At 62.9% G+C, this 56,937-nt stretch carries 49 protein-coding genes (1 of these 49 only partly in view); 20 read left to right on the top strand and 29 right to left on the bottom strand.

Translation table 11 applies throughout. The features are described 5' to 3' along the window. Positions 1-231: the end of a magnesium transporter CorA family protein gene (locus ACW9H9_RS17890; protein WP_457344467.1), read on the top strand. 711 nt of this gene lie to the left of the window's left edge; 231 of the gene's 942 nt are visible here — the last part of the coding sequence; its start codon lies off the left edge, out of view; the stop codon is at positions 229-231. A 10-nt stretch (positions 232-241) separates the two neighbouring features. Here ACW9H9_RS17890 and map read toward each other — a convergent pair whose 3' ends face one another. Together map and ACW9H9_RS17880 are read right to left on the bottom strand one after the other, a co-directional pair. Next, the gene (map, locus tag ACW9H9_RS17885; protein WP_457344468.1) at positions 242-1,000 is read right to left on the bottom strand and encodes a type I methionyl aminopeptidase; all 759 of its coding nucleotides are present in this window, start codon (positions 998-1,000) and stop codon (positions 242-244) included. Beyond that, positions 1,000-1,200 (bottom strand): ParD-like family protein, encoded by a 201-nt coding sequence (locus ACW9H9_RS17880; protein ID WP_457344469.1) that lies wholly within the window; start codon positions 1,198-1,200, stop codon positions 1,000-1,002. Before ACW9H9_RS17880 ends, map begins: the two co-directional genes overlap by 1 nt. Before the next feature lie 397 nt (positions 1,201-1,597). Here ACW9H9_RS17880 and ACW9H9_RS17875 point away from each other — a divergent pair, with 397 nt between their 5' ends. Then, positions 1,598-1,867 carry a DUF1652 domain-containing protein gene (locus ACW9H9_RS17875; protein WP_457344470.1) on the top strand — a complete coding sequence of 90 codons (270 nt, stop codon included), beginning with the start codon at positions 1,598-1,600 and terminating at the stop codon, positions 1,865-1,867. Positions 1,868-1,932: 65 nt separating this feature from the next. On the opposite strand, the gene ACW9H9_RS17870 is transcribed toward ACW9H9_RS17875, so the two are convergent. Then, the gene (locus ACW9H9_RS17870; RefSeq protein ID WP_457344471.1) at positions 1,933-2,193 is read right to left on the bottom strand and encodes a DUF2790 domain-containing protein; all 261 of its coding nucleotides are present in this window, start codon (positions 2,191-2,193) and stop codon (positions 1,933-1,935) included. 264 nt (positions 2,194-2,457) lie between these two features. Here ACW9H9_RS17870 and aqpZ point away from each other — a divergent pair, with 264 nt between their 5' ends. After that, positions 2,458-3,141: an aquaporin Z gene (gene aqpZ / locus ACW9H9_RS17865; RefSeq protein WP_457344472.1), complete on the top strand. Its 684-nt coding sequence runs from the start codon at positions 2,458-2,460 to the stop codon at positions 3,139-3,141. 6 nt (positions 3,142-3,147) lie between these two features. On the opposite strand, the gene ACW9H9_RS17860 is transcribed toward aqpZ, so the two are convergent. The 9 genes from ACW9H9_RS17860 to ACW9H9_RS17820 form a co-directional block, all read right to left on the bottom strand. Next, a complete protein-coding gene (locus tag ACW9H9_RS17860) occupies positions 3,148-4,086 on the bottom strand; it encodes a carbohydrate kinase family protein (protein WP_457344473.1) in 939 nt (312 codons plus the stop codon). 12 nt (positions 4,087-4,098) lie between these two features. Continuing rightward, complete coding sequence (gene xylB, locus ACW9H9_RS17855) at positions 4,099-5,580, bottom strand: xylulokinase (protein WP_457344474.1); 1,482 nt, start codon at positions 5,578-5,580, stop codon at positions 4,099-4,101. 24 nt (positions 5,581-5,604) lie between these two features. Continuing rightward, entirely contained in the window at positions 5,605-7,086 is a 1,482-nt protein-coding gene (locus ACW9H9_RS17850) for a mannitol dehydrogenase family protein (protein WP_457344475.1), read from the bottom strand. Positions 7,087-7,104: 18 nt separating this feature from the next. After that, on the bottom strand, positions 7,105-8,208 hold the full coding sequence (locus ACW9H9_RS17845; protein ID WP_457344476.1) for an ABC transporter ATP-binding protein: 1,104 nt from the start codon (positions 8,206-8,208) through the stop codon (positions 7,105-7,107). Between the two features lie 36 nt (positions 8,209-8,244). Continuing rightward, complete coding sequence (locus ACW9H9_RS17840; RefSeq protein WP_457344477.1) at positions 8,245-9,075, bottom strand: carbohydrate ABC transporter permease; 831 nt, start codon at positions 9,073-9,075, stop codon at positions 8,245-8,247. 10 nt (positions 9,076-9,085) lie between these two features. Next, entirely contained in the window at positions 9,086-10,012 is a 927-nt protein-coding gene (locus ACW9H9_RS17835; RefSeq protein ID WP_457344478.1) for a carbohydrate ABC transporter permease, read from the bottom strand. Between the two features lie 142 nt (positions 10,013-10,154). Next, on the bottom strand, positions 10,155-11,465 hold the full coding sequence (locus ACW9H9_RS17830; protein WP_457344479.1) for an ABC transporter substrate-binding protein: 1,311 nt from the start codon (positions 11,463-11,465) through the stop codon (positions 10,155-10,157). A 174-nt stretch (positions 11,466-11,639) separates the two neighbouring features. After that, on the bottom strand, positions 11,640-12,545 hold the full coding sequence (locus ACW9H9_RS17825; RefSeq protein WP_457344480.1) for a helix-turn-helix domain-containing protein: 906 nt from the start codon (positions 12,543-12,545) through the stop codon (positions 11,640-11,642). Positions 12,546-12,620: 75 nt separating this feature from the next. Beyond that, positions 12,621-13,910, bottom strand: coding sequence for a glycosyltransferase (locus tag ACW9H9_RS17820; RefSeq protein ID WP_457344481.1), 1,290 nt, complete (start codon positions 13,908-13,910; stop codon positions 12,621-12,623). A gap of 135 nt (positions 13,911-14,045) precedes the next feature. On the opposite strand from ACW9H9_RS17820, the gene tpx reads away from it, so the two are divergent. The 7 genes from tpx (at position 14,046) to ACW9H9_RS17785 (ending at position 26,855) form a co-directional block, all read left to right on the top strand. Next, the gene (gene tpx, locus ACW9H9_RS17815) at positions 14,046-14,546 is read left to right on the top strand and encodes a thiol peroxidase (RefSeq protein ID WP_457344482.1); all 501 of its coding nucleotides are present in this window, start codon (positions 14,046-14,048) and stop codon (positions 14,544-14,546) included. A 232-nt stretch (positions 14,547-14,778) separates the two neighbouring features. Beyond that, the gene (locus ACW9H9_RS17810) at positions 14,779-16,086 is read left to right on the top strand and encodes an MdtA/MuxA family multidrug efflux RND transporter periplasmic adaptor subunit (protein ID WP_457344483.1); all 1,308 of its coding nucleotides are present in this window, start codon (positions 14,779-14,781) and stop codon (positions 16,084-16,086) included. Further along, positions 16,083-19,184, top strand: a complete 3,102-nt coding sequence (locus ACW9H9_RS17805) for an MdtB/MuxB family multidrug efflux RND transporter permease subunit (RefSeq protein ID WP_457344484.1) — start codon at positions 16,083-16,085, stop codon at positions 19,182-19,184. The genes ACW9H9_RS17810 and ACW9H9_RS17805 overlap by 4 nt, the downstream gene beginning before the upstream one ends. Beyond that, a complete protein-coding gene (locus ACW9H9_RS17800; protein ID WP_457344485.1) occupies positions 19,181-22,288 on the top strand; it encodes an efflux RND transporter permease subunit in 3,108 nt (1,035 codons plus the stop codon). Before ACW9H9_RS17805 ends, ACW9H9_RS17800 begins: the two co-directional genes overlap by 4 nt. Further along, the gene (locus ACW9H9_RS17795; RefSeq protein WP_457344486.1) at positions 22,285-23,757 is read left to right on the top strand and encodes an efflux transporter outer membrane subunit; all 1,473 of its coding nucleotides are present in this window, start codon (positions 22,285-22,287) and stop codon (positions 23,755-23,757) included. The genes ACW9H9_RS17800 and ACW9H9_RS17795 overlap by 4 nt, the downstream gene beginning before the upstream one ends. A 184-nt stretch (positions 23,758-23,941) precedes the next feature. Then, complete coding sequence (locus ACW9H9_RS17790; protein WP_457344487.1) at positions 23,942-26,035, top strand: putative bifunctional diguanylate cyclase/phosphodiesterase; 2,094 nt, start codon at positions 23,942-23,944, stop codon at positions 26,033-26,035. A 73-nt stretch (positions 26,036-26,108) separates the two neighbouring features. Then, complete coding sequence (locus ACW9H9_RS17785) at positions 26,109-26,855, top strand: SDR family oxidoreductase (RefSeq protein ID WP_457344488.1); 747 nt, start codon at positions 26,109-26,111, stop codon at positions 26,853-26,855. A gap of 6 nt (positions 26,856-26,861) precedes the next feature. Here the strand turns inward: ACW9H9_RS17785 and ACW9H9_RS17780 are convergent, their stop codons facing one another. From ACW9H9_RS17780 to ACW9H9_RS17770, 3 genes are all read right to left on the bottom strand, one after another. After that, positions 26,862-27,314: a hypothetical protein gene (locus tag ACW9H9_RS17780; RefSeq protein WP_457344489.1), complete on the bottom strand. Its 453-nt coding sequence runs from the start codon at positions 27,312-27,314 to the stop codon at positions 26,862-26,864. A 70-nt stretch (positions 27,315-27,384) separates the two neighbouring features. Continuing rightward, positions 27,385-28,794, bottom strand: a complete 1,410-nt coding sequence (mapR, locus tag ACW9H9_RS17775) for a GntR family transcriptional regulator MpaR (protein ID WP_457344490.1) — start codon at positions 28,792-28,794, stop codon at positions 27,385-27,387. Between the two features lie 226 nt (positions 28,795-29,020). Beyond that, positions 29,021-29,260: a DUF3203 family protein gene (locus ACW9H9_RS17770; RefSeq protein WP_457344491.1), complete on the bottom strand. Its 240-nt coding sequence runs from the start codon at positions 29,258-29,260 to the stop codon at positions 29,021-29,023. A 120-nt stretch (positions 29,261-29,380) separates the two neighbouring features. On the opposite strand from ACW9H9_RS17770, the gene ACW9H9_RS17765 reads away from it, so the two are divergent. Continuing rightward, the gene (locus ACW9H9_RS17765) at positions 29,381-29,875 is read left to right on the top strand and encodes an MgtC/SapB family protein (protein ID WP_457344492.1); all 495 of its coding nucleotides are present in this window, start codon (positions 29,381-29,383) and stop codon (positions 29,873-29,875) included. Positions 29,876-29,894: 19 nt separating this feature from the next. On the opposite strand, the gene ACW9H9_RS17760 is transcribed toward ACW9H9_RS17765, so the two are convergent. Beyond that, a complete protein-coding gene (locus ACW9H9_RS17760) occupies positions 29,895-30,053 on the bottom strand; it encodes a hypothetical protein (RefSeq protein ID WP_457344493.1) in 159 nt (52 codons plus the stop codon). 190 nt (positions 30,054-30,243) lie between these two features. On the opposite strand from ACW9H9_RS17760, the gene ACW9H9_RS17755 reads away from it, so the two are divergent. The 4 genes from ACW9H9_RS17755 to ACW9H9_RS17740 all read left to right on the top strand — a co-directional run bounded on the left by ACW9H9_RS17755 (position 30,244) and on the right by ACW9H9_RS17740 (position 39,085). Further along, the gene (locus ACW9H9_RS17755) at positions 30,244-32,232 is read left to right on the top strand and encodes an alpha-1,4-glucan--maltose-1-phosphate maltosyltransferase (RefSeq protein WP_457344494.1); all 1,989 of its coding nucleotides are present in this window, start codon (positions 30,244-30,246) and stop codon (positions 32,230-32,232) included. 72 nt (positions 32,233-32,304) lie between these two features. Next, on the top strand, positions 32,305-35,652 hold the full coding sequence (gene treS, locus ACW9H9_RS17750; RefSeq protein WP_457344495.1) for a maltose alpha-D-glucosyltransferase: 3,348 nt from the start codon (positions 32,305-32,307) through the stop codon (positions 35,650-35,652). Then, a complete protein-coding gene (gene glgB / locus ACW9H9_RS17745) occupies positions 35,649-37,883 on the top strand; it encodes a 1,4-alpha-glucan branching protein GlgB (protein WP_457344496.1) in 2,235 nt (744 codons plus the stop codon). The genes treS and glgB overlap by 4 nt, the downstream gene beginning before the upstream one ends. Before the next feature lie 74 nt (positions 37,884-37,957). Continuing rightward, complete coding sequence (locus tag ACW9H9_RS17740; RefSeq protein ID WP_457344497.1) at positions 37,958-39,085, top strand: diguanylate cyclase; 1,128 nt, start codon at positions 37,958-37,960, stop codon at positions 39,083-39,085. Between the two features lie 12 nt (positions 39,086-39,097). Here ACW9H9_RS17740 and ACW9H9_RS17735 read toward each other — a convergent pair whose 3' ends face one another. Together ACW9H9_RS17735 and ACW9H9_RS17730 are read right to left on the bottom strand one after the other, a co-directional pair. Further along, positions 39,098-39,517, bottom strand: coding sequence for an organic hydroperoxide resistance protein (locus ACW9H9_RS17735; RefSeq protein ID WP_457344498.1), 420 nt, complete (start codon positions 39,515-39,517; stop codon positions 39,098-39,100). 155 nt (positions 39,518-39,672) lie between these two features. Then, positions 39,673-40,524, bottom strand: a complete 852-nt coding sequence (locus ACW9H9_RS17730) for a CAP domain-containing protein (protein ID WP_457344499.1) — start codon at positions 40,522-40,524, stop codon at positions 39,673-39,675. Positions 40,525-40,716: 192 nt separating this feature from the next. On the opposite strand from ACW9H9_RS17730, the gene ACW9H9_RS17725 reads away from it, so the two are divergent. Next, positions 40,717-41,397 carry a GNAT family N-acetyltransferase gene (locus ACW9H9_RS17725; RefSeq protein ID WP_457344500.1) on the top strand — a complete coding sequence of 227 codons (681 nt, stop codon included), beginning with the start codon at positions 40,717-40,719 and terminating at the stop codon, positions 41,395-41,397. Between the two features lie 65 nt (positions 41,398-41,462). On the opposite strand, the gene ACW9H9_RS17720 is transcribed toward ACW9H9_RS17725, so the two are convergent. The 5 genes from ACW9H9_RS17720 to ACW9H9_RS17700 all read right to left on the bottom strand — a co-directional run bounded on the left by ACW9H9_RS17720 (position 41,463) and on the right by ACW9H9_RS17700 (position 45,716). After that, positions 41,463-41,840, bottom strand: coding sequence for a COG4315 family predicted lipoprotein (locus ACW9H9_RS17720; protein ID WP_457344501.1), 378 nt, complete (start codon positions 41,838-41,840; stop codon positions 41,463-41,465). Positions 41,841-42,023: 183 nt separating this feature from the next. Beyond that, a complete protein-coding gene (locus tag ACW9H9_RS17715; RefSeq protein WP_457344502.1) occupies positions 42,024-42,413 on the bottom strand; it encodes a hypothetical protein in 390 nt (129 codons plus the stop codon). A 32-nt stretch (positions 42,414-42,445) separates the two neighbouring features. Beyond that, complete coding sequence (aroA, locus tag ACW9H9_RS17710; RefSeq protein ID WP_457344503.1) at positions 42,446-43,702, bottom strand: 3-phosphoshikimate 1-carboxyvinyltransferase; 1,257 nt, start codon at positions 43,700-43,702, stop codon at positions 42,446-42,448. A gap of 115 nt (positions 43,703-43,817) precedes the next feature. Then, entirely contained in the window at positions 43,818-44,372 is a 555-nt protein-coding gene (locus tag ACW9H9_RS17705) for a UPF0149 family protein (protein ID WP_457344504.1), read from the bottom strand. A gap of 42 nt (positions 44,373-44,414) precedes the next feature. Next, positions 44,415-45,716 (bottom strand): chloride channel protein, encoded by a 1,302-nt coding sequence (locus tag ACW9H9_RS17700; protein ID WP_457344505.1) that lies wholly within the window; start codon positions 45,714-45,716, stop codon positions 44,415-44,417. 218 nt (positions 45,717-45,934) lie between these two features. On the opposite strand from ACW9H9_RS17700, the gene ACW9H9_RS17695 reads away from it, so the two are divergent. Further along, a complete protein-coding gene (locus tag ACW9H9_RS17695) occupies positions 45,935-46,747 on the top strand; it encodes a crotonase/enoyl-CoA hydratase family protein (RefSeq protein WP_457344506.1) in 813 nt (270 codons plus the stop codon). Positions 46,748-46,752: 5 nt separating this feature from the next. Next, positions 46,753-47,586 (top strand): NAD(+) diphosphatase, encoded by an 834-nt coding sequence (gene nudC, locus ACW9H9_RS17690; RefSeq protein ID WP_457344507.1) that lies wholly within the window; start codon positions 46,753-46,755, stop codon positions 47,584-47,586. On the opposite strand, the gene ACW9H9_RS17685 is transcribed toward nudC, so the two are convergent. After that, positions 47,554-48,333 carry a TSUP family transporter gene (locus tag ACW9H9_RS17685; protein WP_457344508.1) on the bottom strand — a complete coding sequence of 260 codons (780 nt, stop codon included), beginning with the start codon at positions 48,331-48,333 and terminating at the stop codon, positions 47,554-47,556. The two genes, nudC and ACW9H9_RS17685, sit on opposite strands and share 33 nt — an antisense overlap. A gap of 116 nt (positions 48,334-48,449) precedes the next feature. On the opposite strand from ACW9H9_RS17685, the gene ACW9H9_RS17680 reads away from it, so the two are divergent. After that, positions 48,450-49,115, top strand: a complete 666-nt coding sequence (locus ACW9H9_RS17680) for a hypothetical protein (protein WP_457344509.1) — start codon at positions 48,450-48,452, stop codon at positions 49,113-49,115. A gap of 79 nt (positions 49,116-49,194) precedes the next feature. On the opposite strand, the gene pcsA is transcribed toward ACW9H9_RS17680, so the two are convergent. Both pcsA and ACW9H9_RS17670 read right to left on the bottom strand, forming a co-directional pair. Continuing rightward, complete coding sequence (pcsA, locus tag ACW9H9_RS17675) at positions 49,195-49,917, bottom strand: phosphatidylcholine synthase (RefSeq protein WP_457344510.1); 723 nt, start codon at positions 49,915-49,917, stop codon at positions 49,195-49,197. 151 nt (positions 49,918-50,068) lie between these two features. Further along, positions 50,069-50,995, bottom strand: coding sequence for a class I SAM-dependent methyltransferase (locus ACW9H9_RS17670; RefSeq protein ID WP_457344511.1), 927 nt, complete (start codon positions 50,993-50,995; stop codon positions 50,069-50,071). 189 nt (positions 50,996-51,184) lie between these two features. On the opposite strand from ACW9H9_RS17670, the gene mdeB reads away from it, so the two are divergent. Continuing rightward, entirely contained in the window at positions 51,185-53,863 is a 2,679-nt protein-coding gene (mdeB, locus tag ACW9H9_RS17665; RefSeq protein WP_457344512.1) for an alpha-ketoglutarate dehydrogenase, read from the top strand. Between the two features lie 21 nt (positions 53,864-53,884). Here mdeB and ACW9H9_RS17660 read toward each other — a convergent pair whose 3' ends face one another. The 3 genes from ACW9H9_RS17660 to ACW9H9_RS17650 form a co-directional block, all read right to left on the bottom strand. Then, entirely contained in the window at positions 53,885-55,552 is a 1,668-nt protein-coding gene (locus tag ACW9H9_RS17660; RefSeq protein WP_457344513.1) for a ShET2/EspL2 family type III secretion system effector toxin, read from the bottom strand. Between the two features lie 134 nt (positions 55,553-55,686). Further along, entirely contained in the window at positions 55,687-56,607 is a 921-nt protein-coding gene (locus tag ACW9H9_RS17655; RefSeq protein ID WP_457344514.1) for a transglycosylase SLT domain-containing protein, read from the bottom strand. A 232-nt stretch (positions 56,608-56,839) separates the two neighbouring features. Further along, the coding region (locus tag ACW9H9_RS17650; protein ID WP_240462694.1) for a hypothetical protein at positions 56,840-56,937 on the bottom strand (98 nt) is incomplete at its 5' end.

Here is a 56,937-nt window from a genome sequence, read left to right as displayed (position 1 = left end):
ATGAACAACAGCATGAACAACCTGTTGCGCAAGTTGACGTTGATCAACGTGGTGTTTTTGCCGCTCAACCTGATTGCCAGCGTCGGCGGCATGTCCGAGTTCAGTATGATGACGGCGGGCACGCCGTGGTGGGTGTCGTACCCGCTGTTTCTGCTGGCGATGACGGCGGGCGCGGGGTTGATGCTGCTGGGGCTCAAGCGGTTCGCGGGGGCAGGGGACCGTGCGGTTTAACGCGTGACGTTCAAGGGGCCACGGCTTGGGCGGTGAGCACTTCAAAGCCGTCCCGCGTCACCGCCACGGTATGTTCCCACTGCGCCGACAGGCTGGCGTCGCGGGTCACCACTGTCCAGCCGTCCTTGAGCGCGCGCACGCGGGCGCTGCCCTGGTTAAGCATGGGCTCGATGGTAAACACCATGCCTTCGCGCAGTTCCAGGCCGGTGCCGGGCCGGCCAAAGTGCAGGACCTGGGGCTCCTCATGCATTTGGCGTCCAATCCCGTGGCCGCAGTATTCGCGTACCACGCTATAGCCATTCTGCTCGGCGTGCGTCTGAATGGCGTGGCCAATGTCCCCCAGGCGCGCCCCAGGCCGGACCTGGCGGATGCCGGCCCACATGGCTTCATGGGTTTTTTCCACCAGGCGCCGGGCCTTGGGGGACACGTTGCCGATCAGGTACATCTTGCTGGCGTCGGCGATAAAGCCGTTTTTTTCAAGGGTGATGTCGATGTTGACGATGTCGCCGTCCTTGAGGATCGCCTGGGCGTGGGGCATGCCGTGGCACACCACCTCGTTAATCGAGGTGTTGATGCAAAAGGGGTAGTCGTACTGCCCCAGGCTCGCGGGGCGGGCGTGCAGCTCATAACGGATCAAATGCTCGACGGCGGCGTCCAGCTCCAGTGTCGACTGGCCCGCGGCGACGAAGCTGTCCAGCCAGGTAAAGACCTGGCCCAGCAGGCGGCCGGCCTCGCGCATCAGGGCCAGTTGTTCAGGCGTCTTGATCATCAACTGCGCCCCCGGATCAGTTCAGGTTTGTCGAGCAACAGGTGGTTGATCAGGTCGTTGTAGGCCAGGTGTGGATTGAGCTCGGCGAGCAGGCCGATCTTGACCCAGAACTCGGCCTGGGCGTTGATGGAGCGGTCCATGGCGGCACTGGCCAGGCGGATTTGTTCGTGGAGGGGGTCGGAGATTTTGACGATACCCATGTGCTTCACCGTAAGATGCAATATACAAATCGTATATGTTTCGTATATCAAATGCAAAATGCTTGAGGGGGCGCGAGGGGTGTATCGACATGTTTTGGCACATAAACACCGCCGGATGCCGGGCAGGTGCGTAAGCCCCGGTGTCAGGGGACTGGCGTCAGTTTTCTGATAAATAAGTAGTCCAATTCCTATAAGCATGTAGGTAAGTTATATAAATAACCCCACTGCTTATGAGGAAAGGATACAACGAGCCGCTGAATTGCCGAGTAGGCTGGATCAATGAAGGCGTTATCCAGGGTTGGCGAGTCGCCTTTCAGGCAAGTGCATCACGGCGTTTGCCGGCTGTTTCAACGCCTATAACAGTCGATTGGCAGTCTTATCAAAGGAGCGGTTGGCCATGCTTTCGGACCTTGAACTACGCGGCATCATTGAAGGAAGTTTTCTGCCTAAACGGTGTGAATGCATCAAGGCGCCAGACGCCTCATTGACCGTCAAGGTGTATGACGAGGTGGACCACGAACGGGTTGATCTGGTGGTGACCGGCATTTGTGCCACCAAACTGGACAGCAGTCGGGCGATTTGCAACCTCATCGCCGAATTGCGTGAAGACCTCAAACACACCCACACCCCCGCCCTTAACCGAGCTGGCGCGCGCCCTTATTACTGAGCCCGTGCGTTTAATGCGGTAACGCCTTCTGGCCTGGATAACCGCCAGGCCCCTGCCTGGGCGTGTCAGTTCTGGAAGTCACAGGCGTCGGACATCTTGTGATAACTCACGTCCTGCACGTTACCGGCCTTGTCCAAAAACTTGATGTCGGCCTTGATCACCTTGCATTCGTTAGTCTGTGTCTCGTTCATGGCCAGCACTTTGGCGATGTCCAAGGGCAGGCCGTAGTGATAAGGCACCACCACCGGGGCGGTGTCCGCTTGGGCAATGCCCGTGACGGCCGTCAGGGCCAATGCGCTGCCGAGCAGTAAGGTACGCAGTTTCATGGTGTTTCTCCGCAAGTCGTTCGCTGTTCATCCACATGATGAACCAGCGGCCGCACCAATCGCCTAAGGCGGGTGTGTGTGGCATGACTCACTGTTGTCCTGCACGATTAAACATGGATTAAGTCCATGTTTACTGACAAAACCTTCATGTTTATTAGTTGCGCCATTAACCGGAAAAGTCCGATACAGGCGCCCTCCACAGCGTTGCTAACGTCGCCCGCGTGCCCATCAACCGGATGGCGTTTGCATGCTGTGGAGGCAACCTTGCAACAAAAAATCGTGGCGGAATTTATCGGGACGTTTTGGCTGACCTTTGGTGGCTGCGGCAGCGCGATGCTGGCGGCGGCGTTTCCCGAGTTGGGTATCGGCTTTGCCGGGGTGGCGCTGGCATTCGGCTTGGCGGTGTTGACCATGGCCTATGCGGTGGGCGGTATTTCAGGCGCGCATTTCAACCCGGCGGTGACCCTGGGTTTGTGGGTGGGGCGGCGTTTGCCGGGCAGCGATGTGTTGGCATACATCATTGCGCAGGTGGCCGGTGCCACGGTGGCGGCAGCGGTGCTGGCGCTGGTGGCCAGTGGGCAGTTGGATTACCAGAGCGGCAACTTTGCTGCCAACGGTTACGGCGACCTGAGCCCCGGCCAATACAACCTGCTGGCGGCACTGGTGGTCGAAGCGGTGGCCACCTTTTTCCTGGTGTTTATCGTGATGCGCGTGACCGCGCCCGGCGCGGCGGCAGGTTTTGCCCCTATTGCGATTGGCCTGACCGTGACGCTGATCCACCTGGTGGCCATTCCGGTGACCAATACCTCGGTCAATCCGGCCCGCAGCACCGGGCCTGCGTTGTTTGCAGGGGGCGCCTACCTCACGCAGCTGTGGGTGTTCTGGCTGGCGCCGATCACGGGGGGCGTGATCGGCGCGCTGGTGGCACGGGCCGTGCGGGAGAAGTAACCGCGCTCAGTTCAACTGGTCGCGGTAGGGCAGGTCGGGGCCGGTCTTGCTGCAGGTCAGCGCGGCGGCGCGGATCGCAAAACGCAGCATGGCGTCGATCTGGTCGCGGCTCAGTTGTTCAAGGCCTGCGACCGAGTCCAACTGGTGTTCGGTGAGCCAGGTGATCAAGGCCGCCTGGAAGGTATCACCGGCGCCGACGGTGTCGGCCATCACCACCTCGACTGCGGGCGCCGACCAACTGCCGTGCTGGCGACTGAACACGGTCGCGCCTTCACCGCCACGGGTCAGGAACACCAGTTGGCAACGGTGCTCCAGCCAGCCTTGCAACACGCTTTCCGGGGTCTGGTCGGGGTACAGCAGGTGCAGGTCTTCGTCGCTGACCTTGATCAGGTCGGCATGGGTGACCAGCTCGGCCACACGCTGGCGCCACAGCGCGATGTCGGGCTGGGGGTTGAGGCGCACGTTGGGGTCGAGGCTGATCAGGCGTTTACCGGTTTCGCGGCGGATCAATGCCAGCAACGTGTCGGCAATCGGCTGCACCACCAGCGAGAACGAGCCAAAATGCAGGCCGCGCACTTCGTCACCGAATACGGGCAAATGCGCGGCTTCCAATTGCCGGTCGGCGCACCCTTCGCCCCGGAAGCTGTATTGCGGCGAGCCGTTGGCCCCCACCGCCACCATCGCCAGGGTAGTGGGCGCGGCGAATTCCACCAGGAAATCCTCGCGCACGCCTTCATTCTTGAGCACTTGCAACAGGCGGCGACCCAAGTAGTCGCTGGACAGCCCCGCGAACAAGCCCGCCTCGATGCCCAGGCGGCGCAACCCGACGGCGACGTTGAACGGCGAGCCGCCGGCAATCGCCTTGTAGTTCACCTGGGACGCCTTACCGCTGGCGTCCTCTTCACTGAAAAAATCAAACAGCGCTTCGCCACAGACCACATACATATTCGTTCACTCTTAAAGGGATGCCACGAGCGCTTGATAACGCTCATAGGCCTGTTGGCAGGCATTGACGTTGCTTGCAATGGGCAAGGTACGGCTGGACAGGTCGACACTCACGCAACGTTGGCACAACTGCGCCAGGCTCTCGCCCGACTGGCTCCACGCCGCCTGGATCGCCGCGCCCAGGGCCGCCGCCTCGCTTTGTTCGGTACAGACCACTTCGGTGTTCATGATGTCGGCCACCAGTTGGCGCCACACCGGGCTTTTCGAGCCGCCGCCGGTCAGGCGGATATGCAGGCTTTGCAGCCCTGTCTGGCGCAGCAGGTCCAGCCCGTAGCGCAAGCCGAAGGTGGTGCCTTCGACCACGGCGCGGCACAGGTTGGCGCGGGTCAGGTTGGTCATGGTCAGCCCGTGCAGGCTGCCGCTGGCGTGGGGCAGGGCGGGCACGCGTTCACCGTTGAGGAACGGCAGCATGCTCACCCCGTCGGCGCCGATGGGGGCCTGGGCGACCAGCGCGTTGAACTGCTCCAGGTCCAGCTCGAACAGCTCGCGGATCACCCCGGTGGCGTTGGTCAGGTTCATGGTGCAGATCAACGGCAACCAGCCGCCGCTGGACGAGCAAAAGGTGGCCACCGAGGCCTGCGGGCTGACGGTGGGCTGGTCGGCGTAGGCATACACGGTGCCGGACGACCCCAGGCTCATGGTGATCACCCCGGCGGCAATGTTGCCCGTGCCGATGGCGCCCATCATGTTGTCACCGCCGCCGCTGGACACCACGGCATTGGGGTTGATGCCCAGGCGCTCGGCGATGGCGGGCAGCACCGTGCCAACACTGTCATGGGCGCCGATCAGGCTCGGCAACGCCGCTTCCAGGCGCCCCTCGGGGTCGATGTGGCGCAGTAACGCCAGGTCCCATTGCCGCGTGCGCACGTTGAAGTAACCGGTGCCCGACGCGTCGCCATACTCGGCGCAGGCCCGGCCGGTGAGCCAGTAGTTCAGGTAGTCGTGGGGCAGCAGGATGTGGGCGATGCGCGCAAATACGTCCGGGTGCTCTTCGCGCGTCCACAGCAACTTGGACACGGTGTAGCCCGGTGCGATGGCCACGCCCAGGCGCTCCAGCGAGCCGCTTTCGCCGCCCAGGTGTTGCAACAGGCGCTCGTTTTGCGCACTGCTTTCGGTGTCGCACCACAGCTTGGCCGGGCGCAGCACCTGGCCGTGTTCATCGAGCAGCACCAGCCCGTGTTGCTGGCCGGAAACGCCGATGCCAAGAATGTCCTGGCCGTCCACCCGCGCCTGTTGCAAGGCGCGGTGAGTGGCGGCGGTGAAGGCGTCCAGCCATTGCTGAGTGTCCTGTTCGCGGCGCCCATTGGCGCCGCTGATCAGCGTATGACTGGCGGCACCCAGGCCCAGGACCTTGCCGCTGGTTGCGTCCAGGACGATGGCCTTGGTGCCTTGGGTGCCGCAGTCGATGCCGAGGAAAAGGTTTTGCCGGGTCATGGTCAGGCGCTCAGCAGGGTGTGGTCAGTGGAGGTTGGCGAGCAAGCCTTCCAGGGTTTTGCTCACGCCATGGTCGCGCAGGCTCGCGTAACACCGCTCGAACGCTGCCACAAACGCCTTGGAGTTGGGAATAGCCGTGCCAAAAATCTCTTCCACGCCCAGCAGGCGCTGGCTGATCAAGGCTTCATCGGCCACCAGCCCCTGGCAGAACTCGGCACGCGGGTCCGGGATGCTGTAGCGCACGCCGTTCTCGTCCACGCCTTTGAGGTACAGGGCCCAGGCCGCGACGACCAGCGCGGCGCGCTCGGTTTCGCGCCCGCCGGCAATCAAACGGTTGATGGTAGGCACGGTGAACTTGGGAAACTTCGACGAGCCGTCGGAACACACCCGCTCCAGTTGGTCGGCAATCGCCTGGTTGGAAAAGCGGTCCACCAGGGTCTGCTTGTATTCGGCCAGGTCGATGCCCGGTACGGGCGCCAGGTTGGGGGTCACGTCCAGGTCCATATAAGCGCGCATGTAGGCCACGAACACCGGGTCGTTCATGGTGTCGTGCACAAAGCGGTAGCCCTTCAAAAAGCCCAGGTAGGTCAATGCCAGGTGGCTGCCGTTGAGCAGGCCGATCTTCATTTCTTCATAGGGCGTGACGTCATCGGTGAACTGCACGCCCACCTGTTCCCACGCCGGGCGGCCGTTGACGAACTTGTCTTCCAGCACCCACTGCACAAAGGGTTCACACACCACCGGCCAGGCATCGTCGACGCCGTGTTCGTCATGCAGTTGCAGGCGGTGGGCGGTGCTGGTCATGGGCGTGATGCGGTCGACCATCGCGTTGGGGAAGCTCACATTCGCGGCGATCCAGTCGTGCAGCTCGGCATTGTGCAGCGCGGCAAACGCCAGCAGCGCCTTGCGCGTCACCGCGCCGTTGTGCGGCAGGTTATCGCAGGACATGACCGTGAACGCGGGCGTGCCGGCGGCGCGGCGCTGGGTCAGCGCGGCGCAGATAAAACCGAACACGGTCTTGGGCGCGTGCGGGTGGGCCAGGTCGTGCTGGATCTGCGGCAGGTGGGCCATGAACTCGCCGTTGCTGTCATCGATGCAGTAGCCGCCTTCGGTGATGGTCAGCGAGACGATGCGAATCTGGGGGCTGGCCAGTTTGTCGATCAGCGCCTGGGCGCTGTCTTCGGCCAGCAGCATGTCGCTGATCGAGCCGATCACGCGCACTTGGGTGTCGTCGGTGTCGCCCAGCTCATACAGGGTAAACAGGTAGTCCTGGCCAGCCAGGTCGTCGCGGGCCTTGCGGTCTTCGGCCCGCAGGCCCACGCCGCAGATGCTCCAGTCCAGGCCGACGCCGGTGTTCATCAGCGCGTCGGTGTAATACGCCTGATGCGCCCGGTGGAAACCGCCGACGCCAATATGGGCGATGCCCTGGCGGGTGTCGCTGATTTTGTAGGACGGCAACTGCACTTCAGGGGCCAGTTGCGTGAGGTTTTGCTGGTTCAGTTTCATCGCGAAATTCTCGAAAAATCAGGCGGCAGCGCGCAGTGGGCGGGCCACGGCAACACCGTCGGCGTCGAACAGGTGGCAGTGGGCCGGGTCCAGGTGCAGGTTCAGGGTTTCGCCGTACTGGCTGGCCAGGTCGCCGCGGATCCGCATGGTCAACGGCTCGCCGGACGCGGTGCGTACGTGGCAGAAGGTGTCGCTGCCCAGGCGTTCGCCGACGTCGGCGGTGACGGTCAGGGTGGTCTGCCCTGGCACGGCGATTTCCAGGTGCTCAGGGCGAATGCCCAGCGTCACCGCGCTGCCCACGCTCAGGTTTGCGCCGCTTTGCGGCAGGTTGATGCGGGTGCCAGCGTCCAGTTGCACTTCGGTGCCCTGGCCGTCCACGCGGGTGACTTTGCCTTTGAGAAAGCCCATTTTCGGCGTGCCCAGAAACCCCGCCACAAACAGGTTGACCGGGTGGTGGTACAGCTCCAGCGGCGAGCCGACCTGCTCGATGCGCCCGCTGTTGAGCACCACGACTTTGTCGGCCAGGGTCATGGCTTCGACCTGGTCGTGGGTTACGTAGATCATGGTGGCCTGCAGCTCTTTGTGCAGGCGCGCCAGTTCCAGGCGCATCTGCACGCGCAGGGCGGCATCGAGGTTGGACAGCGGTTCATCGAACAGGAAGATCTTGGGGTTGCGCACAATGGCCCGGCCAATGGCCACGCGCTGGCGCTGACCGCCCGAAAGCTGTTTGGGCTTGCGCTCCAGCAACGGGCCCAGCTCCAGGATGCGCGCCGCCTCGCTCACCTTGCTGTCGACGACTTTTTTGTCGACACCGGCCAGGTCCAGGGCGAACGACATGTTCTTGCGCACGCTCATGTGCGGGTACAGGGCGTAGGTCTGGAACACCATCGCCAGGTCGCGCTTGGCCGGGGTCACTTCGGTGATGTCGCGGCCATCGAGTTCGATGGTGCCCTCGGTGACTTCTTCAAGCCCGGCAATCAGGCGCAGCAGGGTGGACTTGCCGCAGCCGGACGGGCCGACGAAGACCACGAATTCCTTGTCGTTCACTTCAAGGTCGATGCCCTTGATGATGGAGAAGCCTTCGAAGCCTTTTTTAAGATTCTTGATTTTCAGGTTGGCCATGACGGGCCTCCGTTTTGAAATTTTTATAAGAAGCCGTTACTTCACGGCGCCGAAGGACAGGCCGCGCACCAGCTGTTTCTGGCTGATCCAGCCAAAGATCAGGATCGGCGCGCAGGCCAGGGTCGAGACGGCAGACAATTTGGCCCAGAACAACCCTTCGGGGCTGGAGTAGGACGCGATCAGGGCAGTTAAGGGGGCGGCATTCGACGAGGTCAGGTTGAGTGACCAGAACGCCTCGTTCCAGCACAGGATCAGCGACAGCAACACCGTGGACGCCAGGCCGCCTTTGGCGATGGGCAGCAGCACGCGGATCATTTCCTGCGCCAGGGTGGCGCCGTCCAGGCGGGCGGCTTCAAGGATGTCTTTGGGGATGTCCTTGAAGTAGGTGTACACCATCCAGACCACGATCGGCAGGTTGATCAGCGTGTAGATGATGATCAGCGCGATGCGCGTGTCCAGCAGGCCAAAGGTCTTGGCCAGCAGGTAGATCGGCATCAGCACGCCCACCGGCGGCAGCATCTTGGTGGAGAGCATCCACAGCAGCGTGCCTTTGGTGCGTTGGGTTTCATAAAACGCCATGGAGTAGGCCGCCGGCACCGCAATCAGCAGGCAAAGGGCGGTGGCGCTGAAGGAAATCACCACCGAGTTCCAGGCGTAGCTGAAATAGTTGCTGCGCTCGTTGATGTGCAGGTAGTTCTCCAGCGTCGGCGTGAAGATGAACTGCGGCGGGGTGGCAAACGCGTCGATTTCGGTTTTGAAGCTGGTCAGCACCATCCAGAAGATCGGGAAGAAGATCAGGATGGCGATGGCCCAGGCCAGGGTGCCGAGCAGCAGGCTTTGCAGGCGGCGGGATTGTTGAAGAGTCATGGCGCGCACCTTAAGGCTTGTCAGTCAAATTTTTGCCGAGCATCCGCACCAGGATGATCGCGGCGATGTTGGCGATGACCACGGCAATCAAGCCGCCGGCCGAGGCCATGCCCACGTCGAACTGCACCAGCGCCTGGTTGTAGATCAGGTAGGCGAGGTTGGTGGACGCGTAGCCGGGGCCACCGTTGGTGGTGGTGAAGATTTCAGCGAACACCGAGAGCAAAAAGATCGTCTCGATCATCACCACCACGGCGATGGGACGCGCCAGGTGGGGCAGGGTCAGGTGCCAGAAGATCGCCAGGGCACCGGCACCGTCCAGGCGCGCGGCTTCCTTTTGTTCCTGGTCGAGGGACTGCATGGCGGTCATCAGGATCAGGATGGCGAAGGGTAGCCACTGCCACGACACAATGATGATGATCGACAGCAGCGGGTAATGCGCCAGCCAGTCCACCGGCTGGGCCCCGAACAGCTTCCACACGGCGGCGAGAATCCCGGACACCGGGTGGAAAATCAGGTTCTTCCAGATCAGCGCACCGACGGTGGGCATGATGAAGAACGGCGAAATCAGCAACACCCGCACCATCCCGCGACCGAAAAACTCGCTGGCTTCCAGCAGGGCGCTGATGAGCACGCCCAGCACCACGCTGATCAGCAACACGCTGCCCACCAGCAACAGGGTGTTACCGGCGCCGGGCAAAAAGCCCGAGTCGGTGATGAAGTAGGTGAAGTTGTCCAGGCCGACGAATTCGTTTTCGCCGGGGTAGAGCAGGTTGTAGCGAATCAGCGAAAAGTACAGGGTCATGCCCAGCGGCACGATCATCCACAGCAGCAACAGGGCCACCGAGGGGCTGACGAGAAACCAGCCGGGGTTGATCAGGCGGCTTTTGCGCGCCTTGTCCGGCGTGGCGGTTTGCACTTGGGCAGGGGTGGTATTCATGGGATCAGGACCAGTCAGGTACATGCAGAGCTAGGGGCAAAGCGCGGGCAACGGTGGGGCGGGCTCTCCTGCACGGGCGGTGTGTCTGTCACACCACCCGCGCGGGCACGCTCACTCCGGTGTCTAGTGGGGCAAGCCCGGGTTACTTGGGATAACCGGCGCGCTTCATTTCGCGTTCAGTGGTGGTCTGTGCCTGCTTGAGGGCATCGTCAACCGAGGTCTGGCCGGTCAATGCGCCCGAGAAGAACTTGCCCACCTGGGTGCCAATCGCCTGGAACTCGGGGATGGTCACCAACTGAATGCCGACATAGGGCACCGGCTTGGCCGACGGGTTCTTGGGGTCGGCCACTTTCAGCGACTCTAGCGTCACCTTGGCAAACGGCGCGGCGCTCATGTACGCCTCGCTGTAGGTCGATGTGCGCGTGCCCGGTGGGACGTTGGCGATACCGTCGGTCTTGGCCACCAGTTGGCTGTATTCCTTGGACGTGGCCCAGGTGGTGAACACCTTGGCGGCGTCCTTGGCCTTGGAGCTGGTCGGGATCGCCAGCGACCACGAGTACAGCCACGAGGTGCCTTTGTCAGTGCTCTGGTGCGGCGCGAACGTGAAGCCGACGCTGTCCGCCACCTTGCTCTGGGACTTGTCGGTGACAAACGAGCCGGCGACGCTGGCGTCGACCCAGATCGCGCACTTGCCGCTGTTGAACAGCGCCAGGTTTTCGTTGAAGCCATTGCTGGACGCACCCGGCGGGCCGGATTTTTTCAGGTTGTCGACGTAGAAGTTCAGCGCGCCTTTCCACTCGGGGCCGGTGAATTCAGGCTGCCATTTTTCATCGAACCAGCGCGCCCCGTAGCCGTTGGCCAGGGTGGTAATCAGCGCCATGTTCTCGCCCCAACCGGCTTTGCCGCGCAGGCACAGGCCGTACTGTTCCTTGTCCTTGTTAGTGAGCTTTTCGGCGAACTCGCCGATCTGTGTCCAGGTGGGGTGTTCCGGCATGGTCAGGCCGGCGTCCTTGAACAGGTCGGTGCGGTAATAGGTGATGGAGCTTTCGGCGTAGAACGGCAGGGCGTACAACGAGCCCTTGACGGAAAGGCCGTCACGTACCGAAGGGAAAACGTCTTCCAGGTCGTAGGACGCTGGCAGATCTTTCATCGGTTCCAGCCAACCCTTGGCGCCCCAGAGTGCAGCTTCGTACATGCCGATGGTCAACACGTCGAACTGGCCGCCCTGGGTGGCGATGTCGGTGGTGAGGCGTTGACGCAGGACGTTTTCTTCAAGCACCACCCAGTTCAACTTGATCTGCGGGTGCTCGGTCTCGAAGGTTTTCGAGAGCTTTTGCATGCGGATCATGTCGCTGTTGTTGACGGTGGCAATGGTCAGTGTTTGCGCGCCAAGACTGACGGCGCTGAGGGTCATGCAGGTACAGGCAAGCAGAGCTTTTGCTGTGAACTTCATCGCGCACTCCATTTCTGCGCCCAAGGGCTGCAGAAGGACAGTTATTGTTGTTGTGTCTCCCACGACAGCCGGGAGAGTGTGCGTTGATTACAGCCTTCAAATGGACTTGTGACAAATCCTTGGGAGCACTTTTGCTGATACTTTTTTGCACTCGCTCGAAACAAGCTGAAATGATTAAGCAAGGTTCTGTTCGGTCAACCGCTGCACGGCCAGGCGTCGGTAGTGGGAAGGGGTCATGCCCTTGAGCTGCTGGAACCTGCGGTTGAAGTTGGAAATATTGTTGAAACCGGACTCAAAGCACACATCGGTCACGGCCTTGTCACCGTCGGCCAGCAGTTCGCAGGACTTGCTGATGCGCAGCCGGTTGACGAATTCGATGAAGGTGCGCCCGGTCGCCTGCTTGAACACCCGGGAGAAGTACGTGGGCTTCATCCCCAGGTATTCCGCGACCTCCTCCAGCGACAGCTCCCGTGCGTAGTGGGCAAAAATGTAGTCCACCGCCCGGTTGGTGCGGTCGATATTGTGCTCATCGGCCAATTGCGGGGTGTTGGCGTCCGAGAGCAGTTGGTAGTCCTCGCAGGCACTCAAGGCCTCGAGCAGGATAAAAAAGTGCCCCAGGCGCGCCATGCCTTTGGTGTCCTCGATGCGCTGCATCAGGGTGATGGCCTGGGCGATGGTGCGTTTGCAGCGAAACTCGATGCCGTATTGCGCCCGTTCCAGCAGCGGTGTGAGGCTTTTGAGTTCGGTGAAGATGTGGCTGCCGTTTTCCAGCAACTCGTCGGTGAAGTTGACCAGCATGTCGCGCTTGGGCACCACCTCGTCCTCGGCCACCTGGCTGATCCAGTTGTGGGGCAGGTTGGGGCCGGTGAGAAACAGGCTTTCGGGGTAGAAATTGCCGATGTAGTCACCGACGAACACCTTGCCGGAGCTGGCAATGATCAGGTGCAGCTCGTATTCCTTGTGGAAATGCCAGCGCACCAGGGGGCAGGGGAAACCATGCTGGCGATAGATGATGGACAGGCCGTTGTGATCGTCCATCAACTCGTAGGACGGATCGGTGATTCTCGCTGCTCGGGTCATGCTGCAGTCGCTTTATTGTGGGGGGGCGCGTTGTCGATAATGCCCCCTTGCGCGCGACCTCGCCAGCGCCGGTGTTTAGCGCGGGCGGTTTTTAGCCTCGATCCACTGGGCCATGTACTGGGTACTTTTGTGCAGGTGATGGCGCAACATGCTGCCGGTAAAGTTGGCGCGCCGGTGTTCGGCAAGTGCCGCGCGGCATTGCGCCAGGCGGGCCACCAGAGCGGGGCCGTGAACAGCATATGCGTAACGCCGGGCCAGCAGTTGCCGGCCCTGTTCCTGGGCCTGGGTCCAGCGTTCGCGGTCCTGGTACAGCGCCACGGCGGCCGCCGCCAGGGCCGTGGCGCTGTGTTCGATAGCGCCCGGCCACGGCTGATCGTCCCCCATGCCTTCGGCGCCGATGGGCGTGGTGATATTGGGGGTGCCGCACAGCATGGCGTCGGCCAGTTTGCCCTTGATCCCGGCGCCAAAACGCAGGGGCGCCAGGCACAGGCGCGCCTGGCTCATCACCTGCAGGGCGTCCTCGGCCCAGTTCATCACATGAAACCCCTGCGCCGGGTTGTGCAGCGCGGTGGCCTTGGGCGGTGTGTAGGCGCCATACACGTGCAGTTGAACCCCGGGCAGTTGTTGGCGAATCAGCGGCCAGACGCTGTTTTTCATCCAGAGCACCGCGTCCCAGTTCGGTGCGTGGCGAAAGTTACCGATGCTGAGCAAGTGCGCGCGCTCTTCAAACGGCGCAAAGGCGGCGGTGGGCGGTGCCACCATCAGCGGGCACCAGTGGAGCAGGGCGGCGGGCACCTTGAAGTGGTCGGTGAGCAGGCGGATTTCCACGTCCGAGATCACCAGGCTGATGTCGCAGCGGTAAATCGCCGCGATCTCGCGCTTGGCCAGGTCGGTGTCGGCCATCAGGTGGAACTCTGTGCTTGGGTCTTCAAAAAAAATTTCTTTAAAGTCATCAGCTTGAGGATGATTTTTGAGGTGATCTCTAAGGCGTTGCTGGCGCGCATCCCGCAAGCTTTGCAGGTCGGATGTTTCCAGTACGCGCAAGGCGTCGGGGCAGTGTTGCTCCACGCGCCAGCCGAACTGTTCTTCCATCATGAAGCGGTCGAACAGCACGATATCGGGGGCCAGTTGGCGGACAAAATCGTCAAAACTGCTGTTATTCAGCTCGATGGCCTGCTCGGCGATGCCCAGCGCGGGCAAGTCTGCCTTGTGTTCCCCAGCGGCGGCCGGGCTGCTGAAGGTGACGCGCCACCCTTGGTCGAGAAAGCTTTGCAGGATCTGCATCATGTGCCCGCCCGCAGCAGAGGAGCGCGGCTCCGGCCAGACATAACCGATGACCAGGACGTGAGTGGCAGGCGCATTCATCAACAACGGGTTCCTTGCAGGGCGGGAAAAGCGCGCAATTAAACCATAATCGGGCGTAGGTGCCGCCCGGCGGTTTGTGGTTAACTTCGGCCTCTCGAATTTGTTTCATTCAACCCAAGCATAAGGATTACGTTCATGGCTCAAGTTACCCATCGCGGCAACCCGATCCAGGTTAAAGGCCAATTGCCGCAAGCGGGCGCCAAGGCTCCGGCCTTCACCCTGGTGGCTGGCGATTTGTCCGACGCGACCCTGTCCACCTTCGCGGGCAAGCGCAAAGTGCTGAACATCTTCCCAAGCGTCGATACCCCGACCTGCGCCACGTCGGTACGCAAGTTCAACGCCCAGGCAAATGATCTGAACAACGCCGTGGTGTTGTGCATTTCCGCCGACCTGCCGTTCGCCCAAGCGCGCTTCTGCGGCGCCGAAGGCCTGGAAAACGTGAAAAACCTGTCCACCTTCCGTTTTGCCGAGTTCCTGGAGAACTACGGTGTGGCCATCGCCGAAGGCCCGCTCAAGGGCCTGACCGCCCGCGCCGTGGTGGTGCTGGATGAAAACGACACCGTGCTGCACAGCGAACTGGTCAGTGAAATCGGCCAAGAGCCGAACTACGAGGCAGCCCTGGCTGTTTTGAAGTAACTGTTTCGGAGCATTACTGTAGCGTTGCAGTAATACACCTGATGCAAGATTGCGGCCTGGCCTAGTCCAGGCCGTTTTTATTTAGGCGTCAGCGGTTTAGCGCTGACACTCAATGTCATGTCGCCAGACGTTAAAAGTTGTAAGGCGAAGGTAAATAGCCGGTAAATGCGCTTTTCTTAAATGGCCCCAGTGCTTATCTTTCAGCGTCCTCAAAAAGAAGCTATCGCGCCCAATGGTTGATCACTCCATGCAATCCACCCCCCGTCGTTCCCGTCGCTGGCTGCTCGCCCTGCTCGTGCTGTTGGTTATTGCCGCCCTGTGCTGGAAGTTCTGGCCCGGCAACCATAAAGAAGGGGCCGCCCAGAAACCGGCCGGGCATGCTGGCAAGTCGGGGATGATGCGCCCGGGCTTTGGTGGCTCCACCGGCCCTGTACCGGTGCGCGTGGCGCCTGCGGTGCTCGGTGAGTTCCCGGTGTACTACAAGGCACTGGGCACGGTGACGGCGTTAAACACCATTAATGTGCGCAGCCGGGTGGCAGGTGAACTGGTCAGGATTGCCTTCGAGGAAGGGCAGACCGTCAAGGCGGGCGATCTGCTCGCCGAAATCGACCCGCGCAGTTACCAGAACGCCTTGCTCCAGGCCCAGGGCACCTTGCTGCAAAACCAGGCGCAGCTGAAAAACGCCCAGGTCGATGTGCAGCGTTACCGCGACCTGTACGCCCAGGACAGCATCGCCAAGCAGACCCTGGACACCGCCGAAGCGCTGGTCTTGCAGTACCAGGGCACGGTCAAGACCAACCAGGGCGCTGTGGATGACGCCAAGCTCAACCTGGAATTCACCAAGATTCGTGCGCCCATCAGTGGGCGTGTCGGCCTGCGCCAGCTGGACGTGGGCAACCTGGTGGCGGCCAACGACACCACCGCGCTGGCGGTGATCACCCAGACCCAACCGATCAGCGTGGCCTTTACCCTGCCGGAAAGCACCCTGGACACGGTGCTGACCCGCTACCACGCGGGCAACACGCTGCCGGTCGAGGCCTGGGACCGCGGTGACGTGAAGCAACAAGCCAGCGGCGTGTTGCAGAGCCTGGACAACCAGATCGACGTGACCACCGGCACCCTCAAATTCAAGGCACGCTTCGATAACAAGGACCAGGCGCTGTTCCCCAACCAGTTCGTCAACGTGCACCTGTTGGCCGACACCCTGCACAACGTGGTGCTGGTGCCTTCGGCGGCGATCCAGTTCGGTAACAACGGCACGTTCGTCTACGCCCTGGACGGCGACAAGAAGGTCAAGATGCGCCCGCTGGTGGTGGGCGACAGCGACGGCGACAATACCGTGGTCACCCAGGGCCTGGTCGCTGGCGACCGCGTGGTGCTGGAGGGCACCGACCGCCTCAAGGACGGCACCGACGTCGAGGTGGTCAACGACAGCAGCGAAGTGCTCACCACGCCGACCGAACACCTGCAAGGCCAACCGGCCGCCAAGACCCCGCAAGGGCCGGCGCAAGCTGGCAAGGCGCAAAAGGGCGGCGCATGAACCTCTCGCGGCTGTTCATCCTGCGCCCGGTCGCCACCACGCTGACCATGTTGGCCATCGTGTTGGCCGGGGCCATTGCCTACCGCTTGTTGCCGGTGTCGGCCTTGCCCCAGGTGGATTACCCGACCATCCGGGTCATGACCCTGTACCCCGGCGCCAGCCCGGACGTAATGACCAGCGCGGTGACGGCTCCGCTGGAGCGCCAGTTCGGGCAAATGCCCGGCCTTACCCAGATGGCCTCCACCAGCTCCGGCGGGGCGTCGGTGCTCACCCTGCGGTTTAACCTCTACATCAACATGGACGTCGCCGAGCAGCAGGTGCAGGCCGCGATCAACGCGGCCACCAACCTGTTGCCCAAGGATTTGCCGGCACCGCCGGTGTACAACAAGGTCAACCCGGCGGACACCCCGGTGTTGACCCTGGCCATCACCTCCAAAACCATGTTGCTGCCCAAGCTCAATGACCTGGTCGACACGCGCATGGCGCAAAAGATCGCGCAGATCAGCGGCGTGGGCATGGTCAGCATCGCCGGTGGACAGCGCCAGGCCGTGCGCATCAAGGTCAACCCCGAGGCCCTGGCGGCCAATGGCTTGAACCTGTCGGATGTGCGCACGCTGATCGCCGCGTCCAACGTCAACCAGCCCAAGGGCAATTTCGACGGCCCCACGCGCGTGTCAATGCTCGATGCCAACGACCAGTTGGTGTCACCCAAGGAATACGCCGAGCTGATCCTGGCCTACAACAACGGCGCGCCCTTGCGGCTCAAGGACGTGGCGCAGATCGTCGACGGGGCCGAAAACGAACGCCTGGCGGCCTGGGCCAATGAAAACCAGGCGGTGCTGCTCAATATCCAGCGCCAGCCCGGGGCCAACGTGATCGAGGTGGTGGACCGCATCAAGGCGCTGCTGCCCAGCATCACCGACAACCTGCCAGCGGGCCTGGACGTGGTGGTGCTCACCGACCGCACCCAGACCATCCGCGCGTCGGTGCGGGACGTGCAACACGAGCTGCTGATCGCCATTGCCTTGGTGGTGATGGTCACGTTCCTGTTCCTGCGCCGCTTCAGCGCCACGATTATTCCGTCCGTTGCCGTGCCGCTGTCGCTGATCGGCACCTTTGGCGTGATGTACCTGTCGGGTTTTTCCATCAACAACCTGACACTGATGGCCCTGACCATCGCCACCGGTTTTGTGGTGGACGATGCCATCGTGATGCTGGAGAACATTTCCCGTTATATCGAAGAAGGCGAAACACCCCTGGCGGCAGCGCTCAAGGGCGCCAAGCAGATCGGCTTCACCCTGGTGTCGCTGACCCTGTCGCTGATCGCGGTGCTGATCCCGCTGCTGTTCATGGCCGACGTGGTCGGGCGGTTGTTCCGCGAATTCGCCATCACCCTGGCCGTGGCCATCCTGATTTCGCTGGTGGTGTCCCTCACCCTTACGCCGATGATGTGCGCACGGCTGCTCAAGCGCGAACCCAAGGAAGCCGAGCAGGGCCGTTTCTATAAGGCCAGCGGCGCCTGGATCGACTGGCTGGTTGAAGCCTACGGGCGCAAATTGCAGTGGGTGCTCAAGCACCAGCCGCTGACCCTGCTGGTGGCCGTCGCCACGCTGGCGCTGACCGTGGTGCTGTACCTGGTGGTGCCCAAGGGGTTTTTCCCGGTGCAGGACACCGGCGTGATCCAGGGCATTTCCGAAGCGCCGCAGTCGATTTCGTTTGCCGCCATGAGCCAGCGCCAGCAGGAACTGGCCACGATCATTCTGCAAGACCCGGCGGTGGAGAGCCTGTCGTCCTATATCGGTGTGGACGGCGATAACGCCACTCTCAACAGTGGCCGCCTGCTGATCAACCTCAAGCCGCATAACCAGCGCAGCCAGAGCGCCGCGCAGATCATCACGCGTTTGCAGCCCCAGCTGGACAAGCTGGTGGGCATCCGCCTGTTCATGCAGCCGGTGCAGGACCTCACCATTGAAGACCGCGTCAGCCGCACCCAGTACCAGTTCAGCATGTCGTCGCCCGACGCCGAATTGCTCGCTTTGTGGAGCGACAAACTGGTGCAGGCCTTGCGGCAATTGCCCGAACTGACCGACGTGGCCAGCGACCTGCAGGACAAGGGCCTGCAAGTGTTCCTGGTGATCGACCGCGACGCGGCCTCGCGCCTTGGCGTGTCGGTGTCGACCATCACCGATGCGCTGTATGACGCCTTCGGCCAGCGCCAGATTTCGACCATCTACACCCAGGCCAGCCAGTACCGCGTGGTGTTGCAGGCCCAGTCCGCCGAAACCCTGGGGCCTGACGCGCTGAACCAGATCCACGTGAAAACCACCAGCGGCGGTCAGGTCCGGTTGTCGAGCCTGGCCCACGTGGAGCAGCGCCAGGCGCAGCTGGCGATCGCCCACATCGGCCAGTTCCCGGCGGTGATGATGTCGTTCAACCTGGCTCCCGGGGTGGCGCTGGGCAAGGGCGTTGAGCTGATCAACCAGACCCAGAAGGACATCGGCATGCCGATTGGCGTGCAGACCGAGTTCCAGGGCGCGGCCCAGGCGTTCGAGGCCTCGCTTTCGAGCACCTTGCTGTTGATTCTGGCGGCGGTGGTGACCATGTACATCGTGCTGGGCGTGCTGTACGAGAGCTACATTCACCCGATCACCATCCTGTCCACCTTGCCATCGGCGGCGGTGGGGGCGTTGCTGGCGTTGCTGCTCAGCGGCAATGACCTGGGCATGATCGCGATCATCGGCATCATCTTGCTGATCGGCATCGTGAAGAAAAACGCAATCATGATGATCGACTTCGCCCTCGACGCCGAGCGCAACCAGGGCCTGGACCCGCAAACCGCGATCTACCAGGCAGCGCTGCTGCGCTTCCGGCCGATTCTGATGACCACCCTGGCGGCGCTGTTTGGCGCGGTGCCATTGATGTTCGCCACCGGCTCCGGCGCCGAGTTGCGCCAGCCGTTGGGCCTGGTGATGGTGGGTGGCTTGCTGGTGAGCCAGGTGTTGACGTTGTTCACCACGCCGGTCATCTACCTGTATTTCGACCGACTGGGTCGCCGCTGGCGCAAGACTCCCGAGCGCCTGGAGCCGGTGGAATCATGAACCTGTCCGGACCGTTCATTCGCCGGCCGGTAGCTACGATGCTGCTCAGCCTGGCCATCCTGCTGCTGGGCGGCGTGAGCTTCAACTTGTTGCCGGTGTCGCCGCTGCCGCAGATCGACTTCCCGGTGATCGTGGTGTCGGCCAACCTGCCGGGCGCGAGCCCCGAGGTGATGGCGTCCACCGTGGCCACGCCGCTGGAGCGCTCCTTTGGCGCGATTTCCGGCGTGACCACCATGAGCAGTTCGTCCAGCCAGGGTTCGACCCGGGTGATTTTGGCGTTCGATTCCAACAAAGACATCAACGGCGCCGCCCGCGAAGTGCAGGCGGCCATCAATGCCTCGCGCAATTTGCTGCCCAGCGGCATGCGCAGCATGCCCACGTACAAGAAGATCAACCCGTCCCAGGCCCCGGTCATGGTGCTCACGTTGACCTCGGACGTGCTGGCCAAGGGGCAGTTGTACGATTTGGCCTCGACCATCTTGTCCCAGAGCCTGTCCCAGGTGCCGGGCGTGGGCGAGGTGCAGATCGGCGGCAGTTCCCTGCCAGCGGTGCGCATCGAACTGGAGCCCAAGGCCCTGGACCAGTACGGCGTGGCCCTGGACGATGTGCGTAACACCATCGCCAATGCCAACGTGCGCCGGCCCAAGGGGTCGCTGGAAGACAGCCAGCGCAACTGGCAGATCCAGGCCAACGACCAGTTGGAAAGCGCCAAGGACTACGAGCCGCTGCTGATTCGCTACCAGAACGGCGCGGCCCTGCGCCTGGGCGACGTGGCCAAGATCAGCGACGGCGTGGAAGACCGCTACAACAGTGGCTTTTTCAACAACGACTCGGCGGTGTTGCTGGTGATCAACCGCCAGTCCGGCGCCAACATCATCGAGACGGTCAAGCAGATCAAGGCACAGCTGCCGGCCTTGCAGTCGCTGCTGCCGTCCAGCGTCAAGCTGAGCCTGGCCATGGACCGTTCGCCGGTGATCACCGCCACCTTGCACGAGGCCGAGATGACCCTGCTGATCGCCGTGGCGCTGGTGATCCTGGTGGTGTACCTGTTTCTGGGCAACTTTCGCGCCTCGCTTATCCCGACCCTGGCGGTGCCGGTGTCGCTGTTGGGCACGTTTGCGGTGATGTACCTGTTCGGGTTCTCCCTGAACAACCTGTCGCTGATGGCGTTGATCCTGGCCACCGGCCTGGTGGTGGACGATGCCATCGTGGTGCTGGAGAACATCTCGCGGCATATTGATGAAGGCGTGCCGCCGATGAAAGCTGCGTACCTGGGCGCCAAGGAGGTGGGGTTTACCTTGCTGTCGATGAACGTCTCGCTGGTGGCGGTGTTCCTGTCCATCCTGTTCATGGGCGGGATTGTCACCAGCCTGTTTCGCGAGTTTTCCATCACCCTGGCGGCGTCGATCATTGTGTCGTTGGTCGTCTCCCTCACCCTCACCCCGATGCTCTGCGCGCGCTGGCTCAAGCCGCATGTCAAAGGCCAGGAAACCGGCTTGCAACGCTGGAGCCAGAAGGCCCATGACCGCATGGTGGGCGTGTATGCCAGCAGCCTGGACTGGGTGCTGCGGCACAAGCGCCTGACCTTGCTCAGCCTGTTCGTGACCATTGGCGTGAACGTCGCGCTGTACGTGGTGGTGCCCAAGACGTTCATGCCCCAGCAAGACACCGGGCAATTGATCGGCTTTGTGCGCGGCGACGACGGGCTGTCGTTTGGCGTGATGCAACCGAAGATGGAAACCTTCCGCCAAGCCATCCTCAAAGACCCTGCGGTGCTCAGCGTGGCCGGTTTTATTGGCGGCAACAACGGCACTAACAACGCGGTGATGCTGGTGCGGCTCAAGCCCATCAGCGAGCGCAAGCTGTCTGCCCAGGGCGTGATCGAGCGGTTGCGCAAGGACGTGCCGCTGGTGCCGGGCGGGCGCTTGTTCCTGATGGCCGACCAGGACCTGCAATTTGGCGGCAGCCGTGACCAGACCAGCGCCCAGTACTCCTACATCCTGCAAAGCGGCGACCTGGCGGCCCTGCGCCTGTGGTACCCGAAAGTCGTCGCCGCGTTTCGCGCGCTGCCGGAACTGACCGCCATCGACGCCCGCGAAGGCCGAGGTGCGGCGCAGGTCACGCTGGTGGTGGACCGTGATCAGGCCAAGCGCCTGGGCATCGACATGAGCATGGTCACCGCGGTGCTCAACAACGCCTACAGCCAGCGCCAGATCTCGACGATTTACGACAGCCTCAACCAGTATCAGGTGGTGATGGAGGTCAACCCGAAATACGCCCAGGACCCGATCACCTTGAACCAGGTACAGGTGATCACGTCCACGGGCGCGCGGGTGCCGTTGTCGACCATTGCCCATTATGAAAACAGCCTGGCCAACGACCGGGTCAGCCACGAGGGCCAGTTCGCCTCGGAAAGCATTGCCTTTGACATGGCACCCGGCGTGACGGTGGAGCAGGGCACGGCCGCTATCGAGCGGGCGCTTGCCAAAGTCGGGTTGCCCGAAGACGTGATCGCCAAGATGGCCGGCACGGCGGATGCGTTTGCGGCCACCCAAAAAGGCCAGCCGTTCATGATTCTGGGCGCGTTGGTGGCGGTGTACCTGGTGCTGGGCATTTTGTACGAAAGCTACATTCACCCGCTGACCATCCTGTCGACCCTGCCGTCGGCGGGCGTGGGCGCGCTGTTGTCGATCTACTTGCTGGGGGGCGAGTTCAGCCTGATCTCGTTGCTGGGGCTGTTCTTGCTGATCGGTGTGGTGAAGAAAAACGCGATCCTGATGATCGACCTGGCGCTGCAACTGGAGCGCCAGGACGGCATGACCCCGCTGGAGTCGATTCGCAGTGCCTGCCTGTTGCGGCTCAGGCCGATCCTGATGACCACCCTGGCGGCCATTCTCGGCGCCGTGCCGTTGCTGCTCAGCAGCGCCGAAGGCGCGGAAATGCGCCAGCCGCTGGGCCTGACGATTATTGGCGGGCTGGTGGTCAGCCAGATCCTGACCCTTTACACCACGCCTGTGGTTTACCTTTACCTGGACCGCCTGCGCCATCGTTTCAACGATTGGCGTGGGGTGCGTACCGATGCTGCCTTGGACACTGCGCTATGACCGACTCAACGTTCCCGACTGTCCAGCGATTGGCCCTGGCCCGGGGTTCCAGGCTTGTGAGCCTGGCCTTGTGCGCAGCGCTGCTCAGTGCCTGCGCCGTTGGCCCGGATTACCAGCGCCCGCCCGTGAGCGAGCCTGCCCAGTACAAGGAAGCCCAGGGCTGGCGCCAGGCGACGCCCAGTGACGCCCTGGCGCGCGGCGCGTGGTGGGAGCTGTACGGCGACAAGCAGCTCAACGAACTGGTCGCGACACTCAACAACGCCAACCAGTCGGTGGCCCAGGCCGAAGCCCGTTACCGCCAGGCCCAGGCCTTGGTGCGCAATGCCCGTGGTGCGTTCTTTCCCACCGTCGACTTCAGCGCCGGGAAAACCCGCGCCAGCCAAGGCACCGGCAGCAGTAACGCCAGCCTGAGCAGTTCCAGCAGCGGTATCCGCGACACCCTCAACACCCAATTGGGCGTGAGCTGGGAGCCGGATATCTGGGGCAAGCTGCGCCGGGGGCTTGAGGCCAACGACGCCAGCGCCCAAGCCAGCGCCGCTGACCTGGCAGCCATGCGCCTGAGCCAGCAGTCGGAACTGGTGCAGAACTACCTGCAATTGCGCGTGATGGACGAGCAGACCCGCCTGCTGCAAGCCACCATCGCGGCCTACCAGCGCTCCCTGCAAGTGACCGAAAACCAATACCGCGCCGGGGTGTCGGACAAAGCGGCCATCGCCCAGGCCCAAACCCAGCTTAAAAGCACCGAAGCGAGCATGGTCGACCTGATCTGGCAGCGCGCGCAGCTGGAAAACGCGATCGCCGTGCTCATCGGCCTGCCGCCCGCCAACTTCTCGCTGGCGGTGACCCAGGACATCCCGGCCCTGCCACAGATCCCGGTGGGCTTGCCCTCGCAGCTGCTGGAACGCCGTCCCGACGTGGCCTCGGCAGAACGGGCAGTAATCGCCGCCAATGCCAATATCGGCGTGGCCAAGGCCGCCTACTACCCGGACCTGACCCTGAGCCTGGCGGGCGGCTATTCCAGCAGCACCTACGCCCAATGGATCAGCTTGCCCAACCGCTTCTGGTCGGTAGGCCCCAAACTGGCCATGACCCTGTTCGACGGCGGCCAGCGCTCGGCGGAAGTCGACCGCAGCATCGCCTCCTATGACGAAACCGTGGCCAAGTACCGCCAGACCGTGCTCGACGGGTTCCGCGAAGTGGAAAACTACATGGTCCAGCTCAAGGTGCTGGAGGACGAAGCGGTGGTCAGCAATGCCGCCCTGGAGGCTGCCCGCGAGTCCCGGCGCCTCACCGAGAACCAGTACAAGGCCGGGTTGATTGCCTACCTGGACGTCGTCACCACTCAGGCCACGGCCTTGAGCAACGAGCGCACCGTGCTGACCCTGATGCAAACCCGGCTGGTGGCCAGTGTTCAGCTGATCGCCGCGCTGGGCGGTGGCTGGGACGGCCAGACCCAAGCGTTGCAGTGAGCGGGCTTGCCCCGCGCCGGGCGGCGCGGCAGGCCCTCTAAGCACCGGCTGCGCGTCAGGCAGATGACGCCAAATTGCCGCTAGTGGCCTTTTAATAATATTTCCGGTACGCGAGAATTATTCTCGCTACAATCGGCCACTTTTCCCCACGGAGCCTGCCTGCTCCGCTGCCAAGAGAAGTTCGATGCTGATCGGTAGTTATTCCCCCGCCTTGGTCGTGATCTCCTTGTTTGTCGCCATTCTGGCGTCCTACACCGCACTGGACCTGACCGGCCGCATTGCCACAGCCAAAGGCCGCGCCGTGCACCTGTGGATGGCCGGCGGCGCGTTGGCCATGGGCGTGGGGGTATGGTCGATGCACTTTATCGGCATGCTCGCGTTTCGCTTGCCCATCGCCATGGGTTACGACGTTGGCATCACGGCCTTGTCCTTGCTGATCGCCGTGCTGTCCAGCGGGTTCGCCCTGTGGCTGGTCAGCCAGCCTCGCTTGCCCGCCTGGCAATTGGCCTTTGGCGCGTTGGTGATGGGCGCGGGTATCAGCGCCATGCACTACACCGGCATGGCGGCCCTGCGCATGACGCCGGGTATCGACTACGGCCCCGCGCTGTTCAGCGCGTCGTTACTGATCGCCGTCGTCGCATCGGCGGCGGCGTTGTGGATCGCTTTTCACCTGCGGCGCAAGACGCCCCACGTACGCCTGGCCCGGGCCGGGGCGGCGTTGGTGATGGGGGTGGCGATTGTGGGCATGCATTACACCGGCATGGCGGCGGCGCGTTTTGCCGATGGCAGTTTTTGCGGGGCGGCGCTGAGCGGGCTAAGCGGCAAGGGCCTGGACAACCTGGTGCTGGTCACCAGCCTCGCGGTGTTGATCATCGCGCTGGTGACCTCGCGCCTGGACGAGCGCTTGCAGGCCAACACCGCCGTGCTGACCGACTCCCTGACCCTGGCCAACCAGGAACTGACGCACCTGGCCCTGCACGACATGCTGACCGGCCTGCCCAACCGCACGTTGCTCACCGATCGCATCCAGCAAGCCACGCAGCGTGTGAACGAAGAGGGCGGTTGTTTTGCCTTGATGTTTATCGACCTGGACGGTTTTAAGCCGGTCAACGATGCCTTCGGCCATCACCTGGGCGACCAGTTGTTGCAACAGGTCGGGCAGCGTTTGCGCGAGGACCTGCGCAGCCAGGACACCCTGGCGCGCATCGGCGGTGACGAGTTTGTGCTGCTGGTGCAATTGAGCCAGGCCGACGACGCCGCCAGCCTGGCCGAGCGCCAGGTGAGCTTGATCAACCAGGTGTTCCGGGTGGCCGAACATGAACTGAATATTTCCGCCAGCGTGGGTATCGCGCTGTACCCGGGCAACGGCGCCACGCCACCGGAACTGCTGATGAACGCCGACGCGGCGATGTACCACGCCAAGGGCCTGGGCAAGAACGGCTACAGCTTTTTTGATGTGTCCATGAACACCAACGCCCGCAAGCAACTGCAACTGTTGCAGGACTTGCGCAGCGCGGTGGAACACGCCCAGTTTCGTCTGTATTACCAGCCCAAGTTCGACGCGCTCAGCGGTCGCCCGGTAGGCGCCGAGGCGCTGCTGCGCTGGGAACACCCGCAGCAGGGGCTGTTGCTGCCGGACAAGTTCATCGAGCTTGCAGAAAAAACCGGGCTGATCATCGCCATTGGCGACTGGGTGCTCAACGAGGCCTGCCGCCAGATGCGTGTGTGGTTTAACGAGGGTTACCGGGAGTGGCGCATCGCGGTGAACCTCTCGGCGCTGCAGTTCTGCCATGCCGGGTTGGTCAAGAGCGTGGCCGGGGCCCTGGAGCGCCATCAGTTGCCGGCCAACAGCCTGACCCTGGAAATCACCGAAACCACGGCCATGAGCGACGCCGATGCCAGCATGGCGGTGTTGCAGCAGTTGTCGGACATGGGCGTGGACCTGTCCATCGATGACTTTGGCACCGGCTATTCCAGCCTGATGTACCTCAAGCGCCTGCCCGCCAACGAGTTGAAGATCGACCGGGGGTTTGTCCGCGACCTGGAGCACGACAGCGACGACGCCGCCATCGTCTCGGCGATTGTCGCGCTGGGCCAGGCGCTGGACCTGCGCATCGTCGCCGAAGGCGTGGAAACCGATGTGCAACAGGACTTTCTGACCAGCCTTGGGTGCAACTCCCTGCAAGGTTACCTGCTGGGTCACCCGCTGCCCGCCGACAGGTTCATGGCCGATATCCAGCGTGCAGAACACGCCGCGGCACCGGAGCCTGTCACCTGAGCCATGCAAAACCGGCCGGTGGCGGTTATTCTCTGGATCCAACCTTGACCCGTTGAATCAGGAGATCGCTTACATGGACAAAGTCGTCATCATCACTGGGGGCAGTCGTGGCATCGGCGCCGCGACGGCGTTGTTGCTGGCCCGCCAGGGCTATCGGATGTGCATCAATTATCAGTCCAATGAAGAGGCGGCCCACCGGGTACTGGAGCAGGTACGGGCGCTGGGCGCGCAGGCGATTGCGGTGCGCGCGGATGTGAGTATCGAAGACGAGGTGATCCGCCTGTTCAACCGGGTCGATGCCGAATTGGGTCGGGTCACCGCGTTGGTCAACAATGCGGGCACCGTGGCGCACAAGTCACGGGTGGACGAGATGTCCGAGTTTCGCGTGCTCAATATTCTCAAGACCAACGTGCTGGGCCCGATCCTGTGTGCCAAGCACGCGGTGCTGCGCATGTCGCCCCGCCATGGCGGGCAGGGCGGCAGCATTGTCAACGTGTCGTCGGCGGCCGCCCGGCTGGGGTCGCCGGGCGAGTATGTCGACTACGCCGCGTCCAAGGGCGCGCTGGACACCTTCACCCTGGGGCTGGCCAAGGAAGTGGCCGGTGAGGGTATCCGTGTCAACGGTGTGCGCCCGGGGTTTATCTACACCGAGTTTCACGCGCTGAGCGGCGACCCGGACCGTGTCAGCAAGCTGGAGCCGGCGATTCCCATGGCCCGGGGCGGGCGTGCCGAAGAAGTGGCCGAAGGCATTGTCTGGCTGCTTTCCGATAAGGCTTCCTACGCAACCGGCACCTTTATCGACCTGGCGGGTGGCCGCTGAGCGGGCTCAGGTCGGCAAATAGCGCAGCACGCGAAAGCCGCTGTGCGAAAACTCCTTGAGGATACTGGCTTCCGAATGCGGGACGGTGACGTAGCCGTCGCGCCGGAAGCCGTCCACGCGCCCGTTGCGGCTGCGGCTGGCGGTGAGCTCCCGGTCATCGAGGTTATCGATGAACTTCAGCACTTTTTCCAAGGTGTAGGCGGCATCGGCGCGCGCCTGTGGGTTGGGGTTGGCGTCGGTCCAGTCGCCGACCTGGCGTTTGAGCTCGTCCCCCACCTCGTAATGGTCGCGGCTGTTGAGAAAGCGCCTGAGCACCGGGCTTTGTTCGATGATGCGCTCTGCCGAGCGGTGGTCACCGTGGGGGCGGCTGACGGGGCCGGTCATCTCGCGCACCTGTTGCTGCTCGGCCGCCCGCATGTAGTGGGGCGGCACCGGGAAAGGCTTGTTGCATATGTTCATGAGGCGCCTCAGGTCTGGTTCAGGACGCTCCCTCTGTGGCGCAGTTGCCGCGTGCGGTTCCGGCCCCGCTTTAAAAAGAACGCACGATGCGCCCTAACGTTTCCATGGCTTTTTCCGACGTTTCATCCCACGGACTTCCGTAATTCAGACGGATGCAATGAGCAAAGCGCCGGGTCGGTGAAAAGATCGGCCCGGGCGCGATGCTGATGCCCTGGGCGGCCGCCATGTGGAACACCTTCAGCGAGTCGGTCTGCTCCGGCAGCTCCAGCCACAGGAAATAACCGCCCGCGGGCTGGCTTACCCGGGTCTGGGCCGGGAAGTAGCGCGCGATGGCCGCCCGCATGGCGCTCTGCTGTTCTTCCAGGGCGTAGCGCAGTTTGCGCAAGTGGCGGTCATAGCCGCCGTGTTGCAGGTAGTCGGCGATGGCTGCCTGGGCGGGCATCGACGGGCTCAGTGATGTCATCAGCTTTAAGCGCTCGACCTTTTGCGCATACCGCCCGGCGGCCACCCAGCCGACCCGATAACCCGGGGCCAGGCTCTTGGCGAACGAACCGCAATGCAGCACCAGGCCTTCGGTGTCAAAGGCCTTGGCGGGTTTGGGCGCCTGCTGGCCGTAATACAGCTCGGCGTAAACGTCGTCTTCGATCAGCGGCACCTGGTGGCGGCGCAACAACGCGACCAGTTCCTGTTTTTTGGCTTCGGGCATTGTCGCGCCCATGGGGTTCTGGAACGTGGTCATGCACCAGCAGGCCTTGATCGGGTAACGCGCCAGGCTTTGCGCGAGGACTTGCAAGTCGATGCCATCGCGCGGGTGCACGGGGATTTCCACGGCCTTGAGCTTTAACCGTTCGAGGATCTGCAAGCTGGCATAGAACGCCGGTGCCTCGATGGCGACCAGGTCGCCCGGTTCGGTCACGGCTTGCAGGCACAGGTTCAGGGCTTCCAGCGCGCCGTTGGTGATCAGCAGCTCTTCCATGGGCAGCATCAGCCCGCCGACCATGTAACGCAGGGCAATTTGCCGGCGCAGTTGCGGGTGGCCCGGCGACATGTCGGTGACCACCACGCGCGGGTCCATTTCCCGGCTGGAGGTGGCCAGCGAGCGGGCCAGGCGTTGCAACGGAAACAGCAGCGGGCTGGGAAAGGCCGAGCCAAAAGGCACGGTGTTGGGGTCTTTGATGGACTCCAGCACCGAAAACACCAGCTCGCTGACGTCCACCGGGGTGGACTCCTGCACCTGGGCGCTCACCGCCGGTTCAGAAAACCGGCTGGGCGCGTACGTGTTGACGAAATACCCGGAGCGCGGCCGGGCGCGGATCAGGCCGCGTCGCTCCAGCAGGTAGTAAGCCTGGAACACGGTGGAGGGGCTGACGCCGTAGGTCTGGCTGGCGTAACGCACCGACGGCACGCGCTGGCCCGGGCCAAGTACGCCTGAGCGGATCAGTTCTGCGATGTCGTCGGCGAATTTCTCGTAGCGTTTCATCAGGGCCTGCCGTGGGTGAAGGGGGCACCGCAGGGCTCGGCCATGGCGACGCTGACTCGGGCGGATGTTGTCGGGCAACGAATTATGCCCGCAGGTCTGTTTGCATAACAGGCGCAGGCAAGGCAATAAAACACGGATCAGAAGGCAGAAGGCCTGCCTGCAGCACCGCCCCGCACCCCACTGGGCAGGGGTGCGGTCGGTTTGACGCGCTATTGAGCCGGCTCGGTCAAATCAGCGAATCACCGCTGTCGGCCTTCACATGTTTGCGCGCGTCGCGGGCTCCGGCAACGGTCAGCGCGTCGGCCTCGGCTTCGGTGATGTAAATGCGCTCGGCGTCCAGGGCCACATAAGACATGGCCTTGGCGCTGTCGGTGCTGACGGTCACTGCGCTGGCCGCACGGCGCTGTTCCTCGCCGGCGGCGTTGAGGGTGAAGTAACAGGTCTGGTTATCGATGCGTACGGGCATGGTGATCTCCGTCTACAAGGGGTGATGAACATTAGGGCCGCTGCGGGCCTGAGGGTTCTGCGCAACTGACTGACGGTCGGCGCTGTCCATCGTTCATCGACCCCTTGAAAGGAAACGCCCATGGACGCCTGGTGGCATGAAGTCTGGCAAACCCTGCAAGCGGAATTCGCCGACATCGGCGATGCCCGTCAACTCACCCAAGTCACCGTTCGACTGCTGATCGCTGCCGTGCTGGGCGCCATCCTGGGGTTTGAGCGAGAGCACAAGGGCAAGGCCGCCGGGGTGCGCACCCACATGTTGGTGGCGTTGGGCGCGGCGTTGTTTGTGCTGGTGCCGCAAATGTCGGGCAGCCAGGCCGATGCCATGAGCCGGGTGCTGCAAGGGGTGATTGCCGGGATCGGCTTTTTGGGCGCCGGCACCATCCTCAAGGGCAAGGAGGACGAAGAGGGCCAGCACGTCAAGGGCCTGACCACCGCGGCCGGGTTATGGATGACCGCCGCCATCGGCGTGGCGGCCGGCATGGGGCGCGAATCGACGGCGGTGTTGAGCACCTTGCTGGCCCTGGCGGTGTTCAGCGTGATGCCGCGCATCGTGCGGCTGCTGGAAAAGGACTGATCCCTTTCCAGCAGGGCGTTTAGACGATCACCGGCGGCACTGGCGCGGGGGGCTCTTGTACCGGCGGTGGGGCGTCATCCGGCGGCTCTTGGTCGGGCACCGGGCCAGGTTCAGTGGGCGGCAGCGTCGGTTTGTCGATGTTGGGGTCGGGCGTTTCCGCAGGGATGGGGATTGTCATCGGTCTGGCCTCCTTTGTGCTTTGCTGTAGGCGGTGGACCACGGGCCGGGGCATTTGATTCCCCGCCCGGTGGCGTCACATCCACCTGAACTTTTCACGGCGGGGCAGGCTCGGAAACTGTACGGCACGGCTCGGGCAGAGCGTCCGACCAAGTACTGAAGCGTCCACGGGGCGTAAGGGGAGAGGCTCGATGACAGCTGAAACGTGGAAGCCGCAAGACGCCTTGTTGCCACTGTCCCAGGCATTGCTGATGCCCAGGATCGCGATTGAAAGCACCATGCCTGTGATCGACGGCGGCGCATTTGCCGTCAAGGCGGTGGTGGGCCAACGGATCAACGTGACCAGCAAGGTCTTTGCCGACGGCCACGACAAGCTCGCTGTACTGATTCGCTGGCGCGCGTTGCGTGACGAGCAATGGCAGCGTGCAGTCATGGTCGATGTGGGCAATAACGGCTGGGAGGGCGCGTTTACCGTGGCCGCTCAAGGGCCGCATGAATATTGCATCGAGGCCTGGCTGGATACCTTTGCAAGCTTTGGTTACGAGCTGCGCAAAAAACACGAGGCCGGGGTGCCGGTAAGCCTGGAATTGCAGGAAGGCCGCAGCCTGGTGCTTCAGGCCGCCGAACGCAGTGAACACGAGTTGCGCGACCAGCTGATGAGCCTGCACCACCAGTTGTCCGGCCTGCTGGAAGCCGAGCAGGTGGCGTTGTTTCTGCACGAAGACAGTGCACAGTTGATGGCCCAGGCTGACCACCGGCCTTACCTGAGCATCAGCCCGGTGTATGCGGTGGACGTGGAGCGCCAGGCCGCGCAGTTTGCCAGTTGGTACGAGCTGTTTCCGCGCTCGATCACCGACGATGCGGCCCGGCACGGCACGTTTAATGACGTGCACGCGCGCTTGCCGATGATCCATGACATGGGGTTTGACGTGTTGTACTTCCCGCCCATCCACCCCATTGGCCGCGCCCACCGTAAGGGCAAGAACAATTCGCTCACCGCCGGTCCCGATGACCCGGGCAGCCCGTACGCCATTGGCAGTGAAGAGGGCGGCCACGCAGCGATTCACCCTCAATTGGGCACCCTGGAGGACTTTCGCCGCCTGGTTCGCGCGGCTGCCGAGCATGGCCTGGAAATCGCCCTGGACTTTGCCATCCAGTGCTCCCAGGACCACCCATGGCTCAAACAACACCCCGGCTGGTTCAACTGGCGCCCGGACGGCACGATCAAATACGCCGAGAACCCGCCGAAAAAGTACCAGGACATCGTCAATGTCGACTTTTACGCCGCCGATGCCATACCCAGCCTCTGGACCGAACTGCGTGACATTGTGGTGGGCTGGGTGGACGAGGGTGTGAAAACGTTTCGTGTGGACAACCCCCACACCAAGCCGCTGCCGTTCTGGCAATGGCTGATCGCCGATGTGCGCGGCAAGTACCCGGACGTAATCTTTCTGGCCGAGGCCTTCACCACCCCGGCGATGATGGCGCGGCTGGGCAAGGTCGGGTACTCGCAGAGCTACACCTATTTCACGTGGCGCAATACCAAGGCCGAGTTGAGCGAATACCTGACCCAGTTGAACCAATCGCCGCTGCGCGAATGCTACCGCCCGAACTTTTTCGTCAATACCCCCGACATCAACCCAGGCTTTTTGCATGAGTCCGGACGGGCAGGGTTTTTGATCCGTGCGGCGCTGGCCACCATGGGCTCGGGCTTGTGGGGCATGTACTCGGGCTTTGAGTTGTGCGAGGCGGCGCCAGTGCCGGGCAAGGAAGAGTACCTGAACTCGGAGAAGTACCAGATCCGCCCCCGCGACTTCACCGCCCCCGGCAACATCGTGGCCGAGATCGCCCAGCTCAATCGCATCCGTCGGCAGAACCCGGCGCTGCACAGCCATTTGGGCGTGCAGCTCTACACGGCGTGGAACGACAACATCCTGTACTTCGGCAAACGCAGCGAGGAGGGCGATAACTTCATTCTGGTGGCCGTCAGCCTCGACCCGTTCAACGCCCAGGAGGCGCATTTCGAGCTGCCGCTGTGGGAGCTTGGCCTGCCCGACGACGCCCAGACCCAGGGCGAAGACTTGATGAACGGCCATCGCTGGACCTGGTACGGCAAGACCCAATTCATGCGCATCGAGCCGTGGCACCAGCCTTTCGGCATTTGGCGCATCACGGTCTGACTCGCGTTCGCGCAGCGCCCCGGGGCCATGGCCCCGACGATCCTGTTATTCACGGTTTTCCAGGAGCTTCAAATGGCGAAGAAATCCACCTCGGCCACTTTTATCAAAGACCCGCTCTGGTACAAGGACGCGGTGATCTATCAAGTTCATGTCAAATCCTATTTCGACTCCAATAACGACGGTATTGGCGACTTTCCCGGCCTTATCGCCAAGCTCGATTACATCGCTGACCTGGGCGTCAACACCATCTGGCTCTTGCCGTTCTACCCCTCGCCACGCCGTGATGACGGCTACGACATCGCCGAATACCGGGGCGTGCACAGCGACTACGGCACCCTGGCCGACGCCAAGCGCTTCATCGCCGAAGCCCACAAGCGCGGCTTGCGAGTGATCACTGAGCTGGTGATTAACCACACCTCCGACCAGCACCCCTGGTTCCAGCGTGCGCGCAAGGCCAAGCCCGGCTCGGCGGCGCGGGACTTTTACGTGTGGTCCGACGACGACCAGAAATACGACGGCACCCGCATCATTTTCCTCGACACCGAAAAGTCCAACTGGACCTGGGACCCGGTGGCCGGCCAGTACTTCTGGCACCGCTTCTACTCGCACCAGCCGGACCTCAATTTTGACAACCCGCAGGTGATGAAAGCGGTGCTCAGTGTGATGCGCTATTGGCTGGACATGGGCATCGACGGCCTGCGCCTGGATGCCATCCCGTACCTGATCGAGCGTGACGGCACCAACAACGAAAACCTTCCCGAAACCCACGATGTGCTCAAGCAGATCCGTGCCGAGATCGACGCAAATTACCCCGACCGCATGCTGCTGGCCGAAGCCAACCAATGGCCGGAAGACACCCAACTGTACTTTGGTGACCAGAAGGGCGACGACGGCGACGAGTGCCACATGGCGTTCCACTTCCCGTTGATGCCGCGCATGTACATGGCGCTGGCCCAGGAGGATCGCTTCCCGATCACCGACATCCTGCGCCAGACCCCGGAGATTCCGGCCAATTGCCAATGGGCAATCTTTTTGCGCAACCACGATGAACTCACCCTGGAGATGGTCACCGACAAAGAGCGTGACTACCTGTGGAACTACTACGCCGCCGACCGCCGTGCGCGCATCAACCTGGGGATCCGCCGACGCCTTGCGCCATTGATGGAGCGCGACCGGCGCCGCATCGAATTGCTCAACAGCCTGCTGTTGTCGATGCCCGGCACCCCGACCCTGTATTACGGCGATGAAATCGGCATGGGCGACAACATCTACCTGGGCGACCGCGACGGCGTGCGCACGCCCATGCAGTGGACCATCGACCGCAACGGCGGTTTTTCCCGCGCCGATCCGGCCAGCCTGGTGCTGCCGCCGATCATGGACCCGCAATACGGCTATCAGTCGGTCAATGTCGAAACCCAGGCCCAAGACCCGCACTCCTTGCTCAATTGGACCCGGCGCATGCTGGCCATCCGTAAACAGTCCAAGGCCTTCGGGCGTGGCAGCCTGAAGATGCTCTCGCCGAGCAACCGCCGCATCCTGGCCTATACCCGCGAATACACCGGGGCCGACGGCAACACCGAAATCATCTTGTGCGTGGCCAACGTGTCCCGCAGCGCCCAGGCGGCAGAGCTGGACCTGTCGGCCTTTGCCGGGATGGTCCCGGTAGAGATGCTGGGCGGCAACGCCTTCCCGCCGATCGGCCAGCTGAATTTCCTGCTGACCCTGGCGCCCTATGGCTTTTACTGGTTTGTGCTGGCGGCAGAAAACCAGATGCCGAGCTGGCATGTGGAACCGGCCCAGAGCATGCCGGACTTCACCACGCTGGTGCTGAAAAAACGCCTGGAAGAACTGCTGGACGCGCCGTGCCGCACCACGCTGGAGCACACGAGTTTGCCGGCCTGGCTGCCCAAGCGGCGCTGGTTTGCCAACAAAGATGCGGCGATCGAAAACGTGCACATCGCCTACGGCGTGCGTTTTGGCGACCCGCAGCACCCGGTGCTGTTCAGTGAGGTCGAGGTGACCACGGCAGGGCAGGTCAGCCGTTATCAACTGCCGTTCGGATTTCTGGGCGAAGACCAGTTCACCACCGCCTTGCCCCAGCAACTGGCGCTGGCCCGGGTGCGCCGCGTGCGCCAGGTGGGGCTGGTGACGGACGCCTTCAGCCTCGACACTTTTGTGCGCACGGTGATCCAAAGCCTGCACGCCCATACCGTGCTCGACACCGACGATGGCCCGATCCGCTTCGAAGCCACCGAGCACCTGGCCGCGCTGCAACTGGGCGACGAGCCGCCGGTGCGTTACTTGTCCGCCGAGCAGTCCAACAGCTCGGTGGTGGTGGGCGAGCACCTGGTGCTCAAGCTTATCCGCAAGGTCAGTGCCGGGGTGCACCCGGAGCTGGAGATGAGCGCTTATCTGACCCAGGCCGGTTACGCACATATCTCGCCCCTGCTGGGCTCGGTGATACGCCGGGATGGCCAGGGCCAGGACAACTTGCTGATGATCGCCCAAGGTTACTTGAGCAATCAGGGCGATGCCTGGGGCTGGACCCAGAACAACCTGGAGCGGGCGATTCGCGACGAACTGGCTGAGGCGATCTCCGAGCAGGAGCAGCACTACAACGCCTTGGGCGAGTTGGCGGATTTTGCTGCGCTGCTGGGCCAGCGCCTCGGGGAAATGCACGTGATACTGGCCGGGCCCACCGACCATCCGGACTTCACGCCGCAACTGACGTCCCTCAAGGACAGCCAGCACTGGGCCCAGCAAGTGGGGGCGCAAGTCGAGCGTGCGTTGCAATTGCTCGAGGCGCATCAACATCAGTTGAACCCTGCCGATCAAGCGCAGGTCAGTGATCTGCTGGCGCAGAAAAAAGCCATCGCCCGTCATGTGCAAGCGTTGGCCAAGGCCACGGTCGGCGGTTTGCGCATTCGGGTGCACGGCGACCTGCATTTGGGCCAGGTGCTGGTGGTGAAAGGCGATGCCTACCTCATCGACTTTGAAGGTGAACCGGCGCGACCGCTGCACGAGCGGCGCGGTAAACACAGCCCCTACAAGGATGTGAGCGGGGTCTTGCGCTCGTTTGACTACGCAGCGGCGATGGCGCTGAGCGGGCAGGGCATGGACCTGTCCCCCGAGGCCGACGCGTCAAGACAGCGGGTTGCGGACCGTTACTTGCAAGAAGCCCGACAGGCATTTACCCAGGCCTATCACCACGCGGCGTCTACACTGGCGCATGACTGGCAGGATGCCAGCGGCCAGGACGCTGCGCTGACGTTGTTCAGCCTGGAGAAGGCTGCGTATGAGGTGGCCTATGAAGCGGAAAATCGTCCCGCCTGGTTGCCGGTGCCGTTACACGGTTTGCACGGGCTGCTCAGGGGGCTTGAACCCTTATCGAAAACTGCACGCGGTGGGAAGACGTCATGAGTGTTACGAACAAAGAACCGCTGCAGACAGCCTTGAATCTGATGCCCGCGCCCCACGACATCGAAGCCTTGGTGCGCGCCGAGCACCCCGACCCGTTCGCGATCCTGGGGCCCCATGACGACGGGAGGGGCGGGCAGTTTATCCGCGCATTCCTGCCAGACGCCCTGAGCGTTCAGGTGGTGGCCCAAGACAGCGGCGAACCGCTGGGCGACCTGGCGTCGACCTCGGTGCCGGGGTTGTTCGCCGGTCAGTTCGCCGGTCGCCAGCCGTATCTGCTGAAGATCCAGTGGGCCGGGGGCGAGCAGATCACCGAGGACCCTTACAGCTTCAGCCAACTGTTGCTGGGTGAGATGGACCTGTACCTGTTTGCCGAGGGCAACCACCGTGACCTTGGCCGCTGCTTTGGCGCGCAGGTCACGCACGTCGATGGCATCGAGGGGGTGCGTTTTGCCGTGTGGGCGCCCAACGCTCGGCGGGTGTCGGTGGTCGGTGACTTCAATATTTGGGATGGCCGCCGCCACCCCATGCGCCTGCGCCATCCGGCCGGGGTCTGGGAAATTTTTATCCCGCGCCTGCAACCGGGGGCTGCCTATAAATATGAAATCCTCGGTGCCCACGGGATCCTGCCGCTCAAGGCCGACCCGGTGGCATTGGCCACCCAACTGCCGCCAGACACCGCGTCCAAAGTCGCCGCCCCGTTGCTGGTGGACTGGCAAGACCATGACTGGATGCAGGCCCGCGGCGAGCGGCAGGCCACCCGCGCGCCGCTGTCGATTTACGAGTTGCACGCCGGTTCCTGGCAATGCGAACTGGACGACGCAGGCGAGGTTGCCCGCCCGTTCACCTGGCGCGAATTGGCGCAGCGGTTGATTCCGTATGTTCAGGAACTGGGGTTCACCCACATCGAACTGATGCCGATCATGGAGCACCCGTTTGGCGGCTCGTGGGGTTATCAGGCGTTGTCGCAATTTGCCCCGAGTGCGCGTTTTGGCTCGCCGGAGGACTTCGCATTTTTCGTCGATGCCTGCCATCAGGCGCAGATCGGCGTGATTCTCGACTGGGTGCCCGCGCATTTCCCCACCGACACCCACGGCCTGGCGCAATTTGACGGCACGGCGTTGTACGAATACGGCAACCCCCAGGAAGGTTTCCACCAGGATTGGGACACGCTGATCTACAACCTGGGCCGCACCGAGGTGCACGGGTTCATGCTGGCGTCGGCGTTGCACTGGCTCAAGCACTTCCATGTGGACGGCCTGCGCGTGGATGCGGTGGCGTCGATGCTCTATCGCGACTATTCGCGCAAGGCGGGCGAATGGGTGCCCAACCGCCACGGCGGGCGCGAAAACCTGGAAGCCATCGACTTTTTGCGTCACCTCAACGACGTGGTCGCCCTGGAAGCGCCCGGCGCGCTGGTGATCGCCGAAGAGTCCACGGCCTGGCCGGGGGTGAGCCAGAGCACCCAGCAGGGCGGCCTGGGCTTCAGCTACAAATGGAACATGGGCTGGATGCACGACTCGCTGCACTACATCCAGCAAGACCCGGTCTACCGCGCCCATCACCATAACGAGCTGAGTTTTGGCCTGGTCTATGCCTGGTCCGAGCGCTTTATCTTGCCCATCTCCCATGACGAGGTGGTGCACGGCAAACACTCGCTCATCGACAAAATGCCCGGTGACCGCTGGCAGAAGTTCGCCAACCTGCGCGCCTACCTGAGCTTTATGTGGATGCACCCCGGCAAAAAGCTGTTGTTCATGGGCTGTGAGTTCGGCCAGTGGCGCGAGTGGAACCACGACCAGCAACTGGACTGGTACTTGCTGCAATACCCCGAGCATCGGGGCGTGCAAAAACTGGTAGGGGACCTCAACCGGCTGTACCGCGAAGAACCGGCACTGCATGAACAGGACGACGCGCCACAGGGGTTCCAATGGCTGATTGGCGATGACGCGATCAACAGCGTCTACGCCTGGCTGCGCTGGAGCAAGGCGGGGCGCCCGGTGTTGGGGGTGGCCAACTTTACCCCGGTGCCGCGTGAAGGCTACAAGGTCGGCGTGCCGTTCGCCGGGTGCTGGGAGGAAGTGCTCAACAGCGATGCCGACACCTATGCGGGTTCCAATTACGGCAACGGTGGGGCGATTTCGACCGGGGACGAGCCCCATCATGGTCAGGCCGTGTCGCTGTCGTTGAATCTGCCGCCGCTGGGCGTGCTGATTCTGCGACCGCAAGGCTGACAAGGGCTCTGGCGTGCTAGGTGGCAGGGTGCCACAATGGCACTTTGTCATAGCAGCAAGATCAGGCGGACCAGATGAATGGCCTTGGGCGTGGGCAGGACCAGGATTGCTACATAGAAGAGCAGGTCCGCACGGATCGTTTACACCAGCTGTTTCGCCAATCGTTTTCTGCCCTGTTCGGCAGTTATCTGGGTGCGATCATGCTGTGCTGGCTGTGCTGGGAGCGCTTCGATCACGGCGTGGTCGTGGTGTGGATGGTGCTCCTGGGGGCGTCTTCCTTGCTGCGCCTGGCCATGTTCGTGGCCTGGTTTCGCTGCCCGCCCGCTGAGCGCACACCGGCGCGGTGGGAACGGCCTTACTGGCTCACGCTGATTTTGTCCGCGGGCATCTGGGGGCTGGGCGCGCTGACGCTTATACCGACCGATGACCGGCTCTCCCAGGGGTTGGTCGTGCTGTTCACGGTGGGCATGTCGGTCAGTGCCGTGTCCTGTTATTCGGCGTACCGCTCCATGACGCTGGTGTCGATGGGGTTGGTGTTGCTGCCTTCCACCCTGTGGATGTTGCTTCAGCCCTCGTCGATGCAAACCGGCGTGGCGCTGGCGGTGCTGGTGTTCTCCTCGTTTGTGGTGAGTGCTACGCGCAAGTTGTCCGATGCGCTGGAAAAAGCCTTCCGCCTGACACGCCAGATGGAACGTGCCCACAACATTTCCGCCCGCGCAGCACAAACCGATGAACTGACCGGCCTGATGAACCGCCGCGCGTTTTTCGAGCAGGCCCAGGCCCTCTACGAAAAGTGCCGGCACAACCGCCAGCCGCTGTGCGCGCTGATGATGGACATGGACCACTTCAAGCAGATCAACGACACCTACGGCCACCAGGCCGGTGACCAGGTGCTGCGTCAGATCGGCGCGGTAATTAGTGCCTCGTTTCGCCAGACCGATGTGTATGGGCGCCTCGGCGGTGAAGAGTTTGCCGTGTTGCTGCCCGACACCTCCCTTGAAACCGCGCAAGGCATCGCCGAGCAGCTGATCAAAGCCATCGCCGGGCTGACCACGGCGCCGGTCCAGGGCCTGACCGCCAGCCTCGGCGTGGCCTCCACCCATATGCGCGACCAGGACTTGCACGGCTTGATGCACACCGCCGATCAGGCGCTGTACCGCGCCAAGGCCCAAGGGCGCAACCAGGTGGCGGTAGCGCCGTAGCGGGCAGGCGTCTCAGACCAGGGTGATCTGCACCTCGATATTGCCGCGCGTGGCCTTGGAGTACGGGCAGGTCTGGTGGGCGCCGTCGATCAGCGTCTGCGCCAGCACAGGCTCGATGCCGGGCAGGCTGACCGTCAGGCGCGCTTGCAGGAAATAGCCCAGTTGCGGGCTGTTGACCAGGTCCACCTCGGCGTCTACCGCGGTATCGGCCGGCAGGCGCACGTCAGCGGCCTTGGCGGCCAGGCCCAGTGCACCAATGAAGCAAGCCGACCAACCGGCGCCAAACAACTGTTCGGGGTTGGTGCCTGCCGCCTTTGCGCCCGGTGGGGCCAGTTTGATGTCCAGGCGCAGGTCGTCGCTTTGGGATGCGCCTTCACGCCCGCCGGTGGTGTGGGTCTTGCCGGTGTAAAGCACTGTGCTGTTCTGGGTCATGATGGTTTCCTAATGAGTGGCCCGTTCGCGATCGACGTGATGGCGGGGTGTGCACAGGAAACCGCGGCGGCGTATCTGCACTGTGTCACCGCACCCCCCGCACGGCCTCGGACTGTGTAAGGCGGCGGCGGGGATACAGTGAGATACAAACCGCGCTATTGCACGCCGAACACGCTGGTCCAGTAGATGCCCGCGTCGCTGCGCGGGTCCATCGCATAGGCGGCGCCCATGTCGTGCATTTGCGGGTTCATCAGGGCCGCGCAGTGCGCGGGGCTGGCGAGCCAGCCTTCGACCACCTTGCGGGGGTTATCCAGGCCCGCGGCGATGTTTTCGCCGATCTGCTGGCCGATATAACCTGCCAGCTCGGCACGGTCGCCTGGGGTGCGGCCGTCGTGGTCCAGGTGGTCGAAGAAATTCCCGTTGGCCATGTTGCGCGAATGCCCGGCGGCCGCGTTGGCCAGGTCGTCGTTCCAGTTCAGCGCGGTGGTGGCGCTAAACGTTTGGGCACCGCACTGGTGGGGTTGCTGGCGGGCGGTGTTGATCAGGCTCAGCACCTGTTTGCCCTCGGTTTGCCATTCGCCCAGGCCTGCGCTCAACAGCGGGCGGGCCAGCACGATGCGCCAGTCCTGGCCGTTGCTGCTGACACCGATGTCGACAAACTGCGGGTCGAGCACCACCCGGCAAAAACTTTCCCGCACGGCCTTCATCGCGGCCTCGGCATTGCGCGGGCCGGACAGGCTGATGGCCTGCACATTGACCATCGGGTACGCCGCCCGCGCCAGCGCCTGCTGCAGGTCGCCAACACTATTGACCGGCAAGACCAGCCGCGTGTCGGCGGTGAGCGGGGGCAGCTCCTGGGAGCCTTGATTGCCGCAACGTTGCACCTGGCTGCGGTACTGATTGATCGAATCCACCAACAGGCTTTCTTCACTGGCCGACGCTGCGCCGCTGAAGACCAGAGTGGCAGCCAGCGTCGTAAGACCCATCATCAATGACAGAACGCGCATGGACGATTCCCTTGAACTTGAAAGCGCCCATGATGCGCGATGTAGGGGCCTCGGTGCACCCGTTGGTCTGAAGTTTTTGCACGCAGGCTCATTCCTGTCCCCGCCTTGCGGGTTCAACGGCGGTTTGCGCGAGGGGGTTGGCATAAACAGGTACAATCGCCACCGTCTTGCCGCGAAACACCAGGAATTGCAATGTTCAGCCTTACCCGCTACGAAACCCCATGCCCCGAGCCCGTCAATGCCCAGATCCTGCAAATGGTGGTCGACTACCTGACCGACATCAGCAGCATTGCGCTGACGCCGAGCAACCTGCTGTACAACATCTACCAGTATGCGATCGGCTATGAAGTGCACCTGTACCTGGCTGCGCTGGATGGCACCCAAGGCATTGCCGTCGAATTGATCGTGGCCCTGGACGAGCAGGAGCAGGTGCTGGGCTTTGTGTTGTACTTGCCGGTCAAGGACGACCCGCAGGCGTGCGGCGTGGCCTACATGGCCGTGCGGGCCAGTCACCGGCGCCAGGGCGTGGGGCGGGCGATGATCCAGGAAATGCTCGCCCGCTACCCGCATGCCGAGCTGGCCTGCGCGGTGGAAAAGGTGCCGGTGTTCGAGTCGCTGGGCTTTCAAGTGCGCGGTGTGCGTGGCACCCAGGTGTTAATGAACACGCGGGACTACAGCACCGATGGCCTGATGGGGGTATTGGAGGTGGCGTCGATCTACAGCTCGCTGGAGGTGCGCCAGATTCATACCTACCTGCTGCAACGTCACGGCAAGCGGGCGATGATCGATGCAGAAAAACAGCGCGACCGGCACCTCGACCAGTTGGCTCGCAAGGCCCAGGCTTTTGTGCGTGAACGCCAGGCAAACCGCTAAACCCCACCTATAAAAAAACCTCCCTGGCGATGCGCGACAGGGAGGTTTTTTTGACCCGCTAACCCTTATGGGCGAGCCAGGTCCCAGTTGCCGCCAACGCCGTCACCGGTGATGTCGCCTGGCTTGCTGTCTTTGACCCAGGTGTACAGGGCCTGGCCTTTGTAGGCCCACTGCTTGCCGCCATCGTCACGGGTGATCACGGTGTAGCCGTCAGCATCTTTGGCACCGGCCGAGGCGGTGAAGGCCGGCCAGTTGGCCAGGCACTGGCCGTTGCACACCGACTTGCCGGCGCTGTCTTTGGCGAAGGTGTACAGGGTCATGCCTTTGCTGTCGGTGAGGACCTTGCCTTTGGCGCTGTCGGCCACTTTGGCAGGGGCGGCGAATGCCATGGACGATGCGCAGGCAATCACCACAGCGGCAGCGAGCGAGAATTTTTTCAACATGAAGAAGCTCCTGGGGGTATCTACGTTGTAATGGGGTACTGGCCTTGTGCTTTATTTCACAAGGCGTACTCAGGTAAACACCCGCCACGGCGCTTTATTCCGTTATGCCACGCACTTTTTTTGCGGCGCTGCTTCTGCTGATGGTTTCACCGTGGTGCGCTAACGCGTGATCCTGCGAGCCGTTCAGTCTTCGCGAAACAGCCCTTGGGCATCGAGCAGCCGGTAGGCAATTTCCGGCCGGTTTTCCAACCCGCGTCGAATCGCTCGCGGGATCGACTCCCGGGTCTTGCGGCACAGGCCCGGCAGGTCATCGATCACAATCTGCAACCCGCGCATGCTCTTGACTTCGGTATGGCCGGGGTCGATGTGCACGCGGATGCCCAATTGCTGGTACATCCGTTGTTGCAGGTGCTCAAGGTCCGCCAGGCTTTGCAGGTTTTCCAGGCGCTCGAGCAGCTTTTTTTCTTCCTGGCGGGTCAGCTGCAAGATGCGCGCATCGCCACCGGCGGTGCGCAGCAATTGATCGCGGTTGCAGTCGCAGGCGCCGGGCGGGCAGGGTTGGCGAATGTTCATGTTCCCTCCCTCCCGCCAGGGGCGCCGATGACTCAGTAGGTCAACTGCACACCAAGGCTTTGCAGTGCCTTCCAGTACCCCGGGTAGGTCTTGGCGACGCAGTCCGGGTCCTGGATTTTAACGCCCGCCACCTTAAGCCCCGCCAACGCAAAACACATGGCGATGCGGTGGTCGGCGTGGGTGTCGATCAGCGCGCTGCACGAAGTGCCGGCCAGGGCCGGGTCGCTGGCCACCAGCAAGTCGTCGCCTTCGATGGTCGCAAGGCCCGGGCGAATCTGGTTGAGGCCGTCATGCAAGGCTTGCACGCGGTCACATTCCTTGACCCGCAGGTTGGCCAGTTCAGTGAACCGCACCGGGATGTGGTTGAACGCAGCCAGGACCGCCAGTGTCGGGATGGCGTCCTGCATTTGCGAACCGACGACTTCGGCCGGCATATGCGGGAATTGCGCGATCACCGCCTGGGCCTGGGCGTCGGGTTGGGTGAAGTCTTGCGCGGCCACGCCGATATCGATACGGCCGCCGCTGAGCACTTCGGCGGCCCACAGGTAGGTGGCGGCGGAGGCGTCCGGCTCGATCAGGTAGTCGGCGGCGGTGTAGCCGGTGGCGGCCACGCGCCAGGTGGTGTCGTCGACGCTCTCGACCTGGGCGCCAAACACGCGCATGCAATCCAGGGTGAGGTCGACGTAACCCCGGGCGCCGATGTCCTTGCCGGTCAAGGCCACTTCAATCGGCGCTTCGCCGCACGCGGCGAGCATCAGCAGCGCCGAGACGTATTGGCTCGACAGGCCGCCGTCGATCTCGAAACGCTTGGCCTGCACGCGGCCCACCCCGTGAACAGTCACGGGCGGGCAGCCGGTGGGGCTGTCGACCTGAATGCCGTTTTTGCCCAGGGTGTCCAGCAGCGGTGCGATGGGGCGTTTTTGCATGTAGGCGTCGCCGTCCAGCACCACGGTGCCTTGCACGGTGGCCACGGCGGCCGTGAGAAACCGCATGGCGGTGCCCGCGTTGCCCAGGAACAGCGGCTGGGCGGGCAATTGCAACTTGCCGGTGCCGGTGACCACAAAGGTGGTGTCGTCCGGCTCGTCAATCGTCACGCCCATGTGACGCAGCGCCACGGACATGTGCCGGGTGTCATCGCTCTTCAGCGCGCCGGTCAGGCGGCTGGTGCCCTTGGCCAGCGCGGCCAGCAACAGGGCACGGTTGGTCAGGGATTTGGAGCCGGGGGGCGCTACCTTGCCGTTCAGGGGGAAGTTGGGCGGTGTGACGGTCACGGTTTTCTGCGAACTCAAGGTACAAGGCTCCTGATTCAAGGCGGGTCGCTGGGAGTGGCCGGCTGGCGGACACGAATAATCGGCCATACACGCCACCCTTGTCGAGCGGGGATCGCTGTGGACTCCCGGCAGTTCAGCGTTGGGCCGACCAGTAGTCGTGCAGGCTGCGTGCCGCAGGCTCGATGACGCTGACGCGTTGTTGATGGGCCGTCACGTCCAGGTCGTCCGGCAGTTCAAAGTTGTCCTGCTCGGCACACGCGGCGATCTGTTCCAGCAGGCTGGCCTGTTCGGCCGGCAGTTCTGGCCAGTTGCCCACGGCGGCGCCACGGATGTAACCAAAGCACCATTCTTCCGCCAGGGTCAGCGGTTGGCCCAGGTGCTCGGTTTGCTCAAAGCGCGCGCTGAAGCCGACTGCATCGGTGGCCAGTTGCGTGGCGGTGGCATTGATATGGCGCACGCACAGCTCAAGAAAGCGTTGTGCCTGCTCGGCGCTGTCCCATTGCGGGTTCTGGCCGCCCCAGATCGCCGGGAACCACTCGCCGATGTCGACCTGCGCGGGGCTGGACACCAGGGCGGTGAAGAATCCGTCGAGTTCGGCCAGGTTCAGTACGCTGTGGTCGTCGCCGTACTGCTGCAAGGTGTCTTCGATGAATTCAAAATCGGCGGCGTTGAGTGCTGGGGCGTGCATGGCAAATATCCTGTGTGCGTAAAGCGCCGCGAAGAAGGCGGCCTAAAGCGCGGAGGATGGCGCCTGCGCGGCTTTTAATCCAGCGTCTTTGCGGTTTTTTTCCCATTGCTGGCACAGCTTGCTCACACACAAAGAACCCACCACCGCCAGGATGATCGGCACCAGAAAGTCGTGCTCGATACGGGTGAATTCGGCCACCAGCACAATCGCGGTCAGCGGCATGCTCATGCTCGAGGCCAGAAACGCCGCCGCACCAATGATCGCAAACGCTCCCAGCGGCACGCCGGGCCACACCAGGCTCCAGGCGCCGCCCAGGATCACCGCCAGCAAGGCGCCGTTGGCCAGGCCGGGGGTGAGCAAGCCGCCCTCGGCTCCGGCGCGCAGGCTGCTGGTGGTGATCAGCACCTTGACCACCAGCAACAGCGCGGCCAGGCCAATGCCCAACTCATTGTCAAACCCCAACTGCGCCGGGCCTTTGCCGTTGCCCAGGATCTGCGGCAGGTACATCGCCAGAGCGCCAATAAGGGTGAAATTGATCACCGACAACACCGGCAAACGCCAGCCCCGGGCGGCGTTGGCGCGCGCCACGCCGGTGAGGCGGGTGAAGCCGTAGGCGGCCAGGCCGAACACCGGGCCACACACCACCGCCCAGGCGATCAAGGCCGGGCTCAGCACAAAGTGCGGCACCACGTACTGCGATTCGGCCCCCAGGCCGACCCAGGCCACGGACGCGGCAATCGCCGAGGTGGCCAGGGCGATCACCGCCGCCGGCCAACTGAACACGCCGATCAGCACTTCCAGCACAAACACCGCACCCCCCAGCGGCACGTTGTACACCGCCGCCAGCCCGGCCCCGGCGCCGCAGGCGACGATCAAGCGGTGCATGTCCGGCGTCAACCCGGCCCGGCGCGACAGCCAGGTGGCTGCCAGCGCACCGACTTCCCGCGGCGCCACTTCACGGCCCAGCGGCGAACCCAGCGCCACCGTGATGATCTGCAAGACGGCGTGGGCGAGGGTGGTCTTGGGCGGCATGTCCGGTGCTTGCGCCGACACGGCCTGCTTGATGCTCACCAGCGGGCGACCATAGCGATACACCGCCCACCAGCCGAGGCCCGCCACCAGCCCGCACACCACCAGCACCAGCAGGCGGCGCTCGGGGGCGGCGGCAGTGACGCCGAGCAAAAAGGTTTGATGGCTGACCAGGCTGTCCAGGCTATAGCCGTAAGCCAGGTGCTGAATGCCGTGGAGCAGCAGCGCCAGGAGCATCCCGCCCAGGCCTGCGCCAATGCCGGTAAAGATCACCACAAGGGCAAGCATCAATGATGAGCGGGGGGTGGATGACATGCACGGCTCCAGGCCCGGTAGGAAATGCCCTTGATTGTATAGTCGATAACCGGCAATCCCTGCGTGAAATGTATTGGCAGTCTGCAAGCCGCCCCTCTACAACATTGCATTACGTTTAGGCCACAGTCCCGCTTTTGGCCGATGCGTCGCCTTACCGCCTTTGATGCAGCCTTGTTATAGTTCCGGGCCTTATAAACAGCACGTCAAGGATCACTGCCATGTCCGAATACCAAGCCTTTGTCGTAGAACTCGTCGACAACGTCGCCCATGTGCAGATCAACCGCCCGGAAAAGATCAACGCCATGAACGCGGCGTTCTGGACCGAGATCATCGACATTTTCCAATGGATCGACGACACCGACGCCGTACGCGCGGTGGTGCTCAGCGGGGCGGGCAAGCATTTCTCTTCCGGCATCGACCTGATGATGATGGCGGCGGTGGCCAATGAATTCGGCAACGACGTCGGGCGCAATGCGCGCGTGCTGCGGCGCAAGATCCTGGCGCTGCAAGCCTCGTTCAACGCGGTCGACAACTGCCGCAAGCCGGTGCTGGCGGCGATCCAGGGTTACTGCATCGGCGGCGCCATCGACCTGATCAGCGCCTGCGACATGCGTTACGCCGCCGACGATGCACAGTTTTCCATCAAGGAAATCGACATCGGCATGGCCGCCGACGTGGGCACCTTGCAGCGCCTGCCGCGTATCGTCGGTGACGGCATGCTGCGCGAGCTGGCCTACACCGGGCGCACGTTCGGCGCCGAAGAGGCGCGCAGCATCGGCCTGGTCAACCGGGTGTACAAGGACCAGCAAAGCCTGCTGGCCGGAGTGCTGGAGATCGCGCGGGACATCGCTGCCAAATCGCCGATTGCCGTGGCTGGCACCAAGGCCATGATCAGCTACATGCGTGACCACAGCATCCAGGATGGCTTGGAATACGTTGCCACCTGGAACGCCGCTATGTTGCAATCGACCGACCTGCGTGTGGCCATCGCGGCCCACATGAGCAAGCAAAAACCCGAATTCGTGGATTGACCTCAATGACCTCAGGCTGGATTACCACAACGCTTTTGGACAACGACGCCCCGGGCGGCTGGGCCGTGGCCCGCAGCCGCGAAGGCTTTTTGTATGACCAGAACGGCGCGCTGTTCCCGCGCCAATGGCTCAAGGGCCAGGACCTCTCGGTGTTTGCCGAACACGGCATCGGCCACCTCGACGGTGAACCGGTGTACCTGTTGGAGCTCGATCACCCGGCCCAGGTGCCGGGTTGCAACTGGCAGGGCCTGCGGGCCTTCATGCTGCAGGGCGATCACACCGTCTACACCGTGCTGGGGTACGCCGCGCAAATCGGCACCTGGGCCCGTGAGCACCGCTTTTGCGGCAGTTGTGGCCAGGCCATGGTGCAAGTGCTACGGGAGCGGGCGATGTTCTGCGCGGCGTGCGACGTGCGCAGTTACCCGCGTATTTCGCCGAGCATGATCGTGCTGGTGACCCGCGGGGACGAGATCCTGCTGGCCCGTTCGCCGCGCTTTGTCACGGGGGTCTACAGCACCCTGGCAGGGTTCGCCGAGCCGGGTGAGTCGGCCGAAGACTGCCTGATTCGCGAGGTGCGCGAGGAGGTGCAGGTGGAGGTCAAGAACATCCAGTACCAGGGCAGCCAGTGCTGGCCGTTCCCGCACTCGATGATGCTGGGGTTTCATGCCGAATACGCCGGTGGTGACATCGTGCCCCAGCCAGACGAGATCGAGGACGCGCAGTGGTTCAGCATTCACGCGTTGCCGCCGTTACCGGCGTCACGTTCGATTGCGCGCTACCTCATCGACCTCTACGTGGCCCGTCGTTTAGGCCACGCTGAACCAGTGCTGCCAGGCTAGGCGCACTGTCAGGCCCAGCACCACGGTGATGAACACCGGGCGAATAAACTTGGCGCCGCCGCTGATGGCGCTGCGCGCGCCAAAGAAGGCGCCCACCATCACCGACACGCCCATGCACAGGCCGACAACCCAGTCCACCGAGCCGTTGAAGATAAACACCGACAACGCCGCCGCGTTGCTCACAAAGTTCATGCTGCGCGCCACACCGCTGGCTTTGACCAGATCGATGGGGTGCAACAGCATCGTGCTCACCGTCCAGAACGCCCCCGTGCCCGGCCCGGCCACGCCGTCGTAGAAACCCAGGCTGAAGCCCTGGGTGGACTGCCATTTTTTCTTGATCGGCGCGTCGTTATCCAGCGCTGCCTTGGGCGTACCGCCAAACAACAGATACACACCGCAGGCGAACACAATCACCGGCAGCATCTTGTTCAGGGTTTCGGCGGGCAGGTAATGCGCAACGATCGCCCCACTGAGCGCGCCGACCAGCGTGCCGACAATGGCATGCACCCATTGGCGTGGATGAAACAGCTTGCGCCGGTAAAACGTGAAACTGGCCGTGGCCGAGCCAAAGGTCGAACTGAGCTTATTGGTGCCCAACACCAGGTGCGGCGGCATACCGGCCGTGAGCAACGCAGGCGTGGTCAGCAAACCACCGCCACCGGCGATGGCATCGATGAAACCTGCGATAAAGGCAACCAGGGCGAGAATGGCGAGGGTGGTGAGGTCAACGCTGAGTTCGAAGGGCATGGGGCAGGCTTAGAGTCGGGGCAGGGCGCAGGGAGCGCCAAAGTGGCCTATCTTACGCGTTGCCAAAGACGACGCCCACTTGGATTTCCAGTAGGCTGCGTTGCGCGACTGACTGTTTGAATGACACGCCCATTGAGCAACAACGCCTTCGTTGGCAGGCCATGACTATATTTAACCGTATTAAAAGATGGGCAAGTCGGCGCCCCCAAACCTATGTGGCGGGCTGCTCGATTGCACAATTGCAGACGCTGTTTTCTCAGCCGTTGGTGCGCGATAGCCGCGCGAAGGCCAATCAATCGGAGTTTGTGTCGTTAGAGCCCGCAGGTGTGCAGGCCTATTACCTGTCGCTGATGACCAGTGAAGAAGAGGTCCAGCCCCTTCATGCGCTCATTGAGCCAGGGCTGACGCTGTTAAGCGAAAAGCGCTCCCATGGCGTTGTCGTCAAACGCTTTGCCGATGCCCCAGCAATAAGGGGCTTGGTTGTTTCGCTGTCCACCCAGGCATTTAATTCGACCACTGTGCAGCTCGTTTCAAATGATGCCCATTTATTAAATGCGGTTCAGTGCGCAGGCTTTGTCGTACCTCCTCCTTGGGTGGCGTTTGTGGATTACCCTCCCTCCTGGTGGAGCGCAAACATGCAAGGCGCCCAAGGTTATTACAACGACAACTACTTTCTTCCATATTTCACGCGTTTGTCTGATGCACAAAGGCAGGCCTATTACCTGCGCTATCACGCAACAGCAGAGTGGATTGCCAGTTTGGCGTTAATGCTGGATGAATGACCGCTATCCAGGTCTGGCAACCTCTGATTGATCCTCCCTTGTGGTGAGTGCCCCAACACACTCACCACCGTTCCAAGGCTCACTTACCCCGACGGTTTTCCACCCACTCCAGCCCCGTGCGCCACACACAAATCCCCAGGAAATACGCCGACATCAGCGACCACAGCCCAAACGTCCACGGGTTGGTGTTGGGGTAGTCGATCACCATCAACAAGCTGCACAGCAGCCACAGGGTCGTCACGGCGATGTTGATCGGCATGAAGCGCTTGACGCGAAAGGGGTGCAGGAACTTCATCGGGGTGACGGTCAGTAAGGCCAGGCCGATGACGGTTGCCAAGGTGACCCAGGCGTCGGGGCGGATGATGTAGACGCACAACGCAACCACGTTCCAGGCGGCCGGGAAGCCGACGAAGTAGTTGTCTTTGCTTTTCATGTTGACGTTGCAAAAGCAGAACAGTGACGACACCAGGATCACCGACACCGTGAACAGGTGCGTGAAGTCCGGCAGGTCGATGTAGCGATAAATAAACAGTGCCGGGATGAAGACGTAGGTCAGGTAGTCAATCACCAGGTCCAGGACCGAGCCGTCGAAGCTTGGGAGCACCGTTTGCACATTGACGCGTCGGGCCAGTGACCCGTCGACGCCGTCCACCACCAGAGCCAGCCCCAGCCACAGCAGGCATGCCTTGGGCTGGTTTTCCAGCAGGGCCAGGGTGGCCAGGAAGGCCAGCACCACGCCGGTGGCGGTAAAACCGTGGGCGCCCCAGGCTTTGAGCCGGGCTACATGCAGGGTCGATATCACAGGGGCGCTCTCCAGGAAGGTCAAACGGGGCAGCCGACGCACGTGATGGCGTCGAATCTGGCCAGGGAATGCAAGTATCGACCGGGAAGGGGGGAATAAGGTTCACCACCCGGTTCAACGCTTAGCGTAGCAAGCGTTGGGCAATTGGGCATCAGCCTTGACGGAATACCAAGGCCTTCAAGCCACTTTGTGGGTCGATGTCGGGAAATTCCGGCGGGTTTTCCAGCCGCCGTTCAAAACGCAGGGCGGGGGCTTCACGGGTGACGCCGTCGATGAGGAAGTCTTCGCCAAAGGCGGGGTCGTTCATGCAGGCCAGCACTGTGCCTTGCGCCGTGAGCAGGTCGGGCAGGCGGCGCAGCACGCGCTGGTAGTCCTTGGTGAGAAGAAAGCTGCCTTTCTGGAAGGACGGCGGGTCGATAATCACCAGGTCATACGGGCCGCTGCCGGTGACCTTGGCCCAGGACTTGAACAGGTCGTGGCCCAGAAACTTGACGTTGCCCAGGTCATGGCCGTTGAGTCGATGGTTGTCGCGGCCCCGGCTCAGCGCGCCACGGGCCATGTCCAGGTTCACCACCTGCTCGGCGCCGCCTTCGATGGCGGCCACCGAAAACCCGCAGGTGTAGGCAAACAGGTTGAGCACGCGCAGGCCCTTGGCGTGTTCGCGCACCCAGTTGCGCCCGTAACGCATGTCGAGAAACAGCCCGCTGTTCTGCTTTTTGCCCAGGTCGATCAGGTAGCGCAGGCCGCCTTCGGTGATGGTCAGTTCGTCAACCGCCTCGCCGTGCAGCCAGTGGGTGGTGCTTTGCGGCAGGTAGCGGTGCTGCAGCGCCACGCTGTGCACGCGGTAGCGCGCCCAGTCGATCTGCTGGAGCAGGCGCTCGAGCGCTTCAAGCTGCGCCGCTTCCGGCGCCTTGAACAGCGCGACCAGCACCACCCCTTGCAACCAGTCTACGGTGATTTGCTCCAGGCCCGGCCAGCAGCGGCCACGGCCGTGAAACAGGCGCCGGGTTTCGTCCGGCGCGGCCTCAAGGGCCGTGAGCAGGTGAGCGTGCAGGGTGGCGAGGGCGTCTGGGGTCATCGGGCAGCGTCGGTGGTTGAGCGGGCGGCATTTTAAACACATTGCGGATTTTTAGGTGGGCTCAGCACAACGTGCTGGCAATCAGAGAAACGGCAGTGATTTGTGCTCAAAAAAGCCAGTGCCTGAGCGTATAACAGTCAAAAAATCCTCCAGCCCCGACATAAACTGGAAAAAAGCCTGGAGACGGCCATGAACGGTTTCGCAAGCGCAGTGAATCAACACGCAATGGATCAGGAAGAATTGGCCGAATGGCGCGACGCCCTGGCTTCGCTGGTGGCCAACGCCGGGCCGGCGCGCGCACGGGAAATTCTCGACATGCTGGCCAGTGCCGGCAACGCGCCGCACATTGCGTGGAAACCCCGCCACGGCACGCCCTACGTCAACACCATCGCCGTGGACCAGCAACCGCCGTTCCCCGGCGACCTGGCCACCGAAGAGCGCCTGGCCTCGCTGGTGCGCTGGAACGCGCTGGCCATGGTGGTGCGCGCCAACCAGGCGTATGGCGAGTTGGGCGGCCATATCGCCAGCTACGCCAGCGCGGCGGATTTGTTTGAAGTGGGCTTCAACCATTTCTTTCGCGCCCGCAACGACCGGTTCGGCGGCGACCTGGTGTTCTACCAGCCCCATTCCGCGCCCGGTATTTACGCACGGGCGTTTCTGGAAGGGCGCTTGAGCGAGGCCGACCTTGCGCACTACCGCCAGGAAATCGGCGCCCAGGCTTCAGGTGCCCGCGGGCTTTCCAGTTACCCGCACCCCTGGTTGATGCCGGACTTCTGGCAGTTCCCCACCGGCTCCATGGGCATCGGCCCCATCAGCTCGATCTTCCAGGCGCGCTTCATGCGTTACCTCGAGCATCGCGGCTTGCAGGACACCACCGACCGCCACGTGTGGGGCGTGTTCGGCGACGGTGAAATGGACGAGCCGGAAAGCATGTCGGCCCTCACCCTGGCCGCCCGCGAAGGGCTGGACAACCTCACCTGGGTGGTCAACTGCAACCTGCAGCGCCTCGACGGCCCGGTACGCGGCAACGGGCGGATCATCGACGAGCTGGAAGCCTTGTTCGCCGGTGCCGGCTGGAACGTGATCAAGCTGGTCTGGGGCTCCGACTGGGACGCCTTGCTCGCCAAGGACACCGACGGCACGCTGGCCCGCACGCTGTCGCAAACCGTCGATGGCCAGTTCCAGACCTTTGCCGCCAAAGACGGCGCTTACAACCGCGAGCATTTCTTCGGCCAGAACGAAGCCCTGGCCGCGCTGGTGCAGGGCATGAGCGACGAGCAGATCGATCGCCTCAAGCGCGGCGGCCATGACATGCTCAAGATTCACGCCGCTTACCACGCCGCACGACGGGTAAAGGGCAAGCCGACGGTGATCCTGGCCCAGACCAAAAAAGGCTTCGGCATGGGCGAAGCCGGGCAGGGCAAGATGACCACCCACCAGCAGAAAAAACTCGACCGCGACGCGTTGATCGCCTTTCGTAATCGCTTCCAGTTGCCGCTGACGGATGAACAGACCGAATCCCTGAGCTTCTACAAACCCGCCGACGACAGCCTGGAACTGCGTTACCTGCATCAGCGTCGCGCGGCACTGGGCGGTTACGTGCCCAGCCGCAGCCAGCAGGCCGCGCCGGTGAGCGTACCGTCGGTGAGTGGCTACGGTGGTTTTGCCACCGCCGCCGACGGCAAGGAAATGTCCACCACCATGGCGTTCGTGCGCATGCTCAGCAACCTGCTCAAGGACAAGGCACTGGGCCCGCGCATCGTGCCCATCGTCGCCGACGAGGCGCGCACCTTTGGCATGGCCAACCTGTTCAAGCAGATCGGTATCTATTCCAGCGTGGGCCAGCGCTACGAGCCGGAAGACATCGGTTCGATCCTCAGTTACCGCGAGGCCACCGACGGGCAGATCCTGGAAGAAGGCATCAGTGAAGCCAGCGCCATCAGCTCATGGGTGGCGGCCGCCACCAGTTACTCGGTGCACGGTTTGCGCATGTTGCCGTTCTACATCTATTACTCGATGTTCGGCTTCCAGCGCATCGGCGACCTGATCTGGGCGGCCGCCGACCAACGCGCCCGGGGCTTTTTGCTTGGCGCCACGGCCGGGCGTACCACCTTGGGCGGCGAAGGCTTGCAGCACCAGGACGGCAGCAGCCACCTCACGGCCGCCACCGTGCCCAACTGCCGCGCCTATGACCCGGCGTTCGCGGGCGAGTTTGCGGTGATCCTCGACCACGGCATGCGCCAGATGCTGGAGCACGACGTGGACGAGTTCTACTACGTGACCCTGATGAACGAAAACTACCCGCAACCCAGCCTGCCCGCAGGCGTCGAAGCGGCGGTAATTAAAGGCATGTACCGCCTCCAGGGGCCGGCCGGTGCGCAGGTGCGGCTGCTGGGTTCCGGCACGTTGGTGCGTGAAGCCCAGGCGGCCGCGCAGTTGCTCAAGGACGACTGGCAGGTGGACAGCGAAGTGTTCAGCGTCACCAGTTTCAGCGAACTGGCACGGGATGCGCGCGAGGTGGAGCGCTGGAACCGCATGCATCCACAGGCGCCGGCACGGGTGAGTCACCTGGCTGAGTGCTTGCCCAAAGGTGCGCCTGTCATCGCCGTGTCTGACTACGTGCGGGCCGTGCCGCAGATGGTCGGTTCGTATGTGGACTCGCGTTACACCGTGCTGGGCACCGACGGCTTTGGCCGCAGTGATACGCGGGCGGCACTGCGTGACTTCTTTGAGGTGGACCGCCACCACCTGGTGCTGGCGGCGTTGACGGCCTTGGTGGAAGAGGGCGCGCTGGACGCCCGCGTGTGCCAGCAGGCCATCGAGCGTTACCGCCTGCAGACGGAGCGTGCGGCGCCCTGGACGTGCTGAGGGGATAAGTGGGGGCCGATCTCAACGCCAGAGCCTGGAAAACATGGCGTTGAGGGAGGTGTCGATGAACCCGCGGGTGCTGAAGAGGCTGTCCACGTCCTTGGCAAGCAATGCGCCTGCGGTGACCAGGGGCTGCAACGCCTGCTTGAGCGCCTGGACATCTCTGTCGCTGGTCGTGGCCATCGACTTCGCTGTCGATGCCGATCCGATGCCAAGCAGGACTTCCTTGACGTCGTCGCCGCTGAACACGTTGCGTTGAAAGCTCTGCTCCAGCTGCTCAACAACGGTTGCAAGTGACTTGGCGTCGGCCCTTTTAAACAACACATCAATCCCCGAAATCTCGCCCCTGTTGGCTGCGCCAAACAGCGCCTTGGCTTGAGGCTTGGTCAACAGCCCGTGGCGGGTGGCGTCTGTGACCTGCGCCAGGTAGGTCGCCACGGTGTTCATCCGCCCGCCCTTGAATGCCATGTAGAGCCCGTCTGTCCTGTTTTCACCGCTGGATGCCTGCGCACGAAACAGCTCAAACAGGTCGCCTTTGCTCAGGCATTTTCTGTCGGCCAGGTTGCTGGCACCTTGCATCCAGGCTTCGACAACGTCTGAACGGCCGTTTTGCAAGGCTCTGAACAGGCCGGGCGTTCCCAATTCAGTGCCAGCCAGTGCGGCCTTGAGTGCTGACCGATGGGTAAAAAAGTCACGGCTTGCCTTGGTGATGAGCTGCTTGAGCAAGGCCGGATCATCACGATCAAGGGCATTACAGATAAACGAAGCCATCACCTGCACAGGCGCGGGTTCGGTCCGCAAATCCAGGTCGGCCAGGGCCTCGCCCGGGCGGAAAAAGTCGTGCGTTGCGTGCAGCGTGAACGCGTGGTTTCCCTGCTCGCGGCGTGCATTCAACGGCAGCTCGGCGGTTTGCAGGGCCTCGTCGTCGTTGAAGTCGTCGGCCTCGACCCGGTCATGGTTGGTGGTGTTGTTGGGGTCATAGACCGTCACGCACACCCGGTTGTTCTCCTTGATCTGCACGTTGACGGCCATCACGTGATTACTGGAGGTCATCAAAAAGTCGGCCTTGCTTTGTCGACTCTGAGTCATTTTGCGAGCGATGCGCATCAGTTGCGTGGAGAAGGTGTTGACACTCACCACCACCGAGTTTTTCAAGGTTGCTGCGCTTAACAGTTGCAAGTAACCCTGATTGGCCTGGCGCAATTTACCGCCGGAAAAATACATCGCGATCGCCCGCTCGCTGGTCATCGCCGCCAGAAAGCGCGTTTTTTTCGGGCTCAGGAAATATTCATAAGCCAAGTGCCGACAGGCCACGCGGGTGTCTCCCAGGAACGTGTCGCTGTCTTTCTCCCGGCTGTCCAGGGTGACGGCCATGTTGAAGCCATGGTTGTCGCGTTTGCTCGGTCGATAGAGTTCGTTTTTGAACGGGGCCTCGGCGAAGTCATCATCGAGCCGCAGCGGCGCTGCGGACGAGGACGTTCGTTCGGTCAGCCGCGACAGCTCAACAGTGTTCAAGTGGGTGCGCGATGCGATGGCCGCACGCTCTTGTGCGCTGCTTTGTCGGGCAGGGGGCTCAACGACGGGCGGTTGTGGCGGGCCCGCGTGGGGGCTGCTTTGGGCGGCGGGGTCATGCGGTAACTGTTCGATCGGCACGAATGCCTGGGGAGATGAGCAAGTGATCTTTGTCATGGGTGCCTGGGGTCGACGTTCACGGGGTGCAGACATGTGAGTGTCGTGAAGGGAGCGCGCGCCGCGCCGTTCAGGCGTTGCGCGCAGGGGCATCACCCCGCCAGCGCGTGACTGGCAAGGCGGGGCCCAAGTGGTTACGCGGTGCGCAGTTGCTGGGCGATCCGCTCTACGCTCGAGGCGTACTCGTCGGCCTTGATCACACGGCCGTAGGAGTCGGTCGCGCCTGGCTTCCAGTTGTCACCGCCGTTGTACTTCTGCAGTTGAGACGTGGTGTCGCCGCCTTTGCTGCCCATGATCAGGGCGGCCATTGCTACCTGGTCAGCCTGGCTGCCGTGGTTGTAGGCGTGGCCGGTCTTTTCCTGGAACTGGCCGGCGTACGCGGCACGGGTGCTCGGCTCGACCTGCATCACGCCATCGCCGCCGCTCGGGCCGGAGAGGTCCTTGCCGAAGTTGCTTTCCTGTTTGGACTGCGCGGCCAGAATGTACGGGTCGACGCCGAATTTTTTGCCGGAGTCCACGCAGTCGTTCCACAGCGACTGGGGCATGCCTTTGGGAGGGCTGCCAGCGTCGGCGGTGGTGTCGGGGGCGTTGCTGCCTTGCGCCTTTTGAGGACCGTTGCCCGGTTGGGCGGCAAGGTTTTGTGGCGCTGCCGGATGGCTGCCGCCGGCGCTGTGAGTACCGCCACTTTTGCCGCTGCCACCGCCGCCGCTACCACCACTGCCTGCGCTGTCGTCTTTACCGCCGCCCATCATTTTCATCAGGGCCTGCAACAGCGATTGCAGCAGGTTGATGATTTCTTCAATGCCGCCTTCATCGGACTGTTTGTCCGGGGCTTGGGTGGAGCGGTGATGCACGGACGATCCCTGTGACGCGTCGTTGGCGCCTTCGATGCGCGACGAAGGCGGGCCAAAATTCACCGCACCGCCATTGCCGCCTGCAAACTGCAACAGGCCGGAATGGCCGGTGTGCCCGCCCTGTCCCGCGTTGGCAGAATGGTCGTGTGGCGTCAGGTTCTGGGGGATGAACGCAGAACCTCCGTTTACGGATAACGACATACATGTACTCCCTTGTTATCGCAGGGGTGAGAGGCCAGTTGCGCAAGCTGGTCGGGCGGGCTCACCGAAACGACGTTCAGGTCGGAATTTTAAGAAAAGTCTGCTTGCGTATCCGTGAGTGGTGGGGAGGGTGAAACAGGTTCCCTTAATAAAGCGGGTTGGATCCATTAAGCGGGCAATAAAAAGGGCCGCCGGATGGCAGCCCTGTTTTTGGTGCGTTTTAACGGTGTAATCAATCCCAGCTAAGCGCCCCACCCGTCTGATACTCAATCACTCGCGTCTCAAAGAAGTTCTTCTCTTTCTTCAAGTCCATGATCTCGCTCATCCAGG

This window comes from Pseudomonas sp. SDO5215_S409, assembly GCF_054071325.1.
Note: the sequence above shows the minus strand (reverse complement) of the source record. Positions and strands in the feature narration are given on the sequence as shown.

What these genes read in the sequence shown, in the direction of transcription:
- map (WP_457344468.1), bottom strand. Translation starts at nt 1,000, where the DNA reads ATGATCAAGACGCCTGAACAACTGGCCCTGATGCGCGAGGCCGGCCGC.
- ACW9H9_RS17880 (WP_457344469.1), bottom strand. Translation starts at nt 1,200, where the DNA reads ATGGGTATCGTCAAAATCTCCGACCCCCTCCACGAACAAATCCGCCTG.
- ACW9H9_RS17875 (WP_457344470.1), top strand. Translation starts at nt 1,598, where the DNA reads ATGCTTTCGGACCTTGAACTACGCGGCATCATTGAAGGAAGTTTTCTG.
- ACW9H9_RS17870 (WP_457344471.1), bottom strand. Translation starts at nt 2,193, where the DNA reads ATGAAACTGCGTACCTTACTGCTCGGCAGCGCATTGGCCCTGACGGCC.
- ACW9H9_RS17860 (WP_457344473.1), bottom strand. Translation starts at nt 4,086, where the DNA reads ATGTATGTGGTCTGTGGCGAAGCGCTGTTTGATTTTTTCAGTGAAGAG.
- xylB (WP_457344474.1), bottom strand. Translation starts at nt 5,580, where the DNA reads ATGACCCGGCAAAACCTTTTCCTCGGCATCGACTGCGGCACCCAAGGC.
- ACW9H9_RS17850 (WP_457344475.1), bottom strand. Translation starts at nt 7,086, where the DNA reads ATGAAACTGAACCAGCAAAACCTCACGCAACTGGCCCCTGAAGTGCAG.
- ACW9H9_RS17845 (WP_457344476.1), bottom strand. Translation starts at nt 8,208, where the DNA reads ATGGCCAACCTGAAAATCAAGAATCTTAAAAAAGGCTTCGAAGGCTTC.
- ACW9H9_RS17840 (WP_457344477.1), bottom strand. Translation starts at nt 9,075, where the DNA reads ATGACTCTTCAACAATCCCGCCGCCTGCAAAGCCTGCTGCTCGGCACC.
- ACW9H9_RS17835 (WP_457344478.1), bottom strand. Translation starts at nt 10,012, where the DNA reads ATGAATACCACCCCTGCCCAAGTGCAAACCGCCACGCCGGACAAGGCG.
- ACW9H9_RS17830 (WP_457344479.1), bottom strand. Translation starts at nt 11,465, where the DNA reads ATGAAGTTCACAGCAAAAGCTCTGCTTGCCTGTACCTGCATGACCCTC.
- ACW9H9_RS17825 (WP_457344480.1), bottom strand. Translation starts at nt 12,545, where the DNA reads ATGACCCGAGCAGCGAGAATCACCGATCCGTCCTACGAGTTGATGGAC.
- ACW9H9_RS17820 (WP_457344481.1), bottom strand. Translation starts at nt 13,910, where the DNA reads ATGAATGCGCCTGCCACTCACGTCCTGGTCATCGGTTATGTCTGGCCG.
- tpx (WP_457344482.1), top strand. Translation starts at nt 14,046, where the DNA reads ATGGCTCAAGTTACCCATCGCGGCAACCCGATCCAGGTTAAAGGCCAA.
- ACW9H9_RS17810 (WP_457344483.1), top strand. Translation starts at nt 14,779, where the DNA reads ATGGTTGATCACTCCATGCAATCCACCCCCCGTCGTTCCCGTCGCTGG.
- ACW9H9_RS17805 (WP_457344484.1), top strand. Translation starts at nt 16,083, where the DNA reads ATGAACCTCTCGCGGCTGTTCATCCTGCGCCCGGTCGCCACCACGCTG.
- ACW9H9_RS17800 (WP_457344485.1), top strand. Translation starts at nt 19,181, where the DNA reads ATGAACCTGTCCGGACCGTTCATTCGCCGGCCGGTAGCTACGATGCTG.
- ACW9H9_RS17795 (WP_457344486.1), top strand. Translation starts at nt 22,285, where the DNA reads ATGACCGACTCAACGTTCCCGACTGTCCAGCGATTGGCCCTGGCCCGG.
- ACW9H9_RS17790 (WP_457344487.1), top strand. Translation starts at nt 23,942, where the DNA reads ATGCTGATCGGTAGTTATTCCCCCGCCTTGGTCGTGATCTCCTTGTTT.
- ACW9H9_RS17785 (WP_457344488.1), top strand. Translation starts at nt 26,109, where the DNA reads ATGGACAAAGTCGTCATCATCACTGGGGGCAGTCGTGGCATCGGCGCC.
- ACW9H9_RS17780 (WP_457344489.1), bottom strand. Translation starts at nt 27,314, where the DNA reads ATGAACATATGCAACAAGCCTTTCCCGGTGCCGCCCCACTACATGCGG.
- mapR (WP_457344490.1), bottom strand. Translation starts at nt 28,794, where the DNA reads ATGAAACGCTACGAGAAATTCGCCGACGACATCGCAGAACTGATCCGC.
- ACW9H9_RS17770 (WP_457344491.1), bottom strand. Translation starts at nt 29,260, where the DNA reads ATGCCCGTACGCATCGATAACCAGACCTGTTACTTCACCCTCAACGCC.
- ACW9H9_RS17765 (WP_457344492.1), top strand. Translation starts at nt 29,381, where the DNA reads ATGGACGCCTGGTGGCATGAAGTCTGGCAAACCCTGCAAGCGGAATTC.
- ACW9H9_RS17760 (WP_457344493.1), bottom strand. Translation starts at nt 30,053, where the DNA reads ATGACAATCCCCATCCCTGCGGAAACGCCCGACCCCAACATCGACAAA.
- ACW9H9_RS17755 (WP_457344494.1), top strand. Translation starts at nt 30,244, where the DNA reads ATGACAGCTGAAACGTGGAAGCCGCAAGACGCCTTGTTGCCACTGTCC.
- treS (WP_457344495.1), top strand. Translation starts at nt 32,305, where the DNA reads ATGGCGAAGAAATCCACCTCGGCCACTTTTATCAAAGACCCGCTCTGG.
- glgB (WP_457344496.1), top strand. Translation starts at nt 35,649, where the DNA reads ATGAGTGTTACGAACAAAGAACCGCTGCAGACAGCCTTGAATCTGATG.
- ACW9H9_RS17740 (WP_457344497.1), top strand. Translation starts at nt 37,958, where the DNA reads ATGAATGGCCTTGGGCGTGGGCAGGACCAGGATTGCTACATAGAAGAG.
- ACW9H9_RS17735 (WP_457344498.1), bottom strand. Translation starts at nt 39,517, where the DNA reads ATGACCCAGAACAGCACAGTGCTTTACACCGGCAAGACCCACACCACC.
- ACW9H9_RS17730 (WP_457344499.1), bottom strand. Translation starts at nt 40,524, where the DNA reads ATGCGCGTTCTGTCATTGATGATGGGTCTTACGACGCTGGCTGCCACT.
- ACW9H9_RS17725 (WP_457344500.1), top strand. Translation starts at nt 40,717, where the DNA reads ATGTTCAGCCTTACCCGCTACGAAACCCCATGCCCCGAGCCCGTCAAT.
- ACW9H9_RS17720 (WP_457344501.1), bottom strand. Translation starts at nt 41,840, where the DNA reads ATGTTGAAAAAATTCTCGCTCGCTGCCGCTGTGGTGATTGCCTGCGCA.
- ACW9H9_RS17715 (WP_457344502.1), bottom strand. Translation starts at nt 42,413, where the DNA reads ATGAACATTCGCCAACCCTGCCCGCCCGGCGCCTGCGACTGCAACCGC.
- ACW9H9_RS17705 (WP_457344504.1), bottom strand. Translation starts at nt 44,372, where the DNA reads ATGCACGCCCCAGCACTCAACGCCGCCGATTTTGAATTCATCGAAGAC.
- ACW9H9_RS17700 (WP_457344505.1), bottom strand. Translation starts at nt 45,716, where the DNA reads ATGTCATCCACCCCCCGCTCATCATTGATGCTTGCCCTTGTGGTGATC.
- ACW9H9_RS17695 (WP_457344506.1), top strand. Translation starts at nt 45,935, where the DNA reads ATGTCCGAATACCAAGCCTTTGTCGTAGAACTCGTCGACAACGTCGCC.
- nudC (WP_457344507.1), top strand. Translation starts at nt 46,753, where the DNA reads ATGACCTCAGGCTGGATTACCACAACGCTTTTGGACAACGACGCCCCG.
- ACW9H9_RS17685 (WP_457344508.1), bottom strand. Translation starts at nt 48,333, where the DNA reads ATGCCCTTCGAACTCAGCGTTGACCTCACCACCCTCGCCATTCTCGCC.
- ACW9H9_RS17670 (WP_457344511.1), bottom strand. Translation starts at nt 50,995, where the DNA reads ATGACCCCAGACGCCCTCGCCACCCTGCACGCTCACCTGCTCACGGCC.
- mdeB (WP_457344512.1), top strand. Translation starts at nt 51,185, where the DNA reads ATGAACGGTTTCGCAAGCGCAGTGAATCAACACGCAATGGATCAGGAA.
- ACW9H9_RS17660 (WP_457344513.1), bottom strand. Translation starts at nt 55,552, where the DNA reads ATGACAAAGATCACTTGCTCATCTCCCCAGGCATTCGTGCCGATCGAA.
- ACW9H9_RS17655 (WP_457344514.1), bottom strand. Translation starts at nt 56,607, where the DNA reads ATGTCGTTATCCGTAAACGGAGGTTCTGCGTTCATCCCCCAGAACCTG.